This is a genomic window from Streptomyces sp. CG4 (assembly GCF_041080655.1).
Lineage (GTDB): Bacteria > Actinomycetota > Actinomycetes > Streptomycetales > Streptomycetaceae > Streptomyces.
In genome coordinates this window covers 2,406,607-2,464,277 of the sequence record NZ_CP163525.1, presented here as the reverse complement: position 1 = coordinate 2,464,277, position 57,671 = coordinate 2,406,607, and the positions used below count along the sequence as shown (strand labels likewise).

Annotated in this window: 42 protein-coding genes and 1 pseudogene (2 of these 43 only partly in view); 20 read left to right on the top strand and 23 right to left on the bottom strand. The window is 70.9% G+C overall.

What is annotated here, in order from left to right:
- Positions 1 to 1,537 carry the 3' portion of an aconitate hydratase AcnA gene (acnA, locus tag AB5L52_RS11205; RefSeq protein ID WP_351015732.1) on the top strand. 1,181 nt of this gene lie to the left of the window's left edge, so 1,537 of the gene's 2,718 nt are visible here — the last part of the coding sequence; its start codon lies off the left edge, out of view; its stop codon occupies positions 1,535 to 1,537.
- A gap of 125 nt (positions 1,538 to 1,662) precedes the next feature.
- On the opposite strand, the gene AB5L52_RS11200 is transcribed toward acnA, so the two are convergent.
- Positions 1,663 to 4,353: a SpoIIE family protein phosphatase gene (locus AB5L52_RS11200; RefSeq protein WP_369363712.1), complete on the bottom strand. Its 2,691-nt coding sequence runs from the start codon at positions 4,351 to 4,353 to the stop codon at positions 1,663 to 1,665.
- A gap of 541 nt (positions 4,354 to 4,894) precedes the next feature.
- Between AB5L52_RS11200 and AB5L52_RS11195 the strand changes: the two are divergent.
- A pseudogene (locus AB5L52_RS11195) lies at positions 4,895 to 8,160 on the top strand (GH92 family glycosyl hydrolase).
- Between the two features lie 62 nt (positions 8,161 to 8,222).
- On the opposite strand, the gene AB5L52_RS11190 reads toward AB5L52_RS11195, so the two are convergent.
- Complete coding sequence (locus AB5L52_RS11190; protein ID WP_369363710.1) at positions 8,223 to 12,026, bottom strand: GH92 family glycosyl hydrolase; 3,804 nt, start codon at positions 12,024 to 12,026, stop codon at positions 8,223 to 8,225.
- 350 nt (positions 12,027 to 12,376) lie between these two features.
- On the opposite strand from AB5L52_RS11190, the gene ngcE reads away from it, so the two are divergent.
- The 9 genes from ngcE (at position 12,377) to AB5L52_RS11145 (ending at position 24,400) form a co-directional block, all read left to right on the top strand.
- On the top strand, positions 12,377 to 13,822 hold the full coding sequence (gene ngcE, locus AB5L52_RS11185; protein WP_351015720.1) for an N-acetylglucosamine/diacetylchitobiose ABC transporter substrate-binding protein: 1,446 nt from the start codon (positions 12,377 to 12,379) through the stop codon (positions 13,820 to 13,822).
- 29 nt (positions 13,823 to 13,851) lie between these two features.
- A complete protein-coding gene (locus tag AB5L52_RS11180) occupies positions 13,852 to 14,778 on the top strand; it encodes a sugar ABC transporter permease (protein WP_351015717.1) in 927 nt (308 codons plus the stop codon).
- Positions 14,779 to 14,791: 13 nt separating this feature from the next.
- Positions 14,792 to 15,715, top strand: a complete 924-nt coding sequence (locus tag AB5L52_RS11175; protein ID WP_369368851.1) for a carbohydrate ABC transporter permease — start codon at positions 14,792 to 14,794, stop codon at positions 15,713 to 15,715.
- A 205-nt stretch (positions 15,716 to 15,920) separates the two neighbouring features.
- Entirely contained in the window at positions 15,921 to 17,126 is a 1,206-nt protein-coding gene (locus tag AB5L52_RS11170; RefSeq protein WP_369363707.1) for an ROK family protein, read from the top strand.
- Between the two features lie 133 nt (positions 17,127 to 17,259).
- Positions 17,260 to 18,360 carry a substrate-binding domain-containing protein gene (locus AB5L52_RS11165; RefSeq protein ID WP_351016372.1) on the top strand — a complete coding sequence of 367 codons (1,101 nt, stop codon included), beginning with the start codon at positions 17,260 to 17,262 and terminating at the stop codon, positions 18,358 to 18,360.
- Positions 18,361 to 18,550: 190 nt separating this feature from the next.
- On the top strand, positions 18,551 to 19,351 hold the full coding sequence (locus AB5L52_RS11160; protein WP_351563817.1) for an ATP-binding cassette domain-containing protein: 801 nt from the start codon (positions 18,551 to 18,553) through the stop codon (positions 19,349 to 19,351).
- Positions 19,348 to 20,658 carry a sugar ABC transporter permease gene (locus AB5L52_RS11155; RefSeq protein ID WP_351015707.1) on the top strand — a complete coding sequence of 437 codons (1,311 nt, stop codon included), beginning with the start codon at positions 19,348 to 19,350 and terminating at the stop codon, positions 20,656 to 20,658. Before AB5L52_RS11160 ends, AB5L52_RS11155 begins: the two co-directional genes overlap by 4 nt.
- A gap of 160 nt (positions 20,659 to 20,818) precedes the next feature.
- Positions 20,819 to 22,741 carry a 1-deoxy-D-xylulose-5-phosphate synthase gene (gene dxs / locus AB5L52_RS11150; RefSeq protein WP_351563813.1) on the top strand — a complete coding sequence of 641 codons (1,923 nt, stop codon included), beginning with the start codon at positions 20,819 to 20,821 and terminating at the stop codon, positions 22,739 to 22,741.
- Positions 22,742 to 22,891: 150 nt separating this feature from the next.
- Positions 22,892 to 24,400, top strand: coding sequence for an amino acid permease (locus AB5L52_RS11145; RefSeq protein WP_351563811.1), 1,509 nt, complete (start codon positions 22,892 to 22,894; stop codon positions 24,398 to 24,400).
- 28 nt (positions 24,401 to 24,428) lie between these two features.
- Here AB5L52_RS11145 and AB5L52_RS11140 read toward each other — a convergent pair whose 3' ends face one another.
- The 3 genes from AB5L52_RS11140 to AB5L52_RS11130 form a co-directional block, all read right to left on the bottom strand.
- Positions 24,429 to 25,457 carry a hypothetical protein gene (locus AB5L52_RS11140; protein WP_369363704.1) on the bottom strand — a complete coding sequence of 343 codons (1,029 nt, stop codon included), beginning with the start codon at positions 25,455 to 25,457 and terminating at the stop codon, positions 24,429 to 24,431.
- Positions 25,458 to 25,670: 213 nt separating this feature from the next.
- Positions 25,671 to 26,093 (bottom strand): NTP pyrophosphohydrolase, encoded by a 423-nt coding sequence (locus tag AB5L52_RS11135; protein ID WP_369363702.1) that lies wholly within the window; start codon positions 26,091 to 26,093, stop codon positions 25,671 to 25,673.
- Positions 26,094 to 26,132: 39 nt separating this feature from the next.
- Complete coding sequence (locus tag AB5L52_RS11130) at positions 26,133 to 27,107, bottom strand: hypothetical protein (protein ID WP_369363700.1); 975 nt, start codon at positions 27,105 to 27,107, stop codon at positions 26,133 to 26,135.
- A gap of 20 nt (positions 27,108 to 27,127) precedes the next feature.
- Here AB5L52_RS11130 and AB5L52_RS11125 point away from each other — a divergent pair, with 20 nt between their 5' ends.
- From AB5L52_RS11125 to AB5L52_RS11105, 5 genes are all read left to right on the top strand, one after another.
- Positions 27,128 to 28,345, top strand: a complete 1,218-nt coding sequence (locus tag AB5L52_RS11125) for a CapA family protein (RefSeq protein WP_369363698.1) — start codon at positions 27,128 to 27,130, stop codon at positions 28,343 to 28,345.
- Positions 28,346 to 28,569: 224 nt separating this feature from the next.
- Positions 28,570 to 30,843, top strand: coding sequence for a HAMP domain-containing protein (locus tag AB5L52_RS11120; protein ID WP_369363696.1), 2,274 nt, complete (start codon positions 28,570 to 28,572; stop codon positions 30,841 to 30,843).
- Positions 30,844 to 30,849: 6 nt separating this feature from the next.
- A complete protein-coding gene (pgsB, locus tag AB5L52_RS11115; protein ID WP_369363694.1) occupies positions 30,850 to 32,340 on the top strand; it encodes a poly-gamma-glutamate synthase PgsB in 1,491 nt (496 codons plus the stop codon).
- On the top strand, positions 32,337 to 32,819 hold the full coding sequence (locus tag AB5L52_RS11110) for a poly-gamma-glutamate biosynthesis protein PgsC/CapC (RefSeq protein WP_159705981.1): 483 nt from the start codon (positions 32,337 to 32,339) through the stop codon (positions 32,817 to 32,819). Before pgsB ends, AB5L52_RS11110 begins: the two co-directional genes overlap by 4 nt.
- A 37-nt stretch (positions 32,820 to 32,856) precedes the next feature.
- Positions 32,857 to 33,909 (top strand): NlpC/P60 family protein, encoded by a 1,053-nt coding sequence (locus AB5L52_RS11105; RefSeq protein WP_369363692.1) that lies wholly within the window; start codon positions 32,857 to 32,859, stop codon positions 33,907 to 33,909.
- Between the two features lie 341 nt (positions 33,910 to 34,250).
- Here AB5L52_RS11105 and AB5L52_RS11100 read toward each other — a convergent pair whose 3' ends face one another.
- The 5 genes from AB5L52_RS11100 to AB5L52_RS11080 form a co-directional block, all read right to left on the bottom strand.
- Entirely contained in the window at positions 34,251 to 36,377 is a 2,127-nt protein-coding gene (locus AB5L52_RS11100; protein WP_369363690.1) for a 3-hydroxyacyl-CoA dehydrogenase NAD-binding domain-containing protein, read from the bottom strand.
- Positions 36,374 to 37,600, bottom strand: coding sequence for an acetyl-CoA C-acyltransferase (locus tag AB5L52_RS11095; RefSeq protein WP_369363688.1), 1,227 nt, complete (start codon positions 37,598 to 37,600; stop codon positions 36,374 to 36,376). The genes AB5L52_RS11100 and AB5L52_RS11095 overlap by 4 nt, the downstream gene beginning before the upstream one ends.
- Before the next feature lie 171 nt (positions 37,601 to 37,771).
- The gene (locus tag AB5L52_RS11090; RefSeq protein ID WP_369363686.1) at positions 37,772 to 39,064 is read right to left on the bottom strand and encodes a ribonuclease D; all 1,293 of its coding nucleotides are present in this window, start codon (positions 39,062 to 39,064) and stop codon (positions 37,772 to 37,774) included.
- Positions 39,065 to 39,196: 132 nt separating this feature from the next.
- Positions 39,197 to 39,853, bottom strand: a complete 657-nt coding sequence (locus AB5L52_RS11085; RefSeq protein ID WP_351015673.1) for a response regulator transcription factor — start codon at positions 39,851 to 39,853, stop codon at positions 39,197 to 39,199.
- A gap of 282 nt (positions 39,854 to 40,135) precedes the next feature.
- On the bottom strand, positions 40,136 to 40,813 hold the full coding sequence (locus AB5L52_RS11080) for a DUF3000 domain-containing protein (RefSeq protein WP_351569450.1): 678 nt from the start codon (positions 40,811 to 40,813) through the stop codon (positions 40,136 to 40,138).
- 154 nt (positions 40,814 to 40,967) lie between these two features.
- On the opposite strand from AB5L52_RS11080, the gene hemE reads away from it, so the two are divergent.
- Entirely contained in the window at positions 40,968 to 42,035 is a 1,068-nt protein-coding gene (gene hemE, locus AB5L52_RS11075; RefSeq protein WP_369363684.1) for a uroporphyrinogen decarboxylase, read from the top strand.
- 9 nt (positions 42,036 to 42,044) lie between these two features.
- Here the strand turns inward: hemE and AB5L52_RS11070 are convergent, their stop codons facing one another.
- Positions 42,045 to 42,869, bottom strand: coding sequence for a rhomboid family intramembrane serine protease (locus tag AB5L52_RS11070; protein ID WP_369363682.1), 825 nt, complete (start codon positions 42,867 to 42,869; stop codon positions 42,045 to 42,047).
- A 91-nt stretch (positions 42,870 to 42,960) separates the two neighbouring features.
- Between AB5L52_RS11070 and AB5L52_RS11065 the strand changes: the two genes are divergently transcribed.
- Positions 42,961 to 43,224 (top strand): hypothetical protein, encoded by a 264-nt coding sequence (locus tag AB5L52_RS11065; protein WP_351569443.1) that lies wholly within the window; start codon positions 42,961 to 42,963, stop codon positions 43,222 to 43,224.
- A 44-nt stretch (positions 43,225 to 43,268) separates the two neighbouring features.
- Here the strand turns inward: AB5L52_RS11065 and AB5L52_RS11060 are convergent, their stop codons facing one another.
- Positions 43,269 to 44,663: an FAD-dependent oxidoreductase gene (locus AB5L52_RS11060; protein WP_369368850.1), complete on the bottom strand. Its 1,395-nt coding sequence runs from the start codon at positions 44,661 to 44,663 to the stop codon at positions 43,269 to 43,271.
- A 33-nt stretch (positions 44,664 to 44,696) separates the two neighbouring features.
- Positions 44,697 to 45,665: a DUF4349 domain-containing protein gene (locus AB5L52_RS11055; protein WP_369363680.1), complete on the bottom strand. Its 969-nt coding sequence runs from the start codon at positions 45,663 to 45,665 to the stop codon at positions 44,697 to 44,699.
- 157 nt (positions 45,666 to 45,822) lie between these two features.
- Here AB5L52_RS11055 and hemG point away from each other — a divergent pair, with 157 nt between their 5' ends.
- Together hemG and hemQ are read left to right on the top strand one after the other, a co-directional pair.
- Positions 45,823 to 47,277, top strand: coding sequence for a protoporphyrinogen oxidase (gene hemG / locus AB5L52_RS11050; RefSeq protein WP_369363679.1), 1,455 nt, complete (start codon positions 45,823 to 45,825; stop codon positions 47,275 to 47,277).
- 5 nt (positions 47,278 to 47,282) lie between these two features.
- On the top strand, positions 47,283 to 48,014 hold the full coding sequence (hemQ, locus tag AB5L52_RS11045; protein ID WP_351015653.1) for a hydrogen peroxide-dependent heme synthase: 732 nt from the start codon (positions 47,283 to 47,285) through the stop codon (positions 48,012 to 48,014).
- 52 nt (positions 48,015 to 48,066) lie between these two features.
- Here the strand turns inward: hemQ and AB5L52_RS11040 are convergent, their stop codons facing one another.
- The 10 genes from AB5L52_RS11040 to AB5L52_RS10995 all read right to left on the bottom strand — a co-directional run.
- Positions 48,067 to 49,725: an alpha/beta hydrolase gene (locus AB5L52_RS11040; RefSeq protein WP_369363677.1), complete on the bottom strand. Its 1,659-nt coding sequence runs from the start codon at positions 49,723 to 49,725 to the stop codon at positions 48,067 to 48,069.
- Between the two features lie 193 nt (positions 49,726 to 49,918).
- Positions 49,919 to 50,698, bottom strand: coding sequence for a TIGR04222 domain-containing membrane protein (locus AB5L52_RS11035; RefSeq protein ID WP_369363675.1), 780 nt, complete (start codon positions 50,696 to 50,698; stop codon positions 49,919 to 49,921).
- 118 nt (positions 50,699 to 50,816) lie between these two features.
- Entirely contained in the window at positions 50,817 to 51,587 is a 771-nt protein-coding gene (locus AB5L52_RS11030) for a DUF4142 domain-containing protein (RefSeq protein WP_369363673.1), read from the bottom strand.
- A gap of 198 nt (positions 51,588 to 51,785) precedes the next feature.
- Positions 51,786 to 53,132, bottom strand: a complete 1,347-nt coding sequence (locus tag AB5L52_RS11025; RefSeq protein WP_369363672.1) for a DUF692 domain-containing protein — start codon at positions 53,130 to 53,132, stop codon at positions 51,786 to 51,788.
- 108 nt (positions 53,133 to 53,240) lie between these two features.
- Positions 53,241 to 53,846: a TIGR03086 family metal-binding protein gene (locus AB5L52_RS11020; protein ID WP_369363670.1), complete on the bottom strand. Its 606-nt coding sequence runs from the start codon at positions 53,844 to 53,846 to the stop codon at positions 53,241 to 53,243.
- Positions 53,847 to 53,923: 77 nt separating this feature from the next.
- A complete protein-coding gene (locus AB5L52_RS11015) occupies positions 53,924 to 54,562 on the bottom strand; it encodes a TetR/AcrR family transcriptional regulator (RefSeq protein ID WP_369363669.1) in 639 nt (212 codons plus the stop codon).
- Entirely contained in the window at positions 54,559 to 55,296 is a 738-nt protein-coding gene (locus AB5L52_RS11010) for an aminoacyl-tRNA hydrolase (RefSeq protein ID WP_369363667.1), read from the bottom strand. Before AB5L52_RS11010 ends, AB5L52_RS11015 begins: the two co-directional genes overlap by 4 nt.
- 197 nt (positions 55,297 to 55,493) lie before the next feature.
- Positions 55,494 to 56,360, bottom strand: coding sequence for a polysaccharide deacetylase family protein (locus tag AB5L52_RS11005; protein ID WP_369363665.1), 867 nt, complete (start codon positions 56,358 to 56,360; stop codon positions 55,494 to 55,496).
- A gap of 408 nt (positions 56,361 to 56,768) precedes the next feature.
- Positions 56,769 to 57,047, bottom strand: coding sequence for a hypothetical protein (locus AB5L52_RS11000; protein WP_351015627.1), 279 nt, complete (start codon positions 57,045 to 57,047; stop codon positions 56,769 to 56,771).
- 113 nt (positions 57,048 to 57,160) lie between these two features.
- Positions 57,161 to 57,671: the 3' portion of a YbhB/YbcL family Raf kinase inhibitor-like protein gene (locus tag AB5L52_RS10995; RefSeq protein ID WP_369363664.1), read on the bottom strand. It continues 38 nt past the right edge of the window; the window shows 511 of its 549 coding nt (coding positions 39–549); its start codon lies beyond the right edge, outside the window; the stop codon is at positions 57,161 to 57,163.

Genomic DNA, 57,671 nt, shown 5'->3' with positions numbered 1-57,671 from the left:
CGCCGACGAGGCGGGCAAGGAGTCCTTCCCGGCCTCCGACGCCCCGGCCGTCCACCCCAACGGCTTCCCGTCCAACCCGGTCCAGGTCACCGCCCCCGACGGCACGACCTACGAGCTGGACCACGGCGCGGTGACGGTCGCGGCCATCACCTCCTGCACCAACACCTCCAACCCGTACGTCATGATCGGCGCCGCCCTGGTCGCCAAGAAGGCCGTCGAGAAGGGCCTGACCCGCAAGCCGTGGGTCAAGTCCACCCTCGCCCCGGGTTCGAAGGTCGTCACCGACTACTTCGAGAAGTCCGGCCTCACCCCGTACCTGGACAAGCTGGGCTTCAACCTCGTCGGCTACGGCTGCACCACCTGCATCGGCAACTCCGGCCCGCTGCCGGAGGAGGTCTCCAAGGCCGTCAACGACCACGACCTCGCGGTCACCTCGGTCCTGTCCGGCAACCGCAACTTCGAGGGCCGGATCAACCCCGACGTCAAGATGAACTACCTGGCGTCCCCGCCGCTGGTCGTCGCGTACGCCATCGCGGGCTCCATGAAGGTGGACATCACCCGTGACGCCCTGGGCACCGACCAGGACGGCAACCCGGTCTACCTGAAGGACATCTGGCCGACCGAGGCCGAGGTCAACGAGGTCGTCGCCAACGCCATCGGCGAGGACATGTTCGAGAAGTCCTACGCGGACGTCTTCGCCGGCGACGCCCAGTGGCAGTCGCTCCCGGTGCCGACCGGCAACACCTTCGAGTGGGACGCCGAGTCCACCTACGTCCGCAAGCCCCCGTACTTCGAGGGCATGGGCATGGAGCCGGCCCCGGTCACCGACATCGCCGGCGCCCGCGTCCTGGCCAAGCTCGGCGACTCGGTGACGACGGACCACATCTCGCCCGCCGGTGCCATCAAGGCCGACACCCCGGCCGGCAAGTACCTCACCGAGCACGGTGTGGAGCGTCGTGACTTCAACTCCTACGGCTCCCGCCGAGGCAACCACGAGGTCATGATCCGCGGCACGTTCGCCAACATCCGCCTGCGCAACCAGATCGCGCCGGGCACCGAGGGCGGCTACACCCGCGACTTCACGCAGGAGGGCGGCCCGGTCGCCTTCATCTACGACGCCTCGCAGAACTACCAGGCCGCCGGCACCCCGCTGGTCGTCCTGGCCGGCAAGGAGTACGGCTCCGGCTCGTCCCGCGACTGGGCCGCCAAGGGCACCGCGCTCCTCGGCGTCAAGGCCGTCATCGCCGAGTCCTACGAGCGCATCCACCGCTCCAACCTCATCGGCATGGGCGTCCTCCCGCTGCAGTTCCCGGAGGGTGCCTCGGCCGAGTCCCTCGGCCTGACCGGTGAGGAGACCTTCTCCTTCGCCGGCGTGACCGAGCTGAACAACGGCACCACGCCGCGCACGGTCAAGGTCACCACCGACACGGGCGTCGAGTTCGACGCGGTCGTCCGCATCGACACCCCCGGTGAGGCCGACTACTACCGCAACGGCGGCATCATGCAGTACGTGCTGCGCAACCTGATCCGCAAGTGATGCGCCCCTTGGCGTGAGTGCCTCGGGTACTGGCCGTCGCCCCTCACCGGGCGGCGGCCAGTGACGCACGCCCGTGTCGCCCATCCGGCGTGCATGTGTACGGCCGCCCCGGTCGCCCGGCCCCCTCAGTCCGCGAGAGCACCGAGGTCCGGTACCGTCAGCTCCGCCCAGATGACCTTGCCCTGCGGGTTGTACCGGGTGCCCCAGCGTTCGGCCAGCTGGGAGACCAGGAACAGGCCGCGTCCGCCCTCGTCGGTCGTCGCCGCGTACCGCAGATGCGGCGAGGTGCTGCTGCCGTCGGCCACCTCGCAGATCAGCGTGCGGTCATGGATCAGCCGTACACGGATCGGGTCGGAGCCGTAGCGGATGGCGTTGGTGATCAGCTCGCTCAGCACGAGTTCCATGCCGAAGCCCAGCTCGGACAGGCCCCACTCCGCCAGCTTCCCGGACACGGCGGCGCGCATCCCCGACACGGCAGCCGGGTCCTGCGGCACGTCCCAGTCGGCGACCCGGTCGGCCGGCAGCGCCTTGGTGCGCGCGATGAGCAGGGCGACGTCGTCCTTGGGCCGCTCGGGCAGCAGCTCCTCCAGCACCGCCCGGCAGCTCTCCTCCGGCGCCCGGTCGGGGTGCCCCGCCAGCGACCGGCGCAGCAGCTCCATCCCCACGTCCAGGTCGCGCGAGCGGTCCTCGACCAGACCGTCGGTGTACAGGACGAGCTGGCTGCCCTCCGCGAGCTCGAACTCCGCCGTCTGGAACGGCATGCCGCCCAGGCCCAGCGGCGGACCGGCCGGCACATCGGGGAAGGTGGCGCTGCCGTCGGGCGCGACCAGCGCGGGCGCCAGATGCCCGGCCCGCGCCATCACACAGTGCCGCGACACCGGGTCGTAGATCGCGTACACGCAGGTCGCGCCGACGATCTCGCCGGCCGTCTCCGCGCTGCCCTCGTCCTGGTCGATGCGGCCGACCAGGTCGTCCAGGTGGCTGAGCAGCTCGTCGGGCGGCAGGTCGAGCGTGGAGAAGTTGTGCACCGCGGTCCGCAGCCGCCCCATCGTCGCGGCGGCGTGCAGACCGTGCCCGACCACATCGCCGACGGCCAGCGCCACCCGGCTCCCCGGCAGCGGGATCACATCGAACCAGTCGCCGCTCACACCCGACTGGGCGGGAAGGTAGCGGTAGGCCACATCGAGGGCGCTCTGCGCGGGCAGCGCCCGCGGCAGCAGGCTGCGCTGCAGGGTCACGGCCAGGGCGTGCTCACGGGTGTACCGGCGGGCGTTGTCGATGCTGACCGCGGCGCGCGCCACCAGCTCCTCCGCCAGCGACAGCTCCTCCACGTCGAAGGGCTCCCGCTTGGAACGCCAGAAGTTGGCCATGCCCAGCACGCTGCCGCGGGCCTGGATGGGGGCGGCGATGAGCGAGTGGATGCCGTAGTCCAGGATCTGCCGGGCGCGCTGCGGATCCTGCTCGCGCCAGCCGCCGGCGGTCGCCAGATCGGTCACCAGCTCGGTGTGGCCGGCGCTGTAGCCGCGGGCCTGCGGGGTGGAGGGCAGGAAGTCGATCAGCCGGCCCTTCTCGTAGAGCGGGTGATCGTCCCGGATGCCGCTCACCGCCACGCGCCGCATGTCCGTCGCCGTGGGAGCCGGCTCCTCCCCGTGCAGCACGGCATCGGCCAGATCGACGGTGACGAAGTCGGCGAAGCGGGGTACCGCGACCCGTGCCAGTTCGTCGGCCGTCCGCATCACGTCGAGGCTGCTGCCGATGCCGAGGCCCGCGTCGTACAGCAGCTCCAAGCGCTCCCGGGTCACCTCCGCCCGGCCGGTGATGGCCTGCAGCTCTGTGCAGTCCCGGAGTGTCACGACGGTGGCGCAGAGGCCGCCCGTACGGTCCGTGGGCCGCTGGTTGACCGCCAGCAGCCGTCCCCCGGCGAAGTGCACCTCGTCGGAGGCGTCGCGCCCGGAGACGAGCAGCTCCACGGTCGAGGGATCGAGGCCCGGCAGCTCCCGCACGGTGCGCCCCTCGGCGTCGGCGGGCAGCTCCAGCAGCCGTCTGGCCTCGTCGTTCACCAGCAGCAGCCGCCCGTCGTCACCGACGATGAGGACGCCCTCGCGTACCGAGTGCAGCACCGTGTCGTGGTGCTCGTACATACGGGTCATCTCGTCCGGCGCCAGGCTGTGCGTCTGCCGCCGCAGCCGACGGCCCACCAGCGCCGTACCGCCGGTCGACGCCAGCAGCGCGCCGGCCCCGGCGGCCAGGATGATCGGCAGCTGCCGGTTCACCTCGCTGGTCACGTTCTTCACCTTGAGCCCGGCGGAGACGAGAGCCGTGACCTTGCCGTGGGTGTCGTAGATGGGGACGGTCGCCTGCTCCTCGTGGCCGAGCGGGCCGTGGACCGTCTCCGTGTAGACCTTCCCGGCCAGGGACGGCCCGATTTGGCCCACGAACCGGTGGCCGATCTTGCTGGGCAGGGGATGGGTGTAGCGGATGCCCTTGGTGTCCATGACCACGATGAAGTCGACGCCCGCGGACTTGCGTGCCGCCTCGGTGAGGGGCTGGAGGATCTTGGACGGGTCGGGGGCCTGCAGCGCCTGCAGCACGCCGGGGGCGTGCGCGAAGGTCTGGGCGACGGCGATGGACCGGCGCCGGGCCTCGCTGCTGGTGTCATGCGTCGACTGCAGGACGAGAGCGATGACGCCGCAGATCACGAGCAGCACCACAAGGGCCACCTGCAGAAGGAAGACCTGCCCCCAGACGCTGCGCGGGCTCGTACCGGCCTTGAAGCGCCAGAAGCTACGCCTGAATCGGGCGAATGCATCCGACATGCGGCATTTGTAGCACTGGTTGCCCTCGCTGCCTATGGCTGGCCCGGGAAGCGGACGGAATTTCGTCGCCTCGTGTATCACACGAGAAACTCTCGCCCCTCGGGTCACGAGCCCTCGGGAGCCGTCTCCCGGGTCGCTCGGGTCGCTCGGGTTGCTCTGGGCGGACCCGGTGGTCGTGGCACCGGGTCCGCGAGCCGGGCGGGTGAGGGGGGTGGTCGGGCACCCGCCCGGGTGGTGCCGGCTTGTGCGGCAGGTCGGCTGGTCAGGTGGTGTCGGCCCGTTGGGCGACGCCGGCTTGTGACGTCGGCCACATGATGTGTGACAACGGTTGCGACAACGTTGTCTCCTGGTCTGTACATGACTCTACCGCCGCAACCGACAACGATGTCAACCCACTTGGAGTAGTCCGACCGGGTGATCCCGGCCGTGTGGCTGGAGGGGCATACGCGGCCTTCTGTGGTACCGGTGGCGCACGTTACCGTCCCTGCGGCTTGTGCGACCTGTGGTGCGCGACCCGTCCGCCAGGAGGAAGGGCCGCGTCATGCGCTGCAGACCCCTGTCCCTGCTGCTGGCCGCCGCGCTCGCGATCGGAGGCGGCCCCCCGGCCCTCGCGGCGGCCGCCGCACCCCCGGCCTCGTCGAGGACCCCACCCGGTACGTCGATCCGCTGATCGGCACCGGCAACGGCGGCGATGTCTTCCCGGGCGCCGTCGTGCCCTTCGGCATGCTCTCCTGGAGCCCCGAGAACACCCGAGGGGACGCCACGAGGACGGCCGCGCCCGGCGGCTACCAGTACGACGCCACCCGCATCCGGGGCTTCAGCCTCACCCACATGTCCGGCACCGGCTGCGCCGGCGGCAGCGGCGACATCCCCTTCTTCCCGTACGCCGGCGAGGTCACCTCCTCCCCGGCGAGCGACACCACGGACGCCGTATACGCCGCCGGTTTCCGGCACGCCGGCGAGACCGCCGAGCCCGGCCACTACCGGGTGGGCCTCGCCTCCGGGGTCACCGCCGACCTCACCGCCACCGCACGCACCGGCTCGGCCCGCTTCACCTTCCCGGCCGGCAAGCCCGCCTCGCTGCTGGTGCGCACCGCCAACTCCGAGGTGGGCTCGGAGGAGTCGGCCGTCACGATCGACCCGGACACCCGCACCGTCTCCGGCTCGGTCACCTCCGGCGACTTCTGCGGCTACCTCGCCCCCGAAGGCCGGCGCGCCTACTACACCCTGTACTTCACCGCCCGCTTCGACCGTCCCTTCAAGAGCGCCGGCACCTGGCAGGACGACAGGCTCAGCCCCGGCGCCCTGACCGCGTCCGGCGGCACCGGGGGCTTCACGCACGGCGGGCGGCCCGTCGCGGGCAAGGGTGCCGGCGGCTACGTCGAGTTCGCGCCCGGCGCCGGGCCGGTGAACGTCACAGTGGGCATCTCCTACGTCGGCAAGCAGGCCGCCGAGGCCAACCTCGCCGCCGAGAACCCGCCCGGCCGCTCCTTCGAGGCGGTCGCGAGCGCGGCCCGCCGGGCCTGGCGCGAGCGGCTCGGCGCGGTCCGGGTCGGCGGCGGCACGGACGCCGACCGCACCACCTTCTACACCGCGCTGTACCACGCGCTGCTGCACCCGAACGTCATCAGCGACGCCGACGGCGGATACCGGGGTGCCGACGGACGCGTGCATAGGGTCGGCCGTCGGCAGCGGGCCCAGTACGGCACCTTCTCCGGCTGGGACGTCTACCGCGACCAGGTGCAGCTGCTCACCCTGCTCGATCCGCGCACCGGCTCCGACATCGCCCAGTCGCTGTACGAGCTGGCCGAGCAGAACGGCGGGACCTGGGACCGCTGGCTGCACGGCGCGAGCGGCACCCATGTCATGAACGGCGACCCCTCGCCGACCGCGCTGGCCGGCATCCGTGCCTTCGGCGGCACCGGCTTCGATCTGCACGGCGCACTGGACTCGCTGGTCGAGGCGGCGACCGTCCCCACCGAGCAGGACCTCTCCCCGGCGGGCAGGCCGGTGCTCTCCGCCGGCCAGCGGCCCTCGCTCGACAAGTACCTCACGCTGCACTACATGCCGAGCGTCTCCAACGCCTGGGGCGGCGCCGCCGAGACCCTGGAGATGTCCACGGCCGACTTCTCCCTGTCCCAGCTCGCCGCGGCGGCGGGGGAGAAGGACACGGCGGCCGCATTCGCCCGCCGGGCCCAGTGGTGGCAGAACACCTTCGACATCGCGGCCCACCCCGGCGGCGGCTACATCGCCGACCGCAAGGCCGACGGCAGCTGGGTCACCGGCTTCACCCCGGACACCGGCAACGGCTTCGTCGAGGGCACGGCGGCCCAGTACACCTGGATGGTCCCGCACGACCCCGCCGGACTCTTCGCCGCGCTGGGCGGCCGGGAGGCGGCCCTCGCCCGGCTCGACGCCTTCTTCCACACGGCCGACGGCGGCTGGGCCTTCACCGGACAGGGCGGCACCAAGTCCGAGCTGGACAACGAACCGTCGATCAACGTCCCTTACCTGTACGACTACGCGGGCGCCCCGTACAAGACACAGGAAACCGTGCGAGCCGCGATGCGGCGGCTGTGGTCGGCCGCGCCGAGCGGCATCCCGGGCAACGACGACCTCGGCGCGATGTCCTCCTGGTACGTCTTCTCGGCCCTCGGCATGTATCCGCAGGTCCCCTCCCGCGCCGAACTGGTCCTCGCCTCCCCGCTGTTCGAGCGCGTGGAGATCAGCCGTCCGCAGGGCAACGACATCGCCATCCACGCGGCCGGAGCGGCGCCCGACTCCCCGTACATCCAGTCCTTGAGCGTCAACGGCCGTACCAGCGAAAGCCCTTGGCTGCCGGCGTCCTTCGTCCGGGACGGCGGCCGGCTCGACTACACCCTGTCCGCCACCCCGAACCGCGACTGGGGCGCGGCCGGCCCGCCGCCGTCCTTCCGCGAGGGCGAGCAGCCGTACCAGATCGGCGTCGGCCCCACGGCCGCCACGCTCGCACCCGGTGACCGCACCAGGATCGGCATTCGCACGCTGGCCCTGAACGGCGGCACCGGCCCCGGTGTGCGCTTCCGGGTGGACACCCCGCCCGGTGTCACGGCCACGCCCGCCGACGGCACGGTCGGCGGCGGCGCCCAGGAGATCACCCTCACCGCCGCCCGGGACGCCGAGCAGGGCTTCGCCGACGTCAAGGTGTCGGTGACCTCGGGCGACACGTCGTACGAACAGCCGGTCGCGCTCACGCTAGCCGCTCCCGGCACCCTGCTCGCCGCCTACGACACCACCGGTGTCTCCGACGACTCGGGCGGGCACGACGAGGCCGACTACGACGGCGGCGGCTGGAGCTACTCCCGCCAGGCCCTCGCCGCGGCCGGCCTGACCCCGGGGAGCCACTCCACGGCCGACGGCCTCACCTACACCTGGCCCGCCTCGTCCGACGGCCACCCGGACAACGCCTCGGGCGCCGCCCAGACCATCGAACTGCCCATCCCCGCAAGCAAGTTGTCCTTCCTCGGCAGCGCGGTCGACGGCAGCCGGCAGGCCGAGGCGACCGTCACCTACACCGACGGCACGACCGGCACCGCCGACCTCTCCTTCACCGACTGGACCCTCGACGGCGGAGCCGGCACCGTCCAGTACGGCAACGAGGTCGTCGCCAGGACCCCGTACCGCAATGCCGCAGGCGTCGGCCGGGACCCGGTGCCGGCCTACGTCTTCGCCACCAAGCCGTTCACGGCCCCGGCCGGCCGGACCATCGCGAGTGTCAGGCTCCCGGAGAACGGGAACCTGCACGTGTTCACCCTGGCCACGAGCTGAACCACGGCAGGGGACAGCGGCCGCCCCTCGCGCGAGGGACGACCGCTGTCAGGCGATGTCCGTCAGGCCAGCAACTCCACCTCCGCCAGTGTCGCCGTGCCGTCCAGGACCAGCCGGTACTTGGCGTACGTGCCCGGCGTGGCGATGGTGAACGCCCGCGTCTGGTGGTCCCAGGGGAAGGATTCCCCGGAGCGGTGGTCCAGGGTCTGCCAGGTGGTGCCGTCCGCGGAGCCCTGCAGGGTCCAGCCGGTCGGCGCCCTGGTGTGGTCGGCCGACGAGGTCAGCGTGTACTGGACGGGCCGCACGGATCCGTCCACCGGCAGGTCGACCGAGGTGACCGTGGCCTCCGTCGCCGACGTGTTGTCGAACAGCGGCCCGTCGCCCTTGAGGACGTCCGACCGGGGCGCCGGCACCTTGTCGTCCTGGGTGATGGAGGTCGGGGCAGCGTCCTTGCCGGTGCCCCATGCCGACGGCTGGGCGCCCATGGCGAACTCCAGCACCCCGCCCTTGGAGAGTAGCGCGTGGGGGAGCGAAGTGGAGTTCCAGGGGCGGCCGTTGAAGGTCACGCCCTGGATGTAGACGTTCCTCGCGCTGTTCTTCGGCGCCTTGACGACCAGGTCACGGCCGTTCTCCAGGTGCACGGTGACCTGCTTGAAGAGCGGGGAGCCGATGGAGTAGTCGCCGCTGCCCATGACGAGCGGATAGAAGCCGAGCGCGGAGAAGAGGTACCAGCCCGACTGCTCGCCGTTGTCCTCGTCGCCGTGGTAGCCCTGCCCTATCTCGCTGCCGGCATAGAGCCGGGAGAGGATCTCGCGGACCGTCGCCTGTGTCTTCCAGGGCTCACCGGCCGCGTCGTACATGTACGGGATGTGGTGCGCGGGCTGGTTGGACTGGCCGAGCATGCCCATGCGGACGTCGCGCGCCTCGGTCATCTCGTGGATGACACCGCCGTAGGAGCCGACGAACTGCGGGGAGGCCGTCTCCGGGGTGGCGAAGAACGTGTCCAGCTTGTCCGCGAGCCCGTGCCGGCCGCCGTACAGATTCGCCAGACCCCGGCTGTCCTGCGGGACGGTGAAGGCATCGCCCCAGCCGTTGGTCTCCGTGTAGTCGTACCCCCACACGCGCGGGTCGTACTTCGAGGAGTCCAGCCGCCACTTCCCGTTCCCGTCGCGGCCCTGGAAGAAGCCCGCCTTGGAGTCGAACAGGTTCACATAGTCCCGGGCGCGGTTGAGGAAGTACGCGGACTCCTCCTGGTAGTGCTTCTCGCCCGTCTTCTTGTACAGGGCCTCGCCCATCCGCGCGATGCCGTAGTCGTTGACGTAGCCCTCCATCGCCCAGGACAGGCCCTCGGTGGTGGCGGTGCTGGTGTAGCCGAGGAACGGCGAGGTGGTCATGCCCTTGCGGCCCACGCCCGACATCGGCGGGACGACGGTCGCGTTCTTCAGCGCCGCCTGGTACGCCGCCTTCGCGTCGAACGTGACCCCCTTGACGTAGGCGTCGGCGAACGCCACGTCCGAGGAGGTGCCGGTCATCAGGTCGGCGTACCCGGGAGAGGACCAGCGGGAGGTCCAGCCGCCGTCCTTGTACTGCTGCACGAACCCGTCGATCATCTCGCCCGCCTGAGAGGGCGTCAGGAAGGAGTACGCCGGCCACGTGGTCCGGTAGGTGTCCCAGAAGCCGTTGTTGACGTACACCTTGCCGTCGACGATCTTCGCGCCGGTGTGGGTCGGGGTGTCCTGGCTCTGCATCGGGGAGAACGGGGAGGCGTACTGGTAGGTGTCCCCGACCTTCTCGAAGCCGGAGTTCGGGTACAGGTACAGCCGGTACATGCTGGAGTACAGCGTGGTCAGCTGGTCCGGGGTCGCGCCCGCCACCTCGACCTTGCCGAGCAGCTTGTCCCAGCTGCGCTGCGCCTGGGACTTCACGGTGTCGAAGGAGGTGCCGTCCGGGATCTCCTGGCGCAGGTTGTCCTTCGCCTGGTCGACGCTGATCAGCGAGGTGGCCAGGCGCAGCGTGACGGTGTGGTCCGCGCCCGCGTCGAACCGCAGATAGCCCTTGACCTCGCTCGTCCCGCCGTCGGTCACCGGCTTGTCGAACTCGCCGTACACGAACAGCCGGGTCGCACCGGCCGACAGGCCCGACTTCACGTCCGAGAAGCCGGTGACGGTCCCGTTCTCCTGGTCCAGGGTCAGCCCCGCCTGCTCGGTGATGTTGTCGAAGAGCACGCTCGCGTCGTCGCCGGGGTAGGTGAAGCGCAGCATGGCCGCGTGGTCGGTCGGGGTCATCTCGGCCTTGAGGCCGTTCTCGAACCGGACCCCGTAGTAGTACGGCCGCGCGGTCTCGTTCTCGTGCCGGAACGGCAGCTGCCGTGCCTCGGGACCGGTGTCCGGGGTGCCGGACGCGGCCGACGGCATCACCTGGAAGGTCTGCCGGTCACCCATCCACGGGCTCGGCTCATGGCTCGCGCTGAACGCCTGGATCGTGGGCAGGTTGTCGTCGTTGTTCGCGCGCGCGTACTCGTACAGCCAGCTCAGCGAGGACGCGTTGGTCACCGGCGTCCAGAAGTTGAAGCCGTGTGGCAGGGCCGTCGCCGGGAAGTTGTTGCCGCGCGAGAAGCTGCCGCTGGAGTTGGTGCCGCGCGTGGTCAGCACGTAGTCCGACAGATGCGCCTGCGGCTTCTCGGGCGGTACGGGCCTCAGCGCCACGTCGTCGATCCAGCCCCGGAACTTCGCCGGCCCGTCGGGGGAGTCGTACGCCACCAGGATCCGGGCGACGGTCTTGCCGGCCGCCACCGAGCCGATCCGCGCGGCCACGTTGTTCCACTGGTTGACGTACAGCGCCTTCGAGGCGCCCTGGCCGCGCGGCGACAGCGGGAATCCGTGCTGGTCCAGCGCGCCGAGGTCGCTCAGATAGGTGCCGTCGGTGAAGGCCAGGTCGAGGGAGACGTTCGTGGCGTCGTAGTCCCGGTCGCCGTCCGCCATCGACGGGAAGATCCGGTACGACAGCCGGGTGTCGGCGCCGACCTTCACGTTCACGTCGAAGACCTTGTTGTACGAGTACGCCCGGCCGCCCGCCGTGTGCCGTCCGGCGTAGCGCAGTGCCCTCCTTCCGGTGAACCCGGCCCGTGCCTTGGCCGTCGGCGAGGCGGCCGGGCCCTGGTCGACCAGCGTCAGCATGTCCTGCGGCACCGGGCCGCCCCCGCCGCCGGTGGAGAACTGCACATCGGCGAGCTGCAGTATGCCGTCGGCGCCGTTGTTCTTGGTGATCTCCAGCCGGAAGTGCTGGTACTCGGCCGGCTCGGCCAGGTCGTAGGACTTGGTCTGGAAGCGCTCGGAGAAGCTCTCGTCCGAGCGGCTGTCGACCGTCTTCCAGTCCTTGCCGTCGGTGGAGCCGAGCAGCGTCCAGGCCCTCGGGTCGCGCTCGGCGTAGTCGTTGGCCGAGGTGAGCGCGTACGTCTGCAGCTTGATGGGCTGGTCGAGGTCGAACTCCACCCAGCCGGTCGGCGCGAAGGTCAGCCACTTGGTGCCCGGCTCGCCGTCGACCAGGTTCTCCTTCACCTCGCCGGCGCCCGTGTTCTCGCCGCTCGCCCGGACATCGGTGACATGGTCGGTCGCATTGCCCGGAATGCCGGTGGTGTAGCCGCCGTCGACCCCCGAGGCGCGCTTCTTGCCGTCCGGCCCGGTGTCGACGGTGTTCAGCCAGTCGGGTGCCGGATCGCCCGTCTCGAACGAGGATGCGAACTCCTGGCCGGCGGCCGGAGCCCTGGCGGGCAGAGCGACCGCCGCGCCCTGTGCGCCGACGGCCATGACAAAGGCGGCCGTGAGGACGGCCGCCGGACCCCATCTGTGCCGAGCTCTCCGCTGCATCTACGGATTCCCCTCCTGCGCCTCTCTCGACAACGTTGTCAGCCACGAGGTGCAGGAACCAGTAGGTCGTCAAGTGGCCCGTGATGTCAAGGGTGTTGGGTGTGGCATTCAGGGACTTATGTCGCGAATATTTGTGCCAGGCGGCCCGCAGGGTGCTCACATTTCGTCGAGGTCTCAACTCGGAAAAGACCCATGGCCAACCCTGCATTCGATCTTGCTCAGGCGACCGAAAGTGGACTATACCTGTCGGCACTTCCAGCACGACCCTGCACGACCCAGCGCTACCCGACAGCGGTGCCGGGGAGGATCCGGTTCACCGCCTGAGTCCTGGAGAAGGCGAGGACTTGAGCATGGGATCCACCTCGAACCACGGTGCCGAAGGTGTCGGCCGTCGTGATCTGATCAAGCGGTCCGCCGCACTGGGCCTGGTCGCGGCCCCGGGCATGAGCCTGCTGTCCGCCTGCGCGAGCAGCGGCGGGGGCGGCCAGACCAAGGACAAGGCGGGGAAGAAGACCGCCAAGAACCCGCTCGGTGTCAACGACACCGCCCAGATGGAATTCGTCCTCTTCGACGGCGGCTTCGGCCAGGAGTACGCCCAGGACGCGGTGAAGATCTACGAGAAGGACTTCCCCAAGGTCCATGTGAAGTTCTCCGCCACCCAGAAGATCCAGTCCACCCTCCAGCCCCGCTTCAACCAGGGCAACCCGCCGGACCTCATCGACAACTCCGGCGCCGAGCAGATGGACATGGGCGTCCTGGTCGGCAAGAACCAGCTGTCCGACCTGACCCCGCTGCTGGACGCGCCGTCGTACGACGACCCGAACAAGAAGGTCCGCGACACGCTGCGCCCCGGCATCGTGGAGATGGGCCAGTTCGACGGCAAACCGGTCTGGATCCTCTACTACGCCTACACGGTGTACGGCGTCTGGTACTCGCAGAAGGCCCTGGACTCGCTCGGCGCGGAGTACCCGAAGACCTGGGACGAGATGCTCCAGGTCTGCGAGAAGGCCAAGAAGAAGGGCATGGCAGGCTGGACATATGCGGGCAAATACCCGTACTACCTCCCCTTCTCGCTGTACCCGATGATCGGGAAGGTCGGCGGGCGCGAGGTGCTCGACGCCATCGACAACCTGGAGCCGAACGCCTGGCAGCACCCGGCCGTCAAGGCCTGCTTCGAGGCGTACTACGAGCTGTACAAGAAGGGCTACGTCCTCAAGGGCACCCCGGGCCTCGACCACATCCAGTCCCAGACCGCCTGGGCCAAGGGTGAGGCGCTGTTCATCCCGAACGGCTCCTGGGTGGAGAACGAGTCGGCCAACGTGATCCCGAAGGACTTCGACCTGGCCGTGTCGGCGCCGTCCGGCATCGACAGCAGCGACAAACTGCCCTTCGGCACCATCTGGGCCTCCGGCGGCGAGCCCTTCATCGTGCCCGCCCATGCCGCGAACGCCGAGGGCGGCATGGAGCAGCTGCGCATCATGCTCTCCGAGGCGTCCTCGAAGAACTTCACCGCCAAGGTGAAGTCGCTGACCGCCTACAACGGCGGCACCACCGGCGTCACCCTCACCCCGGGTCTGAAGTCCGGTGTCGCGGCGCTGAAACTGGCCGGATCCAACGTGGTGAATCCGCGACTGCAGGACTGGTACGTCCAGCTGCAGAAGGAGAAGATCGGTGTGGCCGGTCTCGGCGAGATGATGGCCGGCCGGCTCACCCCCGCCGAGGCCATCAAGAAGATCCAGGGATTCGCCGACGAGGCGGCCAAGGACTCCTCGATCAAGCACTACAAGCACCAGTAGCCGGCACCCTTTCAAGCTCCGGAGTGGCGATGCAGCACGGCAAGTACCGGTTCATCGTGGGGTTTCTGGTTCTGCCCCTGGGACTGTACGCGCTCTTCGTGGTGTGGCCGTTCATCCAGTCCATCTATTACTCGTTCACGGACTGGACCGGCCTGAGCCCCGAATTCAAGATGGTCGGCTTCGACAACTACACGAGGATGCTCCACGACGACATCTTCTGGAAGTCGTTGCAGCACAGTCTGCTGTTCGCCCTGGTGCTCCCGCTGGTGACGATCAGTCTGGCGCTGTTCTTCGCCTTCATGATCAATGTGGGCGGACGCCGGAGGAAGGGCGGCCCCGTGATCTCCGGGGTCCGGGGCTCGTCCTTCTACAAGATCGTGTACTTCTTCCCGCAGGTGCTGTCGATCGCCATCGTCGCGCTGCTGTTCCAGTTCGCGTACAACCCGGACAGTGGCGCGGTCAACTCCCTGCTGCGCGGCATCGGCCTCGATCATGTCCAGCCGCTGTGGCTGGGCGACCCGAGCCTCGCGCTGTGGTGTGTGATGGCGGTGCTGGTGTGGTCCACGACCGGCTTCTTCGTGGTCCTGTTCTCGGCGGGCATGGCCTCCATCCCGACGGAGCTCTACGAGTCGGCGCTGCTCGACGGCGCGGGCCGGGCCACCACCTTCTTCCGCATCACCCTGCCGCTGCTGTGGGACACCGTGCAGTCCGGCTGGGTCTACATGGGCATTCTCGCGCTCGGCGCCGAGTCGTTCGCGGTCGTACAGATCATGACGACCGGGCCGGGCGGGCCCGACTACTCGACCACGGTGATGGTCCTGTACGTGTACCAGAAGGCGTTCCGGGACGGTCAGGCCGCCTACGCCACCACCATCGGCGTCGCCCTGCTGATCGTCACCCTCGCCTTCGCGGCGATCGTGATGCGGCTGGGCCGTCGCGAGCGGCTGGAGTTCTGAACCGATGGAACCGATGAAGACGACCGAGACCCCCGCACCGCGGCCGGCCGAGTCCGGTGCCGGCGTCTCCAAGGCCGACGCACCCGCCCCGAAGCCCGACCGGCGGAACAAGGAGGGCGGTGTCCTCAACGTCTTCTCGCACGGCGTGCTGATCATCTGGGCGATCATGGTGGTCACGCCGCTGCTGTGGGCGGTGATGACGTCCTTCAAGTCGGACAGCTCGATCTTCGGCTCGCCCTGGTCGCTGCCGGACAAGCTGCACTTCGACAACTGGTCGCGGGCCTGGACCCAGGCCAACATGAGCGACTACTTCCTGAACACCGTCCTGGTGGTCGGCGGCTCGCTCATCGGCACCCTCGTGCTCGGCTCCATGGCGGCCTACGTCCTCGCCCGCTTCGACTTCCCCGGCAACCGCTTCATCTACTACCTGTTCGTCGGCGGCATGAGCTTCCCGATCATGCTCGCGCTGGTCCCGCTGTTCTATGTCGTGAACAACATGGGCATGCTGAACACGATCCACGGCCTGATCCTGGTCTACATCGCGTACTCGCTGCCGTTCACGGTCTTCTTCCTCACGGCCTTCTTCCGCACCCTGCCCACCTCGGTGGCGGAGGCGGCGTTCGTGGACGGCGCTTCGCACACGCGTACGTTCTTCCAGATCATGCTGCCGATGGCCAAACCGGGCCTGATCAGCGTGGGCATCTTCAACTTCCTGGGCCAGTGGAACCAGTACATGCTGCCCACGGTCCTCAACACCGACCCCGACAAGAAGGTGCTCACGCAGGGCCTGGTCCAGCTCGCGGTCAGCCAGGGCTACAAGGGCGACTGGTCGGGCCTCTTCGCGGGCCTGGTGATGGCCATGCTGCCGGTGCTCGGGGCGTACATCGTCTTCCAGCGCCAGGTGGTCCAGGGCCTGACCGCGGGGGCGCTGAAGTAGGCCCCTGAACTCGGCGGGGTGACGCCCCGCGCTCCTCCGTGCGCACGCCGTTCCCCTTGCCGGGGGCGGCGTGCGCGCGTGTGTCCCGGGACCCGGAAACGGTTCAACCTCTTGACGTAAGCAGCCCCGAACGGCTCAGCTTAGAGTTCACTAGTTGGACATACGCGGGGCCTCGCCGAAGCGGCCTCGCGCTCAGGAGGTCGTCGTGGAGACTCCAGGGTCGCAGTCGTCGCTGCACCGAGCCAACCTGGAGCGGGTCGTACGGGCCGTACGCCTGGCCGGATCCCTCACCCAGGCGGAGATCGCGCGGACGACCGGTCTGTCCGCCGCGACCGTCTCCAACATCGTGCGGGAGCTGAAGGACGGCGGAACCGTCGAGGTCACGCCCACGTCGGCGGGCGGGCGGCGGGCCCGCAGCGTCAGCCTGAGCGGCGACGCCGGCATTGTGATCGGCGTCGACTTCGGGCACACCCACATGCGTGTCGCGATCGGCAACCTCGCCCATCAGGTGCTGGCCGAGGAGTCCGAGCCGCTGGACGTCGACGCGTCCGCCGCGCAGGGCTTCGACCGGGCGGAACAGCTGGTCAGCCGCCTGATCGCGGCCACGGGAGTGAACCCGTCCAAGGTGGCAGGGGTGGGCCTCGGCGTGCCCGGTCCGATCGACGTGGAGTCGGGGACGCTGGGGTCCACCGCGATCCTGCCCGGCTGGACCGGCACCAAGCCCGCCGAGGAGCTGCGCGAGCGGCTCGGCGTGCCCGTGCCCGTGCACGTGGACAACGACGCCAACCTCGGCGCCCTCGGCGAGCTGGTGTGGGGCAGCGGGAAGGGCGTGCGGGACCTCGCGTACATCAAGGTCGCGAGCGGTGTCGGCGCCGGTCTGGTGATCGACGGGAAGATCTACCGCGGCCCGGGCGGCACGGCCGGGGAAATCGGGCATATTACACTCGACGAGTCCGGCCCGGTCTGCCGTTGCGGGAACCGCGGCTGTCTGGAGACGTTCGCGGCCGCACGCTATGTGCTCCCGCTGCTCCAGCCCAGCCACGGCCCCGACCTCACCATGGAGGGCGTCGTACGGCTGGCCAGGGACGGTGACCCGGGCTGCCGTCGGGTGATCGCCGACGTCGGCCGCCACATCGGCAGTGGGGTGGCCAACCTGTGCAATCTGCTGAACCCGAGCCGGGTGGTCCTCGGCGGTGATCTCGCCGAGGCCGGTGAGCTGGTGCTCGGGCCGATCAGGGAGTCCGTCGGCCGCTACGCCATCCCCAGTGCGGCGCGCCAACTGTCCGTTCTCCCGGGGGCACTTGGGGGCCGTGCGGAGGTGCTCGGGGCGCTCGCCCTGGCCCTCAGTGAGATGGGTGATTCGACTCTTTTGGACGGATCGCTGCCTGTCGCGGCCCCTGCCTTCACTTAGAGAACGGATGGCACCGTTGCCATCTCGTTAAGGATTTACTTCTTGACGTCGCACGTGTGGCCGAGTTGACTTCCAGCCACCTCGGCCGCAACGACGCGGCCTCGTCAGGGAGGTTTCTGAAGTGAACGCACGTATGCGTCGTGCCGCCGTAGCCGTTGCCGCCGGTGCGATGGCGGTCTCGCTGGCCGCCTGTGGCAGTGCCAAGGAGTCGAAGGGCGGCAGCTCTTCCTCGTCCTCCGCCAAGAAGGGCGACAACATCAAGGTCGGCCTTCTCCTTCCGGAGAACAAGACCGCGCGTTACGAGAAGTTCGACCGGCCGCTGATCGAGAAGAAGATCAAGGAGCTGACGAACAGCAAGGCGACCATCCAGTACAACAACGCCCACCAGGACGCGAACCTGCAGGCCCAGCAGGTCGACACCATGATCACCAACAAGGTGGACGTCCTGATCGTGGACGCGGTGGACGCCAAGGCCATCCAGAACTCCGTGCAGAAGGCCGTGGACGCCGGCATCAAGGTCGTCGCCTACGACCGCCTGGCCGAGGGCCCGATCAGCGCCTACACCTCCTTCGACAACGAGAAGGTCGGCGAGACCCAGGGCCAGGCCCTGCTGACGGCGCTGGGCAGCAAGGCCACCAAGTCCTCCAAGATCGTCATGGTCAACGGCTCGGTCACCGACCCGAACGCCGCCCAGTTCAAGGCCGGCGCCCACAAGGTCCTCAACGGCAAGGTCACGATCGCCCAGGAGTACGACACCAAGGAGTGGTCGCCGGACAACGCCAACTCCGAGATGGAGACGGCGATCTCCGCGGTCGGCAAGAACAACATCGCGGGTGTCTACTCCGCCAACGACGGCATGGCCGGCGGTATCATCACCGCCCTCAACGCCGCGGGCATCAAGGTCCCGGTCACCGGCCAGGACGCCGAGCTGGCCGGCGTGCAGCGCATCGTCGCCGGTACGCAGTACATGAGCGTCTACAAGCCGTACGCCCCCGAGGCCGACGCCGCCGCCGAGATGGCCGTCGCGCTCGCCCAGGGCAAGTCGCTGGACTCCGTCGCCAAGGACAAGGTCTCCAGCAGCTCCCAGAAGGACGTCCCCTCGGTCCTCGTCCCGGTCACCGCGCTGACCAAGGACAACATCAAGGACACCGTCATCAAGGACGGCATCTACACCGTCGCCGACATCTGCACCGCCGACTACAAGGCGGCCTGCGACAAGCTCGGCCTCAAGTAAGCGGCGTCAAGTCCCTTCCCGTACACGGGCGTTCGTCCTTGAATGCCCGTAGGGAAGCCGACTGACCGCACCCCAGGCTTCCTCCGGCGTCCCGCGACACATACAGCCCCGCAAGCTCGGCGCGGGGCGCCGGACGGAACTCCCCCCAGTCTCTCTGCACAACCTCCCGCCGGGTCAGGCGGCCAAGGAGATGGTTCACGTGTCCGCTACGCCCGTGCTGGCGTTGCGCGGGGTCTCCAAGCGGTTCGGTGCCGTTCAGGCGCTCACCGACGTAGAGCTTGAGGTCCACGCCGGTGAGGTGGTCGCCCTGGTGGGCGACAACGGCGCCGGAAAGTCCACGCTGGTCAAGACGATCGCCGGCGTGCACCCGATCGACGAGGGTGTCATCGAGTGGGACGGCAACCCCGTCTCCATCAGCCGTCCGCACGACGCCCAGGCGCTGGGCATCGCGACGGTGTACCAGGATCTCGCGCTGTGCGACAACATCGACGTCGTCGGCAACCTGTTCCTCGGCCGTGAGCTGAGGAAGTGGGGCGTCCTGGACGAGGTCGAGATGGAGCGCCGCTCCCGCGAGCTGCTCACCACCCTGTCGATCCGCATCCCGAGCGTCCGGATCCCGATCGCCTCGCTCTCCGGCGGTCAGCGCCAGACCGTGGCCATCGCCCGCTCCATGCTCGGCGAGCCCAAGCTGGTGATCCTCGACGAGCCCACCGCCGCCCTCGGCGTCGAGCAGACCGCCCAGGTGCTCGACCTGGTGGAGCGGCTGCGCGAGCGCGGCCACGCCGTCATCCTGATCAGCCACAACATGGCCGATGTGAAGGCGGTGGCCGACAAGGTCGCCGTCCTGCGCCTCGGCCGCAACAACGGCGTCTTCGAGGTCAAGACGACCTCGCAGGAGGAGATCATCTCCGCCATCACCGGCGCCACCGAAAACGCCGTGACCCGCCGTGCCGCGCGCACGTCCAGCGCGAACGGGGAGGCTTCCCAGTGAGCATCGACAAGACCTCCGCGAACCTCGACGAGACGCCGTCGCAGGACGAACCCGTCGTCGAGAACCCCGAGGCCGCGGCCGCCGCGGTCACCGCGGTCGACCCGCGCCTGCTGGTCCAGCAAGAGGGCCTCCTCGGCTACTGGCACGAGTTCAAGCGCAAGATGAAGGCCGGTGAGCTGGGCTCCCTCCCGGTCGTCCTGGGCCTCGCGATCATCTGCGTCATCTTCCAGGTGCTCAACTCGCAGTTCCTGTCCGCGCAGAACATCAACGACATCACGATCACGATGGTCGGCACGGGCATGATCTCGGTCGGCATCGTGTTCGTACTGCTGCTCGGCGAGATCGATCTGTCGGTCGGCTCGGTCAGCGGCGCGGCCAGTGCCCTCGCCGGTGTCCTCGCGGTCAACCAGGGCTGGCCCGAGTGGATGGCTGTGCTCGTCGCCATCGCCGCCGGCATCGCCATCGGCGCGCTGCACGGCTTCTTCTTCGCGGTGCTCGGCGCCCCCGCCTTCGCCGTGACGCTGGCCGGTCTGCTGTTCTGGCTGGGCTTCATGCTGAAGGTGCTGGGCGCGGACGGCACGATCAACCTCAACTCGAACGGTCTGATCAGCAGGCTGACCACGTACTACTTCTCGGACGTGGCCGCCGCCTACGGGCTCGCCGTCGCCGTGGTCGCCGTGTTCTTCCTCACCTCCTTCCTGAGCAACCGGCGCCGGCAGGCCGCGGGCGTCCCCGCCCGGCCGCTCAGCGACACGATTCTGCGGACCGTGCTGCTGGCCGTGGTCTCCTTCGCCGCGGCCTACATGTACAACCAGTACAAGGGCCTGCCGCTGGCCACGGTGATCTTCCTCGCGTTCCTGATCGGCACGGACTTCGTGCTGCGCCGTACCTCCTACGGCCGCAAGATCTTCGCGCTCGGTGGCAGCGTGGAGGCGTCCCGCCGTGCGGGTATCAACGTCACCGCGGTACGGATCTCCGTGTTCGCCATCTCGGGTGGTTTCGCGGCGATCGGCGGTCTGTTCCTGGCGTCGAAGATCGCTTCGGCCAACCAGAGCGCCGGCACGGGTGACCTGCTGATGAACGCGATCGCCGCCGCGGTCATCGGCGGTACGTCGCTGTTCGGCGGGCGGGGTCGTACGTGGAACGCGCTGCTCGGTGTGCTGGTGATCGTCTCGATCCAGTACGGGCTGCAGCTGGAGTCCATTGCCGAGCCGGTCAAGTACATGATCACTGCGGCTGTGCTGTTGACCACGGTGGTGATCGACTCCATCACCCGTAAGACGCAGAAGACGGCCGGTCGCGCATAACGCGGTCTCGCCGTAGGGGCGCGGGTTGTCCTGCGCGTGCCGGTCCGTTGTGGCCGGTCGCGCAGTTCCCCGCGCCCCTTCGCACGTCGCCCGGCGCCTGAACATTAGACTCGGGCGAGCCCGGCGAAAGCTCGATCAGCTCTACTGCAAGGAGGCACGGGTGCCGCTGCTGACCCGCATCACGGGACCGCGCGATCTGGACCGGCTCAGCCAGGAGGAGCTGAACCAGCTGGCGGGGGAGATCCGTACCTTCCTCGTCGAGGCCGTCTCCAAGACCGGCGGCCACCTCGGCCCCAACCTCGGTGTGGTGGAGCTGACCATCGCCCTGCACCGGGTCTTCGACTCGCCGAAGGACAAGGTGCTGTGGGACACCGGGCACCAGTCCTATGTGCACAAGCTGCTCACCGGCCGGCAGGACTTCTCCAGGCTGAAGAAGAAGGGCGGCCTGTCGGGCTACCCCTCGCAGGCCGAGTCCGAGCACGACGTCATCGAGAACAGCCACGCCTCCACGGTCCTCGGGTGGGCCGACGGCATCGCCAAGGCCAACCAGCTGAAGAAGCGGGACAGCCATGTCGTCGCCGTCATCGGTGACGGGGCGCTGACCGGTGGCATGGCCTGGGAGGCGCTGAACAACATCGCCGACGCCAAGGACCGCCCGCTGGTCATCGTCGTCAACGACAACGAGCGGTCGTACTCCCCGACCATCGGCGGCCTCGCCAACCACCTGGCCACGCTCCGCACGACCGACGGCTACGAGCGGTTCCTCGCCCGTGGGAAGGACCTGCTGGAGCGCACGCCCGTCGTCGGCAGGCCGCTCTACGACACCCTGCACGGCGCCAAGAAGGGCCTGAAGGACTTCATCGCCCCACAGGGCATGTTCGAGGACCTGGGCCTGAAGTACGTCGGGCCCATCGACGGGCATGACATCGAGGCGCTGGAGTCCGCCCTGGCCCGGGCCAAGCGGTTCGGCGGGCCGGTCATCGTGCACTGCCTCACCGAGAAGGGCCGCGGCTACCAGCCCGCGCTGCAGGACGAGGCCGACCGGTTCCACGGCATCGGGCCCATCCACCCCGACACCGGCCTGCCGGTCAAGGCCTCGGGCGCCGACTGGACCTCCGTCTTCGGCGACGAGATGGTCGAGCTCGGCAGGGAGCGCGACGACATCGTGGCGATCACGGCGGCCATGCTGCAGCCGGTCGGCCTGAAGAAGTTCGCCGACACCTTCCCGGACCGGATCTACGACGTCGGCATCGCCGAGCAGCACGGCGCCGTCTCCGCGGCCGGCCTCGCGCACGGCGGGCTGCACCCCGTCTTCGCCGTGTACGCCACCTTCCTCAACCGCGCCTTCGACCAGGTCCTCATGGACGTGGCCCTGCACAAGTGCGGGGTCACCTTCGTGCTCGACCGGGCCGGTGTCACCGGCACGGACGGCGCCTCGCACAACGGCATGTGGGACATGTCGATCCTGCAGGTCGTGCCGGGCCTCAGGCTGGCCGCCCCGCGCGACGCCGAGCAGGTGCGCCGGCAGCTGCGGGAGGCCGTCGCCGTCGACGACGCGCCGACCGTGGTGCGCTTCTCCAAGGGGGCCGTCGGCCCCGCCGTACCCGCCGTGGGCCGTATCGGCGGCATGGACGTGCTGCGCGAGCCCGGCACCGACCGGCCGGACGTGCTGCTGGTCTCGGTCGGCGCCCTCGCCCCGATGTGCCTGGAGATCGCCGACCTGCTCGACAAGCAGGGCATCTCCACCACCGTCGTCGACCCGCGCTGGGTCAAGCCCGTCGACGAGGCCATGGCTCCGCTGGCCGAGCGGCACCGGGTCGTCGTCACCGTCGAGGACAACAGCCGCGTCGGCGGTGTCGGCGCCGCGATCGCCCAGGCCCTGCGCGACGCGGGCGTGGACGTGCCGCTGCGCGACTTCGGCATCCCGCCGCGCTTCCTCGACCACGCCGCCCGCGGCGAGGTCCTCGCCGAGATCGGCCTGACCGCGCCCGACATCGCCCGCCAGGTCACCGGGCTGGTGTCCAGGCTGGACGGCGACCGCACGGCGGACGCGGTGGACTCCGTGGAACCCGCGCGCGACTAGGACAAGCGCTTCTGCGGGCCGGTTCCGCCACTCCTCCCGGTGGCGGAACCGGCCCGCTTGCGTGAACCTGCCAGTGCCGGGGCATACGCTTCCCGACCCTCTCGATCACGTCGAGCCATGTCGAGGACGACAAGCGTGGGAGGTAGGCACGTGAGCAGCGCGCTGTTCAGGACGAAGAACGTCGAGCAGTCCATCCAGGACACCGAGGAACCCGAGCATTCGCTCAAGAAGTCCCTCTCCGCCCTCGACCTGACCGTCTTCGGCGTCGGCGTGATCATCGGCACCGGCATCTTCGTCCTCACCGGACAGGTCGCCAAGAACAACGCCGGTCCGGCGGTGTCCCTGGCCTTCGTGGCGGCCGGTGTGGTCTGCGGGCTCGCCGCCCTCTGCTACGCCGAGTTCGCGTCCACGGTCCCCGTGGCGGGCTCGGCGTACACGTTCAGCTACGCCTCCCTGGGTGAGCTGCCCGCCTGGATCATCGGCTGGGACCTGGTCCTGGAGTTCGCGCTCGGTACGGCGGTGGTGGCGGTCGGCTGGTCCGGCTACATCCGCTCGCTGCTGGACAACGCCGGCTGGCATCTGCCGGACTATCTGGCCGGCCGGGACAACGCCACCGGCTTCGGCTTCGACATCCTCGCCGCCGCCCTGGTGCTGGTGCTCACCGGCATCCTCGTGCTCGGCATGAAGCTGTCGGCCCGGATCACCTCGCTCGTCGTCGCGATCAAGGTGGCCGTGGTCCTCATCGTGATCGTCGCCGGTGCCTTCTTCATCAAGGGCGCCAACTACAAGCCGTTCATCCCGCCGTCCCAGCCGGTGCCGGCCGGCGGCAATCTCAAGGCCCCGCTGATCCAGTTGATGTTCGGCTGGGCACCGGCCAACTTCGGCGTCATGGGCATCTTCACAGCGGCCTCGGTGGTGTTCTTCGCCTTCATCGGCTTCGACATCGTGGCCACGGCCGCCGAGGAGACCCGCAACCCGCAGCGGGACATGCCGCGCGGCATCCTCGGCTCCCTCTTCATCTGCACGGTGCTGTACGTGGCCGTCTCCATCGTCGTCACGGGCATGGAGAAGTACGCGAAACTGTCGGTGGAGGCCCCGCTCGCCGACGCCTTCAAGGCCATCGGGCACCCCTGGTACGCGGGCGTGATCAGCTTCGGTGCGGCGGTCGGCCTGACGACGGTGTGCATGATCCTTCTCCTGGGACAGACCCGGGTCTTCTTCGCGATGAGCCGCGACGGCCTTCTGCCGCGCTTCTTCTCCCGGGTCCACCCGCGCTTCAGGACCCCGCATCGGCCGACCGTCCTGCTCGGCGTGATCATCGCGATCGTCGCCGGCTTCACCAGCCTGAGCGAACTGGCCGAGCTGGTGAACATCGGCACGCTCTTCGCGTTCGTCGTGGTCGCGATCAGCGTGATCATCCTGCGCCGCACCCGCCCGGACCTGCCGCGTGCCTTCCGCACCCCGTGGGTCCCGGTCATCCCGGTCCTGTCGGTGTGCGCCTCGCTGTGGCTGATGCTCAACCTGCCCGCCGAGACCTGGCTGCGATTCGCCATCTGGATGGTGGTCGGCTTCTTCGTCTACTTCCTCTACGGCCGCACACACAGCCGCCTGGCCCTGCGCGAGCAGGCCGCGCGGCAGCCCGCGGACGGCACTCCGTGACCCGGACGGCGTACCGGACACGACCGCGTCAGATGTCGATCGGGGTCAGCCCGGGGTAGATGTCCTGCCAGCGGTAGCGACGGCAGTGGAAGTGCCAGTGCGCGAAGCCTGTCATGTAGCGGTCGAGGTGCGGGCGCTGCTCGTCGGTGGCGAGGTCCAGGATGCGGTGGTAGGCGGCCAGGCCGCTGTCGAGGCTGCGGCGGTAGGCGGCGAGGTAGGGGATGTTCTCGCTCACCGAGCGGCGGTAGATCAGGCCGGCGACGAAGTCCTCGCCGTCCACCGCCTCCTTGTAGAAGGACAGGACGTCGTTGATGCCGTTGAGGAACGCGACGCACGAGCTCAGCGCCGCCGCCCAGAAGGCCCGACGGCGGTGGGCGCTCAGGCAGGGGTCGGTGAACTGCAGCGACACGAACCAGAACTGGGAGAAGCCGTTGAAGACGCGGACGAAGTCGGTGTCGATCTCGTCCGAGGTCTCCGGGGTGAACTCCGCCTCCATGACGACGCCGGTGATCCCGTTGTAGAAGAAGGTCTTGAAGACGGCGAGGAACGCCGGATCGCAGAACCGCGCGATCTCGTTGAACATGTGCCGGATGTACCGGGCGTTCGGCGATGCCGCGGGCACCTCGGGCAGCATGCCGGCCCGCAGGACGGCTTCGGCCTCCGCGAGGTCGTGGCAGCACAGGTCGTCCAGGTAGGTGGTGAACACCCAGATGCGATCGACGGCGAGGGCGAGCGCGGCGTCGGCGATGGGCACCATGAGGGCGCGCATCAGCGTCACGTTGGCGGTGGTGGCGGTGGGGACGGTGACGCCGAACGCCGCGAACTCGGTGCCGAGCACGTCGGCGTCGGCACGGGCCTGGGCGAGGTCGACGGGCGGATCGAAGGCTTCGCTGAGGGCGATCATCCTGTCGACGAGACCGGAGGACAGGACGCTCGCGACCATCGCGCGGTGACGGGGGTCGGGGACGGCATCGAGGCCGCGCCGCCCGGTGTAGTGGAGGGTGTCGATGCCGGGCGGTCGTTGGTGCCTGAGCGTGAGGGGGCCTGTCGAGTGCACACCGTGTCCTTCCGCGCGCCGCTTCCGGTCGGAGGCATGGCCCCCTGTGGCTCCTTCGGATCCTCACACGGTCGAGCCTTCGTCGGCGGTGTATGAGGCGTCACCGACTCGACCGGGCGTACGCCTCGCCGGCGGATTGACGGAGCGGGACCGACCACCGACGCCCATGGGGCGACGCCCCTGGACGGGGACGGCCGACGGTGCCTTCGGCTCTCAGTCCCGGACCGCGCGCGGGCCGGTGACCTCCGCGCCGTGTTCCTGGACCCGGCGGCGTAGCTCGCGGTCGGCCGTGACGACCAGGCACGGGCGGTCGCCGGCCGCCGCCGCGAGGGCCACGATGTGGTCGTCGCCGCTGCCGCGCGCCTCCTCGACGCGTACCCCGGGCACCGAGGCCACGCCCCGGGCCGCGCCCTCCACCACCAGGACCAGCTCCAGCGGACCGGGCAGGCCGGCCACACCGGACCGGGCGAAGGGCACCAGCCGGTCCCGCAGGCGCTCGGCGGCACCGCGGCGGTCGCGCCACCAGCCGTCGGGCACCGACCCGACGACGTTCGCGCCGTCGACGATGAGCAGGGGGAGGGGCGGGGTGTCCGCCGCACCGCCCGTAGTGTCCGTTATCTTCGGTGTGTTCGGCATGTTCGGCAAATCACCTGATTCGTGGTGTTCGCGGTGGGATCAGTCTGTCGCGGGTGGCGCCGCCCATCGGCGGGTGATCTCGGCGATCGCGTCGGCCGCGCGGTCGGCGGGCGGGCCGCCGGAGCGCACCGTGGGGGAGAACTCGACGTGCAGGAACGGCACATGGTCGGCGTCGGCCGTCCGGCCCTGCATGTTCGTCCTGCCCTCCAGGGGGCAGGACCGCACCCAGGCCTGGCACACCCGGAAGCCGTGGCCGCGCAGGGCGTCGGCCAGCTCGCGGCCCTCCGGCCGGGCCGCCGTGCCGGCGCCGGTGGAGGCGATCACGTCGTAGTCGGGCGCGGCGGAGGCGGCGAAGCCGTGCAACTGGATCCCGGGCATCCTGCGGCGGGCCAGCTCGGCGCAGATGGCGTGGAAGACGGTGTCCGTGCGGTGCGCCACATCCGCCGAATTCCCGACCCCGGCTTTGCGATGTGCGCCTGCGATGACCATGACGCCGCCCGGGGAGCCGCGCAGCACGCGCACGCCCAGCTGCTCGGTACCCAGGTCGAAGCCGGGATGCGGAACCTGGACCGACCAGCGCGGGCGGTGGTCCAGATCGATGTAGACCCGGCCCCAGCCGCGCGGTGCCGCGGCCGTGTCGGTGCGGTCGGCCACCTCGGCGTAGCGGTGACCGGAGGGCCGGTCGACGACCGTGCGCACGGTGAAGTCCCGTTGCGAAAGCCGCTTTTCCGCTTGTTCGCGTCGGCCGTCGAGCAGCAGGCCGACGGCCGAGGCGATGTCCTCCCGGTCCGCCTGGCCGGGCCGGAGATAGCCCCGGCCGGGGGCGAACCGGCTCGTGTAGCCGGCCACCTCACGCGCCAGGTCGATCTGCGCGGGCCCCTTCGGGGCGGGCCGGCCGGTGTCGTGCGTGCCACCGCCCGTGCCGCGGAGCAGGAGGGTCAGACCTGCGGCGATACCGGCGGTAATCAGCAGAATTGTTGCGATCGTTATGACGCGTGAGCGATGGGCTCTCATGGTTGTATCAAGATATCTTGGTGAACAAATGCCGTAGCCGGACCCTGCCGACCCTACTGACCCCGCTCTCCCTGCTCGCCGTCGTATCCGGCTGCGGTCTCCTCTCGGACGACGCCGGAGCCCAGGGCGACGGGCGCTCCTTCACCGTCGCGGCCGCCGGGGACATCCTGATGCATCCCGAACTGGTCGACCAGGCGCGCAAGGACGCGGGGCGCACCGGCAAGGGCGTGAACGGGCTGGACTTCGGGCCGATGATGGCCGGTATCAAGCCGGTGATCAGCAAGGCGGACCTGGCGATCTGCCACTTCGAGCCGGTGATGGGCCCGGCGAACGGTCCGTTCGAGGGCTTCCCGGACTTCCAGGTGCCGCCGCAGCAGGCGAAGACGATCAAGGACCTCGGCTACGACACCTGCTCCACCGCCTCCAACCACACGCTCGACCACGGCTACGGCGGCGTGAAGCGCACCCTGGACGCGCTGGACGCCGCCGGTCTGAAGCACACCGGCTCCGCCCGGACCCAGAAGGAGGCGCAGACCCCTCTGGTCATGGACGTCAAGGGCGTCAAGGTCGCGCAGCTCTCCTTCGCCTACGGCTTCAACGAGCCGCACAAGCTGCCGAAGGACAAGCCATGGCTCGCCAACCAGCAGGACCTGGGCCGGATCAAGGCCGCCGAGCGGCGGGCCCGCAAGGCCGGTGCCGAGGTGGTGATCCTCTCCCTGCACTGGGGCCGTGAGCACCATCCGGAGCCGTCCGCCGGGCAGCTCTCCTTCGCTCGGCAGATCGCCCGGCACACCGGCATCAACCTGGTCATCGGCCATCACGCGCATGTCGTGGAGCCGATGGAGAAGGTCGACGGGACCTGGATCAGCTACGGGCTCGGCAATCAGATCGCCCGGCACCGGAAGCCGACGGGGCTGACCGAGGAGGGTGCCATCGCCTGGTTCACGTTCACCCAGCGCGGCAAGGGGCGGTGGGACGTCCGGCCGCGCTTCGAGCCGACGCTGCTGACGATCCCGCCGGACGCCGAGAACGTCCGGGACGGCGGCACCGCCACCTACTCCGACGACGACGTCCGGGACTACCGCCTGCTGGACGTACCGGCCGCGCTGCGCGACGGTCACGGCCGCACGGACACCCAGAAGGCCCGGCTGCGGCTGGCGTTCGAGCGGACCGAGGGCACGCTGCTGAACCGGGGCGCGGGCGCGGACGGACTGAAGCCCTTGACTCCGCTGCCCTAGCAGGAACGAGTCACGTGAGAGGCGTATTTGTCCTCTCTTGCTCAACAGTTGAGCGGTGTTGCCTAGATCACGTAGAACTTACGACAACTTAACCGGTCTCTTATCTGTCTCAGGTTTCCGGGTGCGCTCTTACCTTCGGCGCGCCCGCACCGGATTCAGGAGAGGACCCTTTCGTGGCGTCACCGCCCCCGGCGCGGCAGCACCGAGCCCGCCGCCGAGCCGACATGTCACTGATCGGAGGCATACGCCCGCCGATCGCGGTCCTCTCGGCGCTGTTGCTGACGCTCGCCGGCATCACGGCACTCGTGCTGGGCCGGGTCGAGGACGGCGGCGTGCCGAAGGCGGTGCTGACGTCCCAGCAGCACTTCGCCGAGGACGGCGCCGTCGCACTGCGCGCCTCCATCGACGAGTCCGTCACCGATGTCACCCGCTCCGCCGCGCTGTTCAGCGCCGGGCAGCCGGTCTCCGGTGACGCGGTCCTCGACAAGCTCGGCAGCACCTACCAGAAGTGGATGGGTACCACCGTCGTCGACATCCGCTCCGGCAAGCTGGTCGCGGCGCGCGGTGAGACGGTGCCGCTGACCTCCGGGGACCTCTCCTCGCTCAAGGGCGAGGACGGGCCGACCCCGCGCATGGTGCGGCTGAGGAACGGCGAGGTGCGGCTGCTGTCCTTCGGGTTGCTGACCTGGCCGGGCAAACCGCAGCTGCTGCTGGTCGCCTCCCGGAACCTGAAGTTCCCCGGCATCAGCCTCGGCCAGTTCCGCTCCATCGCCGTCGTCGACTCGGAGGGTGCGATCCTCAGCAGCGACGGCACCGCCGAACCGGAGTCGGCGCGGGGCAGCACCGACCGCAAGGACATCAAGGCCTCCACCAAGGAGCTGACGGACTTCGCCCAGCGAGCCGCCCGCAAGGCGCAGCAGGACCCGCGCGGCAGCAAGGAGCCCGGCAGCGGCGGCTACCCGGGCGTCAGCGGCAGCCTGCTCGGCGGGAAGCTGCTCGGCGACCGGTCCGTCGCCGGATACGCCACCCTCGCCGCGGCCGATCCCGGCGACACCACCACCGCCGGCGGGCTCGGGCTGTCCGTGGTCGCCATGGTCAAGGTGACCGAGCGGTCCGGCGGTACCCAGTCCCCGGTGTTCGGACTGGCGGCGGGCGGCGCGCTGCTCCTCGTCGGCGCCCTGGCCGTGGCGGTGCTGCTGGGCACCGTGCAGCGCCCGCTCATCCGGCTGTTCCTGGAGTCCCGCCGGCTCACCCGCGGTGATCTGACCCGGCCCGTCACCGTCCCCGGCTACGGCGAGGCGCACCGCATCGGCGGCGCCCTGGAACGGCTGCGCCGACAGCTGCTCGGCGAGAGTGCCGAGGCCACCGGCCCGGCCGAGCGTCCGAGCGGGCTGCGCCGGGTGGGCACCCCGGCCCTCCTCGCGGTCTGCGCGGTCCTGCTGCTGGCCTGGTCCGCACCGCTGATGCTGCTGTTCAACCGCGCCGACAACACGGCCGACGTACCCCGGCAGCTCGTCAACGACCAGCGCGAACGCACCGACACGCTCAGCGACCGGGTGCGCCGCGCGCTCAACGAGGGCGACGCCGACCTGCAGTCGGTCGCCTCCCTGATCGGCGACAAGACCTCGCCCGAGGCCATGGCGGAGGTGCTGGCGCACACCTACAACGAGAACAGGCGCTACCGCTCCCTCTACGTCGTCGACCCCCACGGCGAGATCCAGGCCCGCGAGGGCAAGGAACCGAAGGTGATCAAGTCCGACCGTGTCTCCGGCAGGCCCCTGCGGCTGCTGGGCCGCGGCGGCAAGGAGCCCGTGGTCGTCGCCGCCGCCGAGATCCCCGGCCGGAACGGGGCCCAGCTGGTCGGCGAGTTCCGCGTCGAGTTCTTCAACGCCCTGGTGACCCGGCCGGGCCTCGGCGTGGTCCGGATCGTGGACGACCGGCACCGGATCATCGCCGGCAACACCGGCTTCCTCGCCTTCCAGTCGCTGCCCGACCAGCACCTGAAGGACCTCGTTGCGGCCGGCGCCCAGCGGCTCGGCAAGAAGCCTCGCCCGAGCGGCGTGCTGTACCGCGACAACGGCGTGCGGATCGCCGCCGCCGCGCCGTTCTCCGGCAGCGGCACGGCCGAGTCGCTGCACTGGAGCGTGGTCAGCTGGCAGCCCACGGGCCGGCTCGCCATCCCGGAGTACGACGCCCAGAACCGCACCGTCCTCGCCGGTCTGCTCGGCGCCGCCGCGGCCGTCGCCTGCCTGGGCTGGCTGCACATCGTGGTGGCCCGCCCGCTGAGCACCCTGGCCGACCGGGCCGAGGCGCTGGCCGCGGGCGACCGCAAGCCGGTGCTCTTCCCGCAGCACCACGACGAGGTCGGCGCCGTCACCCGCTCCCTGGAACTCATCCGGCAGCAACTGCAGGACCAGAACCGCCGGCAGCCCCGCCGCACCCCGTCCCCGCAGCCCACGGCCCAGCCGTCCCCGCCCGAGCAGTACACAAGGAACTGATCACCCGTGCTCTTCCTCTACGCCGTGCTGCTGATCTGCTGCGCGATTCTCCTCATAGCGGGCATCGTGGAACAGCGGCGGCACTTCACCAGCCTGGACCACATACCCACCCGGGTCCTGGTCAACGGCATCCGCGGCAAGTCCTCCATCACCCGGCTGTGCGCCGGTGCCCTGCGCGGCGGCGACCTGGTCACCGTCGCCAAGACCACCGGCACCGCGGCCCGTTTCATCCACCCGGACGCCACCGAGGAACCGGTCTACCGCAAGTTCGGCATCGCCAACGTGGTCGAGCAGATCGGCATCGTGCGGCGCGCCGCCGCGTACAAGCCGGACGCGCTGGTCATCGAGTGCATGGCCGTCATGCCGGCCCTGCAGGAGATCAACCAGTCCAAGCTGATCCGCTCCACCATCGGCGTGCTGTGCAACGTCCGCGAGGACCACCTCGCCGAGATGGGCCCCACCCTGGACGACGTGGCGCGCTCGCTGTGCCGCTCGATGCCCGAGGACGGCATCTGCGTCACCGCCGAGAAGGACCGCTTCCCCATCCTCCAGGAGGAGGCGGACGCCCGGAACTGCAAGCTGATCTACGCCGACCCCGAGACGGTGAGCGACGCGGAGCTGCGCGGCTTCAGCTGGTTCACCTTCAAGGAGAACGTGGCCATCGCCCTCGCCGTCGCCGAGCTCCTCGGCGTCGACCGGGAGACGGCCCTGCGGGGCATGTACGACGCCCCGCCGGACCCCGGTGTCCTCTCCGTCGAGCGCTATCTGACGCCCGAGGGCAAGAAGCTGCGGTTCGCCAACGTCTTCGCGGCCAACGACCCCGAGTCGACGCTGATGAACATCAACCAGCTGCTCGACCTCGGCGCCATCCACCGCCCGCTCAACGTGGTCATCAACTGCCGCCCCGACCGCGTCGAACGCAACGGGCAGATGGGCGAGATCATCCCCGGCCTCGACCCCGAGCGCGTCTTCGTCATCGGCCACCCGGCCAAGTCCGCCATCGACGCCATCCCCGCCGAGTTCCGCTCCCGCGCCGTCGACCTCGGCGGCGACAAGCGCGACCCCGAGGAGTTCATGGCCAAGCTGCTGGACCAGCTCGGCCCGGACTCCTCACTGGTCGCGATCGGCAACATCCACGGCCAGGGCGAGATCCTGCTGGAGCACCTCGCCGAACTGCCGGCGGACCAGAGCGCCGACGAGCCCGCCGCCACGGCCCCGGCCGGCCGCACCGCCGAAGCGGCACCCGCCGTGGTCGAGCACGCCGAGACCATGCGGCTGTACGTACCCCGCATCGACCCCTACCAGCGCTATCCGGAGGCGTACGAGGCGCGGTACACGCAGCCGTACACCACCCAACTCCCCGCGCAGACCTCGTACGAGACGTCGTACGGCACCTGGACCGAACAGGCCCCCTCCCGCGACCTGTTCGAACCCCGCCGCCCGCCCCAGCCTTCCGACGACAGCCAGCAGTGGCACAGCCCAGGAGAACCGCGTTGATCCCCTCCGTCCTCACCCCCGAGATCGCCGCGATCGGTATCGGCCTGGGCCTGATGTTCTCGCTCATGTGCTACCTGACGACCAACCTGTCGCCGGGCGGCATGATCACCCCGGGCTGGCTCGCCCTCACGCTCATCGAGGACCTGCAGCGCGCCGCGCTCGTAGTCGGCGTGACCGTCCTGACGTACCTCGCCACGCTGCTCATGCAGAAGTTCGTGATCCTGTACGGCAAGCGGCTCTTCGCGGCCGTCGTGCTCAGCGGCGTGCTCATCCAGGCCACCGTGATCATCGTGCTGCAGACGGAGTTCCCGCTGCTGTACGCGAACCAGACGCTCGGGTTCATCGTCCCCGGCCTGATCGGCTACCAGCTGGTCCGCCAGCCCAAGGGCGCGACCCTGCTGTCCGTCGGCTCGGTCACCCTCGCCACCTACGTGGTGCTGACCGCCGGCATCCTCCTGGGCGCCATGCCGTCCGCCTGAACCGCCCCCATCCGACGCATTCCTGGAGCACCCCACCATGCCGAAGCGCAAAGGCCGCCCCGCCGTCCACACGGTGACGGTCCTGGCCCTGCTCGCGGGCAGCGCCTACTTCACCTACGAGCTGGGCAAGGACGAGAAGGCGAAGCTCCCGGCCACCCAGACGATCACCGAGAACCTGAACGGCTCGGGCGGGGCGAGTGGCAAGCAGACCTGGGAACGGCTGAACAGCCCGGCGCGCTCGGTGCTGCGCGACGGCAAGGGCGCGGTCATCGCCACCTTCACGGACGGCGCCCGTACGGCCACCCTCAAGGGCCCGACGCGGACCTTCGGCGAACCCGCCAACACCACCACCAAGGTGGTCACCGACGACTGGGTCCGCCTCATGCCGGAGACCTGGACCAAGGGGGCCGAGAGGCAGCAGTGGTTCAAGGACTGGTTCAAGCAGTACTACGGCAGCGAGGAGGACGACGTCTTCGCGTTCGCCTTCCAGTACATCCAGGGCGCCCCGGTCAAGAAGGACGACCAGGGCATCCAGTACGCCGGCCACGCGAACTACGGCCCCCTCAAGGCCGACGGCGTGGACCGCTACGAACAGACCGACTTCTACGACTACCTGGGCATCCCGTACACCTTCCGGGACGGCGTCACGGTGCACCCGCAGAAGGACCGGCTGCGCTCCGTGGACTGCTCCGGCTATCTGCGCCTGGTCTACGGCTACCGGGCCCGCTTCCCGCTGATGTCCGACAACACCCACGGCGACGGACTGCCGCGCACCGCCGACGGCATGGCCCGCGGCAAGGAGGGCGTGGACATCATCAAGCTCCAGGGCCCGAGCCCCTGGTACGTGCGGCCGAAGAACATCGACGTCCTGCAGCCCGGCGACCTGCTGTTCTTCAAGATGGACCACCGCACCGCCGACCACATGGACCACTCCGCGATCTACCTCGGCCCGGACACCGAGGGCCACAAGGTCTTCATCTCCAGCCGCAAGGAGCAGAACGGTCCCACCATCGGCGACCAGGGCGGTGTCTCCCGCCTCGACGGCAACGGCTTCTACGCCGGGCTGTTCCGCAGCGCGAAGCGGCTGTGAGCAGGCGGGCGCGGGCCGCCGTACCGGCGCCGCACAGGGTGAACCGGTGAACGGCGACTGGCTCCTGCGCGGCCGCGACGGCGCCCACTTCCGTCCGCGCCTCGCCGCCTTGGACGGCTCCCCGGTCGGCAACCCGCTGAAGCAGAGCGACCGCACGAGCACGCCCGCGGTCGCCGTCGACGCACAGGGCCGCGCCGGTGGACCGAGTCGGGCCCCCAACGTCCGGTGGAAGCAAGGGTGTTGCTCACAAGGGACGCGGAAGGCCGGATCGCGGCGGCGAGCGGTCTGAGCATGCGAAAGGGCCCCCGCCGCCGCGGGGGCCCTTCATGCCGTCACCGGTGTTACGCCGGAATCGACGCCACGCCCGGGGTCAGGAACTTCTTGCCGTTCACGCGCTCCGAGACGCCCTCGCGGTCCAGGTACGGCGTGATGCCGCCCAGGTGGAAGGGCCAGCCGGCGCCCGTGATCAGGCACAGGTCGATGTCCTGGGCCTCGGCGACGACGCCCTCCTCGAGCATGAGCCCGATCTCCTGCGCCACCGCGTTCAGCACGCGCTCGCGGACCTGCTCCTCGGTGAGGACGGAGTCGCCCTGCTGGAGCAGCGCGGCGACCTCCGGGTCCAGCTCCGGCTTGCCGCTGTCGTAGACGTAGAAGCCGCGCTTGCCCGCCTTGACGACGGCCGCGAGGTTCGGGGAGACCGTGAAGCGGTCCGGGAAGGCCCGGTTGAGGGTCTCCGAGACGTGCAGACCGATCGCCGGGCCGACCAGCTCCAGGAGCACCAGCGGGGACATCGGCAGACCGAGCGGCTCCACGGCCTTCTCGGCGACCTCGACCGGGGTGCCCTCGTCGATGACGTTCTGGATCTCGCCCATGAAGCGGGTCAGGATGCGGTTCACGACGAACGCCGGAGCGTCCTTCACCAGCACCGCGGTCTTCTTCAGCTTCTTGGCGACGGCGAACGCCGTGGCCAGGGAGGCGTCGTCGGTCTTCTCACCGCGGACGATCTCCAGCAGCGGGAGGACCGCGACCGGGTTGAAGAAGTGGAAGCCCACGACCCGCTCGGGGTGCTGGAGCTTCGACGCCATCTCCGACACCGACAGCGAGGAGGTGTTGGTCGCGAGGATCGCGTGCGCCGGGGCGACCGCCTCGACCTCGGCGAACACCTGCTGCTTGACTCCGATCTCCTCGAAGACGGCTTCAATGATGAAGTCCGCGTCGGAGAAGCCCTCGGCCTTGTCCAGGACACCGGTGACCAGCGCCTTGAGGCGGTTGGCCTTGTCCTGGTTGATCCGGCCCTTGCCGAGCAGCTTGTCGATCTCGGCGTGGACGTAGCCCACACCCTTGTCGACGCGCTCCTGGTCGATGTCGGTCAGCACGACCGGCACCTCCAGGCGGCGCAGGAAGAGCAGGGCGAGCTGCGAGGCCATCAGGCCCGCGCCCACGACGCCCACCTTGGTCACGGAACGCGCCAGGTTCTTGTCGGGCGCACCGGCCGGGCGCTTGCCGCGCTTCTGCACCAGGTTGAACGCGTAGATGCCGGCGCGCAGTTCGCCGCCCATGATCAGGTCGGCGAGCGCCTGGTCCTCGGCGTCGTACCCCTGCTGCAGGTCGCCGTTCTTGGCGGCCGCGATGATGTCCAGGGCGCGGTAGGCGGCCGGGGCCGCGCCGTGCACCTTGGAGTCCGCGATGAAACGGCCCTTGGCGACGGCCTGGTCCCAGGCCTCACCGCGGTCGATCACCGGGCGCTCGACCTCGATGTCGCCCTTCAGTACCTGGGCGGTCCAGAGCAGCGACTGCTCCAGGAAGTCGGCGCCCTCGAAGAGGGCGTCGGCGATACCCAGGTCGAAGACCTGCTGGCCCTTGAGCTGCTTGTTCTGGTTGAGGCTGTTCTCGATGATCACCGAGACGGCCTTGTCGGCGCCGATCAGGTTCGGCAGCAGCGTGCAGCCGCCCCAGCCCGGGACGAGGCCCAGGAACACCTCGGGGAGGGAGAACGCCGGGATGGCCTTCGAGACGGTGCGGTACGTGCAGTGCAGACCGACCTCGACGCCACCGCCCATCGCGGCGCCGTTGTAGTACGCGAAGGTCGGCACGGCGAGGCCGGCGAGGCGCTTGAAGACCTCGTGGCCGCCCTTGCCGATGGCGAGCGCGTGCTCGTGCTCCTTGAGCAGCTCGACGCCCTTGAGGTCGGCGCCGACCGCGAAGATGAACGGCTTGCCGGTGACACCGGCACCGACGATCGTGCCCTCGGCCGCCTCCTTCTCGACCTGGTCGATAGCGGTGTTGAGGTTCGCCAGCGAGGCCGGTCCGAAGGTGGTCGGCTTGGTGTGGTCCAGGCCGTTGTCCAGCGTGATCAGCGCGAAGCGGCCCGCGCCGAACGGCAGCTCGAAGTGGCGTACGTGCGCGGACGTCACGACCTCGTCGGGGAACAGCTCGGCCGCGCCCTTCAGGAGTTCGGTGGTGCTCACTTGTTGCCTCCGGCGTCCTTGTGGTTCGGGTTCTCCCAGATCACCGTGGCGCCCATGCCGAAGCCGACACACATGGTGGTGAGGCCGTAACGGACCTCCGGCTGCTCCTCGAACTGGCGGGCCAGCTGCGTCATCAGACGGACACCGGAGGAGGCCAGCGGGTGGCCGTACGCGATGGCGCCGCCGTACTGGTTGACGCGCGCGTCGTCGTCGGCGATGCCGTAGTGCTCCAGGAAGGCGAGCACCTGGACGGCGAAGGCCTCGTTGATCTCGAAGAGGTTGATGTCCTCGATCGACAGACCGGCCTTGGCGAGGGCCTTCTCGGTGGCCGGGATCGGGCCGTAGCCCATGACCTCGGGCTCGACACCCGCGAAGGCGTACGAGACGAGGCGCATCTTCACCGGCAGGTCGTTCTCGCGGGCGAAGTCCTCGGAGGTGATGATCGAGGCGGTCGCACCGTCGTTGAGACCGGCGGCGTTACCGGCGGTGACGCGGCCGTGCACACGGAACGGCGTCTTCAGACCCGACAGGTTCTCCAGGGTGGTCCCCGGACGCATCGGCTCGTCGGCGGTGACCAGACCCCAGCCGGTCTCGCCGGCCTCCGGGCTGGTGCGGCGCACCGAGATCGGCACCAGGTCCTGCTGGATCTTGCCGTTGGCGTACGCCTTGGCGGCCTTCTCCTGCGAGCGCACCGCGTACTCGTCGGCGCGCAGCTTGGTGATCTGCGGGTAGCGGTCGTGCAGGTTCTCCGCGGTCATGCCCATGAACAGGGCGGACTCGTCGACCAGCTTCTCGCTCACGAACCGCGGGTTCGGGTCCACGCCCTCGCCCATCGGGTGACGGCCCATGTGCTCGACGCCACCGGCGATGACGGCGTCGTAGGCACCGAAGGCGATCGAACCGGCGGTGGTCGTCACGGCGGTCAGCGCGCCGGCGCACATGCGGTCGATGGAGTAGCCGGGCACGGACTGCGGCAGACCGGCGAGGATGCCGGCCGTACGGCCGAGGGTCAGGCCCTGGTCGCCGATCTGCGTGGTCGCGGCGATGGCGACCTCGTCGATCTTCTTCGGGTCCAGACCGGGGTTGCGGCGCAGCAGCTCCCGGATCGCCTTCACGACAAGGTCGTCGGCGCGGGTCTCGTGGTAGATGCCCTTCGGGCCCGCCTTGCCGAACGGGGTGCGGACGCCGTCGACGAAGACGACGTCCCTGACGGTACGAGGCACGATGGCTCTCCTCCAGATGCGGGATGGCACTGCTGCGCAACGCTGCACTGAGCGCGCGCTCAGGCCCCATGCTACTTATGAGTAACGTAGCTGCACAGCCCTGCGAGCTGGAGCGGCGAAGGTCACACCGGTGGTCCCGCGCTGGAGAGCGGTATGGCTTGATCTCGTCGTCTAGACACCCTGGCCGTTGGCCAGCGCCGCGAGCAGAACGGGCGTCACCTGTTCCACCTGCCACGGGCGCGCGCCGTAGCCCGCCAGCGTGGCTCCGACGGACTCGGTGTCGACCGCCTTCGGCGGCTCCCAGCAGATGCGCCGGACCGTGTCCGGGGACACCAGGTTCTCCTGGGGCATGCCGAGCTGCTCGGCAAGGGTCGTCACCCCCGCCCGGGCCGCGGACAGCCGCGCCGCGGCGACGGGATCCTTGTCGGCCCACGCCCGTGGCGGCGGCGGCCCGGTGACCGGCTGTCCCGGCTGCGGCAGCTGCGACTCGGTCAGGGCCTTCGCACGGTCCACCGCCGCCTGCCACTGCTCCAGCTGCCGCCGCCCCATCCGGTGCCCGAACCCGTTCAGCGCCGCGAGCGCGTGGACGTTGGCCGGAAGGGCGAGCGCCGCCTCCACGATGGCGGCGTCGCTGAGCACCTTGCCCGGCGACACGTCCCGCCGCTGCGCGATCCGGTCCCGCGTCTCCCACAGCTCCCGTACGACACCGAGCTGCCGGCGCCTGCGCACCTTGTGCATGCCCGACGTACGCCGCCAGGGATCCTTCCTCGGCTCGGCGGGCGGCGCCGTCGCGATCGCGTCGAACTCCTGCAGGGCCCACTCCAGCTTGCCCTGCCGGTCCAGCTCCTTCTCCAGGGCGTCGCGCAGGTCGACGAGGAGTTCCACGTCGAGCGCGGCATAGCGCAGCCACGGCTCGGGCAGCGGCCGGGTCGACCAGTCGACGGCGGAGTGGCCCTTCTCCAGGACGAAACCGAGAACGTTCTCGACCATGGCGCCGAGGCCCACCCGAGGGAACCCGGCGAGCCGGCCGGCCAGCTCGGTGTCGAAGAGCCGGCTCGGGATCATGCCTATTTCCCGCAGGCAGGGCAGGTCCTGGGTGGCGGCGTGCAGCACCCACTCGACATCGGACAGGGCCTCGCCGAGCGCGGACAGGTCCGGGCAGGCCACGGGGTCGACCAGCGCGGACCCGGCGCCCTGGCGGCGCAGCTGCACCAGGTAGGCGCGCTGGCCGTAGCGGTAGCCGGAGGCGCGCTCGGCGTCGACGGCGACCGGGCCGGAGCCCGCGGCGAAGGCGGCGATGACCGCGGCGAGGGCGGCCTCGTCGGCGATCACGGGCGGAATGCCCTCACGGGGTTCGAGCAGCGGAGTCGGCGCCCCCGTCACAGAAGATCCGGCGTCGTCCGGAGGAGTGCCTCCGGTGGTGCGCAGGGAGCCGTCTGCTGCGGTGTCTTGGGCGTCGGTCACCTGTCAAGGGTATCCGTGTGTGGACGGCGCCCGTCGACGGAACGTTCCGTCGACGGGCGCGGGAGGGTCGTAAACCAGTCAGGCCGGTGAAAGCTGCGGTTCACGCGGGAGCCGGCCGCTGCGCCGAACGGCTCAGTGGATGATTCCGGTGCGCAGGGCCACGGCCACCATGCCCGCCCGGTCGCCGGTGCCCAGCTTGCGGGCGATGCGGGCGAGATGGCTCTTGACGGTCAGGGCGGACAGGCCCATCGAGACGCCGATCGCCTTGTTCGACTGGCCCTCCGCGACCAGCCGGAGCACCTCGACCTCGCGTCCGGACAGCTCGCGGTAGCCGCCCGGGTGGCTCGGGGCACCCGGGGGGCGGCGGTGCATGCGGGCGGCGCCGAGGGGGGCGGTGCCGGGCCGGGCGGGCAGGCCGATGTTGGTACGGGTGCCGGTGACGACGTAGCCCTTGACCCCGCCCGCCAGCGCGTTGCGCACCGCGCCGATGTCGTCGGCGGCGGACAGCGCCAGCCCGTTGGGCCAGCCCGCGGCGCGGGTCTCGGACAGCAGGGTCAGGCCGGAGCCGTCGGGCAGGTGGACGTCGGCGACACAGATGTCGCGCGGGTTGCCGATGCGGGGACGAGCCTCCGCGATGGACGAGGCCTCGATGACATCGCGCACGCCGAGCGCCCACAGGTGGCGGGTGACGGTGGAGCGGACACGCGGGTCGGCCACGACCACCATGGCGGTCGGCTTGTTCGGGCGGTAGGCGACCAGGCTTGCGGGCTGCTCGAGGAGAACGGACACCAGGCCTCCTGGGTGGGGGGACGGGGCCGGCTTGTGGGGAGGAAGCCGGGACGAACCGTGCTTTCAAGGTCACAGTCGTCTTCGGCAGCAAACTCGTCCGCCTTTAGAGAATGATCACGATCTAGTGAGTAACAATCTGCGCAATTCGGACACGCGATCGATCATCCGAAGATCGAGTCGCTTCGAGCGGATGCGATTCGGGTGCGGAAAGTGGCCGTATCGACAAAGGGATGGTCAATAAGGCGCCCATGCGGATGACACCGCCCGGGCCCGGCGGTCGGCTCACCGCGACTGCGGGCCCCTGCGCTGCGGCAACGTCACCACCGAGGCGTCTCCCGGACCGGCCGGCGGCAGCCCCGCGACCTGGGCCAGCAGATCGCACCAGGAGGCCAGATGGGACGCCGTGTCGGGCACCCCGCCCAGGCCCTCGCGGGGCGTCCAGGACGCCCGGATCTCGATCTGCGAGGCCGCCGGCCGCTCGGACAGCCCGCCGAAGTAGTGCGAACTCGCGCGCGTGATGGTGCCGCTCGGCTCGCCATAGCCCAGCGCGCGCGCCTGCAGCGCCCCGGTCAGCCAGGACCAGCACACCTCGGGCAGCAGCGGATCGGCCGCCATCTCCGCCTCCAGCTCCGCGCGCACCAGCGTCACCAGCCGGAACGTTCCGCGCCAGGCGTCGTGGCCCGCCGGGTCGTGCAGCAGCACCAGCCGGCCGTCGGCCAGCTCCTGATCGCCGTCGACCACGACGGCCTCCAGCGCGTAAGCGTGCGGGGCGAGCCGCTGCGGGGCGGGCGTGGGCTCCACCTCGACCTGCGGCCGCAGCCGGCAGTTGCGCAGGGCGTCGACCGCGGCCCGGAAAGCCGGCGGCCCCTCAGCACCGGCGCGCCGGTCCGCCTCCTCCGTGTCCTTCACGTCGTCCAATCCGTCAGCGCTGTCCGACATTCGTCCGTGAGCCGCAGCCATGCGGGGAAGAGTAAGGGGAACCGCGGCTTCGCGCAGGGCAAGACACCCTTGCGACACTCGCGGCCGCGGGCGGCCGTGCCGCCGCCCGGCGCCCACCCGGCAGCAACCGGCACACCGGGTAAGTGTGCATCCCACGGCATGCGAAACTTGCCCCGTGACCGCCAACGACAGCCCCACGGGCACGCAGCCGCCAGCGACGTACGACAGCGCCTTCCTCAAAGCGTGCAGGCGCGAACCCGTGCCGCACACCCCCGTGTGGTTCATGCGTCAGGCCGGCCGCTCCCTGCCCGAGTACCGCAAGGTCCGCGAGGGCGTTCCGATGCTCGAATCCTGCACGCGGCCCGAGCTGGCCACCGAGATCACGCTCCAGCCGGTACGGCGCCTCGGCGTGGACGCGGCGGTCTACTACAGCGACATCGTCGTCCCGCTCAAGGCCATCGGCATCGACCTCGACATCAAGCCCGGCGTCGGCCCGGTCGTCGAGGAGCCGATCCGCACCCGCGCCGACCTCGCCCGGCTGCGCGACCTCACCCCCGAGGACGTCCCCTACGTCACCGAGACGATCGGCCTGCTCACCCGCGAGCTGGGCGCGACCCCGCTGATCGGTTTCGCGGGCGCGCCTTTCACCCTCGCGAGCTACCTGGTCGAGGGCGGTCCCTCTCGCACGTACGAGAACGCCAAGGCGATGATGTACGGCGACCCCCAGCTGTGGGCCGACCTGCTCGACCGGCTCGCCGACATCACGACCGCGTTCCTGAAGGTGCAGCTCGACGCCGGCGTGAGCGCGGTCCAGCTCTTCGACTCCTGGGCCGGCGCCCTCGCCCCCGCCGACTACCGGCACTCGGCCATGCCCGCCTCGGCGAAGGTCCTCGACGCCGTCGCCGGGTACGGCGTCCCGCGCATCCACTTCGGTGTCGGCACCGGTGAGCTGCTGAAGCTCATGGGCGAGGCCGGCGCGGACGTCGTCGGCGTCGACTGGCGCGTCCCGCTGGACGAGGCCGCCCGCCGCGTCGGCCCCGGCAAGGCGCTCCAGGGCAACCTCGACCCGACGGTCTTGTTCACCGACAAGAACACCGTCGAGGCCAAGGCCCAGGAGGTGCTGGACGCGGCCGCCGGCCTGGAGGGCCACGTCTTCAACCTCGGCCACGGCGTCATGCCGAACACCGACCCGGACGCGCTGACCCGGCTCGTGGACTACGTCCACACCGCGACCGCCCGCTGACGCACCGGCTCACCAGGTGTAACGGGGCCGCGCCCGCCTGCCGAACAGCAGGCCGGGCGGCTCCGGCGGGGGCGGGGTGCCGGGCTTGAGCGGCCAGGCGAGCAGCATGCCCGCCACGAATCCGACGACGTGGGCCGCGTACGCGACCGTGCCGGCGTCGGAGACTCCGTGCCCGGACGAGTACACCGCCTGCAGCACGAACCAGAAGCCCAGCACCAGCCAGGCGGGCAGCCTGAGCGGCAGGAAGACCAGGAACGGCACGAGGACCCAGACCCGCGCCCCGGGCCACAGCACGATGTAGGCGCCGAGGACCCCGGCGATCGCGCCCGACGCGCCGATCAGCGGGTCGCCCGAGGCGGCGTTGAGCAGGGCGAAGCCGTAACCGGCCGCGTAACCGCAGACGACGTAGAAGAGGAAGTAGCGGATGTGGCCCATCCGGTCCTCGACGTTGTTGCCGAAGATCAGCAGGAACAGCATGTTGCCCAGCAGATGCAGCCAGCTGCCGTGCAGGAACATCGCCGTGAAGACCGACAGCGGCGGCGACTTGTCGTAGGACGGCGGGGCCACGACGCAGCCCGGACCCTGCGGACCCACGCCGGTGTCTCCCGTCGGCACCACCGGGGGCATCTGATGGTGGATCAGCTCTCTGGGGACCGCCGCGTAGTGATCCATGAAGGCCTGCAGATGGCACAGCTGCGCCAGATCGCTGCCACCGGCCACGGAGCCCGCTATCCCGGGCGTGCTGAGGAACACGAGCACATTGGCGGCGATCAGCGCGTACGTCACCCAGGGGGTGCGGCGCACCGGGTTCACGTCATGGACGGGGATGACCACACAGAAGTACTGCCCGCGATGGTGCGGGCGAACCGGTGAACGCGGCGGCGTGGGTGCGCGTATGTGTGGGCAACCGACGTGAGGACAGGCGATGAGCGAACGAATCACTCCGATGCATGCTCTGCCCGACGGCGAGGCGGAGATCTCGCTGGTCGTGCGGCTCCCCTGGGAGGATGTCGCGCGGCTCGGCCAGGAGGCCGGGCGGCTCGCCGCGCAGACGCAGCGGCCCGTGACCCTGGACGAGGCGGTGAGCTACCGGCTGAGGTCCACGCGGCCGTCCGCCACCCATGCCAAGCCCGCGGGCGAGCAGCCGGCCGCCGTCTCCGCCCTGCCGCGCATCAGCGGCACGGCCTAGGCGGCGCGTGGCTTCAGGGCATAGGAGGCGCGTGGCTGCACGGCCTAGAAGGCGCGTAGCTTCGCCGTCGCCTTTCTCGCCGCCACCAGCACCGGGTCCCACACCGGTGAGAACGGTGGGGCGTAGCCCAGGTCCAGGGCTGTCATCTGCTCCACCGTCATCCGCGCGGTCAGCGCCACCGCGGCGATGTCGACCCGTTTCGCCGCGCCCTCCCTGCCGACGATCTGGACGCCGAGCAGGCGGCCGGTGCGGCGTTCGGCGAGCATCTTGACCGTCATCGGGGAGGCACCGGGGTAGTAGCCGGCGCGGCTGGTGGACTCGATGGTGACGGTCTCGTACCGCAGGCCCACCCGGTCGGCGTCCTTCTCGCGCAGGCCGGTGCGGGCGATCTCCAGGTCGCAGACCTTGCTGACCGCCGTGCCGACCACGCCGGGGAAGACGGCGTACCCACCGCCGACGTTGCTGCCGATGACCTGGCCGTGCTTGTTGGCATGGGTGCCGAGGGGGACGTACTGCTCCTGGCCGGAGACCAGGTTCAGCACCTCCACGCAGTCGCCGCCCGCCCAGATGTTCTCGTGGCCGCGCACCCGCATCGCCAGGTCGGTGAGCAGTCCGCCGTGGCCGCCGAGGGGCAGGCCCGCGGCCCGGGCGAGCGCGGTCTCCGGGCGGACGCCGATGCCGAGGACCACGATGTCCGCGGGGTACTCGGCGTCCTCCGTGACGACCGCGCGGGCCCGGCCGTCCTGACCGGTGAGGATCTTGGTGACCTCGGCGTCGTTCACCATCGTGATGCCGAGGCCCTCCATGGCCCGGTGCACCAGGCGGCCCATGTCCGCGTCGAGCGTCGACATGGGCTCCCTGCCGCGGTTGACGACCGTCACCTCGAAACCGCGGTTGATCAGCGCCTCCGCCATCTCCACGCCGATGTAGCCGGCGCCCACGACCACCGCTCTGCGACCACGCGTGCGTGCCAGCGTCTCCAGCAGGGCCTGGCCGTCGTCCAGCGTCTGTACGCCGTGCACGCCGGGGGCGTCCGCGCCCGGCAGGTCGGGACGGACCGGGCGAGCCCCGGTCGCGATCACGAGTTTGTCGTACGACGTCCAGGACTCGGCGCCGGAATCGACGTCACGCGCGCGTACCCGCTGTCCGCGCACGTCGATCTCCGTGACCTCGGTGCGCAGCCGCAGATCGATGCCACGCGCGCGGTGCTCTTCGGGGGTGCGGGCGATCAGGTCGTCCCGTTCGGGGACGTCGCCGCCCACCCAGTAGGGGATGCCGCAGGCCGAGAAGGAGGTGAAGTGGCCGCGTTCGAAGGCCACGATCTCCAGTTCGCCGGGCCCCTTCAGCCGGCGCGCCTGCGACGCCGCGGACATGCCCGCGGCGTCGCCGCCGATCACGACCAGCCGTTCCGTCCCGCCCCGCCCACCGCTCATGGTCATGGTCATGGGAACACGCTACGGGGCCACGGCATTTCAGTCCCGGCCGGTCCCGGGCGCGTCCGGGTCCCGTACCGGGCGCGCGGACGGCAGCGGACCCAGCGCGGTCATCGCCGGCGCGGGCTCCCGGCGCTGCGGCAGCCGGGGCCGTACGACCCGCAGCCACAGGAGTGTCAGCAGAGCCGCGAACGCCACGAACGGCAGGGCGGCGCCCAGCGCGAGGACGCACCAGCGCAGCACGGTGACGAACACGTGCCAGCCGCCCGCCAGCGCGTCCCCGATGCCGGGGGAGTCGTCACGGGCCGCCTTCCGCACCGGCGTCTCGGACAGCGACAGCGTGATCGTGGCGAGGCTGGTGCGGTCCTTCAGGGCGGCCTGCTGCGCCAGCAGCGACTCCAGGTCGGCCTGGCGGCTGCTCAACTCGCCCTCCAGCGAGACGACATCGCTCAGCCGGGTCGCCCGGTCCATCAGCGCGCGGATCCGGTCGACGCTCGCCCGCTGCGACTTGACGCGGCTGTCCACGTCCACGACCTGGTCGGTGACGTCCTCGGCCTTGGCCGTGCGGTCGATCAGCCTGCCAGTTCCCTGGAGGCCGGCGAGGACCGGGTCGTACTGCGCGCCGGGCACCCGCAGGACGACGCGGGTGCGCTGGTGGCCGTCGGCGTCCCGGCTCGTGTCCTCGTTGCCGACGTATCCGCCCGCCCTCTCGGTGGCGGCGCGAGCCTGGTCCAGCGCTTTGGTGACGTCCTTGACCTCGATGGTCAGGGACGCGGTGCGGATGATCGTGCCCGCGGAGAGCCGGGGTGACCGACGGGGGGACGTGGCGGCGTCCGGGCTGCCGCCGCCCGCGCCCCGCTGCCGTGCCGCGGAGTCCGCGGCGGACTTCGGCGAGGCGCCGCCCGAGCCGTCCGCGCCACTGCATCCGGCGAGGGCGAGGGAGGCGGCGAGCAGGAGACCGGCCAGCGGCCGAAACGGGTGTCGTCGCAGGGAACGTGGTGTGCGCATGGGCGGTACCCCCGGGGACGGTGATCTGTGACGGTCCTACGACGCCGGGGCGAGCGGGGACGTTTGGCGTCAACGGTCCCGAAGCGGTCACGGTCCGGACTCGTTGCGATCACCGGGCCGCGGCGGGACTGTCAGTGGGGTCTGAGAGAGTGGGGGCATGAGCGCAACGGGTACCCGTACCGGGCATGTCGTCGTCATCGGAGCCGGTGTCGCCGGGTTGGCCGCCGCCCACCGGCTGCTCGGGCGCGGCGCGCGGGTGACCGTGCTGGAGGCCGCCGGGCGGGTCGGCGGCAAGCTGCTGCCCGGTGAGATCGCGGGCGTCCGGGTCGACCTGGGCGCCGAGTCGATGCTCGCCCGCCGCCCCGAGGCCGTGGCCCTCGCCCGCGAGGTGGGGCTCGCCGAGCGGCTGCAGCCGCCGGCCACCGCGTCGGCCTCGATCTGGACCCGCGGCGCCCTGCGCCCCATGCCCAAGGGGCATGTGATGGGCGTGCCCGGCACCGCCGCCGCGCTCTCCGGCGTGCTGTCCGAGGAGGGCCTCGCCCGCATCGAGCGCGACGCCGGCCTGCCCCGCACGGAGGTCGGCGACGACGTGGCCGTGGGGGAGTTCGTGGCCGCCCGGCTCGGCCGCGAGGTCGTCGACCGCCTGGTCGAGCCCCTGCTCGGCGGGGTGTACGCGGGCGACGCGTACCGCATCTCGATGCGCTCGGCCGTCCCGCAGCTCTTCCAGGCCGCCCGCACGCACGCGTCCCTCACCGAGGGAGTCCGCGAGATCCAGGCCAGGGCCGCGGCGCAGCAGCAGACCGGCCCGGTCTTCATGGGCATCGAGGGCGGCGTGGGCACCCTGCCGCTCGCGGTCGCCGATGCCGTCCGGGCGCGCGGCGGCGAGATCCGCACCGGCACCCCGGTCACCGACCTGCGCACCGAGGCCTCCGGCGGCTGGCGGATCACCGCCGGGGAGCGTGTGCTGCACGCGGACGCCGTGATCGTCGCCGTACCCGCCCCGGCCGCCGCGCGGCTGCTGCGCGCCGAGTCCCCGGAGGCCGCCGCCGAGCTGGCCGCCGTCGAGTACGCGTCGATGGCGCTGGTCACCCTCGCCTACCGCCGCTCCGGTCTGCACCTCCCCGAAGGCAGCGGCTTCCTGGTGCCGCCGGTCGACGGCCGCACCATCAAGGCGTCCACGTTCGCCTCCCACAAGTGGGGCTGGATCGCCGACGAGGACCCGGACGTGGTCGTGCTGCGCACCTCCGTGGGCCGGCACGGCGAGACGGAGATCCTCCAGCGGGACGACGCCGCCCTGGTCGAGGTCTCCCGGCACGATCTGCGCGAGGCCACCGGCCTGGACGCCGCCCCCCTTGAGACCCGGGTCACCCGCTGGACCGACGGCCTGCCCCAGTACCCGGTCGGGCACCACGCGCGCGTGGCCCGCATCCGCGAGCAGGTCGCCAAGCTGCCGGGGCTCGCGGTGTGCGGCGCGCAGTACGACGGCGTCGGCATCCCGGCGTGCATCGCGAGCGCGTACGCGGCGGTGGACCAGCTGGCCGGCGATCTCAGCGCAATCCGGGAGCCGGCGGCCAACCCGGTGCAGAGCCTCCACGGCGGAGCAGGAGAATAGGGACCATGAGCGACGACGCCCCCATCACCCAGTCCGGCAAGATCCCGAACAAGGGCAAGCTGGCCAAGGACCTCAACGAGGTCATCCGCTACACCCTGTGGTCGGTCTTCAAGCTGAAGGACGTGCTGCCGGAGGACCGTGCCGGTTACGCCGACGAGGTCCAGGAGCTGTTCGACCAGCTCGCCGCCAAGGACGTGACGATTCGCGGCACTTACGACGTCTCCGGCCTGCGCGCCGACGCCGACCTCATGATCTGGTGGCACGCCGAGACCAGCGACCAGCTCCAGGAGGCGTACAACCTCTTCCGGCGCACGAAGCTGGGCCGCGCCCTCGAGCCGGTCTGGTCCAACATGGCGCTGCACCGCCCGGCCGAGTTCAACCGCTCGCACATCCCGGCGTTCCTCGCCGACGAGACGCCCCGCAACTACGTGAGCGTCTACCCCTTCGTGCGCTCCTACGACTGGTACCTGCTGCCCGACGAGGACCGCCGCCGCATGCTCGCCGACCACGGCAAGATGGCCCGCGGCTACCCGGACGTGCGCGCCAACACGGTCGCCTCGTTCTCCCTCGGCGACTACGAGTGGATCCTGGCCTTCGAGGCCGACGAGCTGTACCGCATCGTCGACCTCATGCGCCACCTCCGCGCCTCCGAGGCCCGCAGGCACGTCCGCGAGGAGATCCCGTTCTACACGGGCCGCCGCAAGAACATCACGGAGCTGGTGGCGGGCCTGGCCTGACAGCGCCCTGCCGGCGCCCTGAGGGGCGGCGCCGGCAGGGCGAGCAGTGCGCCTAGCGCCGGCCGGTCCTGCCTCGTCGGGAGTCGCCCTGAGGCTTCTTCCCGGCAGGACCGCCGGAGGCAGCCGGTTCCTCGTGCGGCGCACACGACGCGCTCCGCACGGGGACACTGCCCTCCAGCAGGTAGCTGTCGAGATAGCCGTTGACGCACTTGTTGGGACCGGCCCCGATGCCGTGCGTACCCGCGTCCCGCTCGGTCACCAGCACCGAACCGGCCAGCCGCCGGTTCATCTCCAGCGACCCCGCGTACGGCGCCGCCGCGTCCCGCTCGGCCGCCAGGATCAGCACCGGCGGCAGCTCACCCGGCCCGGTCCGCACGTCCAGCGGCTGCTGGCGGGGCGCCGGCCAGTAGGCGCACGGCAGGTTCATCCACGCGTTGTCCCAGGTCTCGAACGGCGCCACCCGGGCGAGCCGGGTGTTGTCCCGGTCCCACGTCCGCCAGTCCGTCGGCCAGGGCGCGTCGTTGCACTCCACGGCCGTGTAGACCGCGTTGGTGTTCTCCGCGTCCGCGGCCTCCTTCGGGCTCGGCGCGGCCATGCGCACCAGCGGCTTCGGGTCGCCGTGCAGATACGCCGAGAGGGCCTGGGCCCGGCTCGGCCAGTAGGTGTCGGTGTACCCGGCCTTCAGCAGCGCGTTCTGCAGCTGGCCGGGGCCGACCTTCCCGCCGGCCGCCCTGGCGGCCAGCCGCTCGCGCGCGGTGTCGTAGCTGCGCTGCACCTTCGCGGCCGTGTTGCCGAGCCGGTAGACGTCGTCGTGCCGGGCGATCCAGTCCCGGAAGTCCGCCCAGCGCTCCTCGAACGCGGCCGACTGGTCGAGATTGTTGCGGTACCAGACCTTCTGCGGGTCCGGGTTCACCGCCGAGTCCAGCACCATGCGCCGTACGTGCGTGGGGAACATCGTCGCGTACAGCGCGCCGAAGTAGGTGCCGTACGACGCCCCGAAGAACGTCAGCCGGTCCTCGCCCAGTGCGGCCCGCAGGACGTCCAGGTCCCGGGCGTTGTTCAGGGAGTTGTAGAAGCGCAGGCTGTCCCCGGCGTGCCGGGCGCAGCCGCGCGCGTACGCCTTGGCCTGCGCGATGCGCTGCCGCTTGAACGACTCCGAGGGGCGGCTCGGCGACGCGGTGGGCGCCGTGGCGAAGCGCTTCGGGGCCTCGCAGGACAGCGGCGCCGAACGGCCCACGCCGCGCGGGGAGTAGCCGATCAGGTCGTACGCGGCAGCCATCCGCTGCCACTCCGGGATCGCGCCGACCAGCGGGAACAGCATGCTCGACGCACCGGGGCCGCCCGGGTTGTAGACGAGGGCGCCCTGCCGGGGGACCTTCCGCTTGCTGTTGCGCGGGTCCTTCTGGGTCGCCGGGGTCCGGCTGACGGTCAGCCTGATCTGCCGGCCGTCCGGGTGGGCGTAGTCGAGCGGGACGGACACCGTGCCGCACCGTACGCCGCGCGCCGCCTTCGGTACGTCGGCGGGGTCACACGCGCCGAAGTCGATGCCGGTCGCCAGGGCGCGGGCCGCGGCTACCTCGGTGCCGCGCAGCTCGGCCACTCCGGGGCCACCGGGCGCGGCTGCGGCGGCGGGCGCGCCGCCCGCCGGGGCCGCGGCCAGGGTGGTCAGGAGCAGGGTCCCGGCGGCCGAGTACAGGGCGGCAGCTCTCATCGCGTGTCCCTTCGGTGCGGCGGCCATGGCACGGCTGCCACGCCCGACGATCAACAAAAGGGATATTTCGTTCGCCCGTCGGTGAAGGCAAGCACCGCCCGGCCGGTGTCGGCGTCAATGCCCCCTATGCGCCCCCGAAGCCGCCCCGCACTCCCGCCGGGGCCGGTCGTGTCACTCCCGCCGGGGCGTCGTGTCACTCCCGCCAGGGCTGGTCGCGGTGGGTGAAGGCGGCGCGCAGTCGCGGCTCGCCGATCGCCCGGATCCCGCGGACGGCGACCGAGGTGAGGAACGACCGCTCGTCGCCGGCCGGCCTGCGCACGAGCGCGCCCAGCAGCCGCTGCCCGGCGGGGGAGGCCCAGCGCGAGTACGGGTGCACCTCGAACCGGGCGATGGCCAGACAGCTCAGGGAAAGTGTGAGGGGCAGGGCGAACCACAGGGCGACCAGCAGCCGCGGCGTGCCGGTCTGGATGGGCAGCAGCAGCGCGGTCACGCCGAGCACCGCCACGGCCAGTGCGGCGGCGCGCACGTGGCGGACGGCGGCCCCCACGGTCGTGCCGGCGTCTTCGGAGACGGCGAGACCGGCGTCCACCAGCCCGTCGGCGAGCCGCCGCACCGGCTCGGCGCCGGCCGCCCGCGCCCGTACCGGCGCGATCCGCGACTGGCCTTCCGGGCCTATGGCCCCGATGACGGACTGCTCGATCTCGTCGTGCCCCCGCGGGTCCACCACCGTGGCCCAGCCGGTGTGCGCGAGCAGCAGGCGTCGCTGGCGGGCCATGGAGACAAGGGTCACATCGGCGACCCTGGAGGGTCCGCCGGAGAGGAACGCCGCCTCGTACAGCGTCAGGTCGTGGTCCCGATCCGTCGTCGCGGCGGTCGTGTCCAAGGCGGCCGCGCGGACGGCCGTCAGGCAGAGCCGGGTGCACGCCGTACCGGCGAAAGCCCAGGCCAGGAGCAGCAGGAGGACCCAGAACATGACAATTTTCTATGCCAGAGGCCTGGGTGAACGCCATGCCCTGTTCACCATCCGGACACAGTGTTAGCGGTCTGTGACGTTCCGTTTCCCGTCCAGGTCAGGTCCGGGGCAGGGGGCGTCAGGGGCTGCTCGTCCCCGGCGGCGGGCTGGTGGTGGCGGGCGGCATGGAGGACGACTCGCCCGGCGCCGGCGTGACGGGCACGGCGGCGCTCGGGTCGACGGCCGGCGGGGTCGGTACCGGGGTCGGAGAGGCGGCCAGGTCCTTGGCGAGCGCGGCGAAGTCGACGTAGCCCGTCGCCTCCACGGCCTTGATGTGGTCCAGGGCGGTGGCGTTGGCGGCGTCGGTGAGATCGCGGACCAGGGAGTTCTGGGTACCGGCCCGGACCTGTGCGGCCAGCGTGTACACCCGGCCGTGCGCGAGCCGCAGAATGCCGGCGAACCGGCGGTCGAATTCCTCGCCCTGCGCCGCGCCCAGGGCGTCGAGCCACTGGTTCTGCTGTGCGTTCGGCTCGTTCGGCAGCGGGACCCCGAGCTGGGTGGCGACGGTGCGGACATGGTCGTCCAGCGAGGTGCACCCGTAGACCAGGTGCTGGCCCGCCGCCCGTACGGCCGCCGTGGTTCCCTTCCGCTCCGCCAGCTCGCCGGCCGGCAGCTCCCAGAGATCCGCCAGTCGCATCGCGGTGATGAGGTCCCGGTCCTGCCCGGACAGGGGCCCGTACGGAGTCGTCACGGTCGGTGAGCTCAGCACGGCAGCGCTGGATGTCGGCTGCCGGCCGGCGTAGGACCAGAGCGGATAGAGCAGCGCCGCCGCGGTCGCCGCGAGGGCCGCGATGACGAGGCCGGTGCCGCTGAATATGCCTCGGCCCTTGATCGGGGGTCGGGGTCGCATGGCGCCTCCTGTAGCGCACCGCACGCGAGTGTGCCTGGGGGTGTGGTGCGGGCGGCATATTACCGAGGGTTCCCTGCGGGGCTTCGGTCGGTGACGCTGGGACGCCGTTCGGATACGGTGCGTTGGCGCCTGCGGCTAGGTTGTGGCTGGTCGCGCCCACGCGGCGGTAGCCGCATGTCGGATACGGCCCCGCGCCCCTCAGGGTGCTGCGGTGCGGCTTCCTCGTGCCAGTACCCTCCGTGCTGCCCGGGTCACTCGTCCGCCGTGCTGCCTCGGGGTCGGGCCCGCGCGGTCCAGCCACCACTCGCGCAGGTCGTGCCGGGCGCCCGCGTCCTCCGGGCGGTCGGCCCGTAGCAGGTGTCCGGCGAAGTCCAGGGCGTCCCGGCGGTAGCCGCCGCTCATCGGCCGCTCCCGTGCGTACGCCAGGAACGCCGCCCGGTACCCCGTGCCGAGGATCACCGGCAGCTCCGGTGCCACCTTCGCCACCACGTCCGCCCGCTTCGCCGCGAGCGCCCGCGCCTGCACCCCCATCCGCACCCGGTCGAACCCCTCCGGCACCGGCGTCCCGGCCACCAGCGCGGACAGCACCGCGGCCTGGGCGACCCCGACCCGCTCCCGCGCGCCGACCGCCGCCCGCGTGAGTACGGCGACCCCCCCGCCCGCCGGCCCGGCGCCACCACCGGTCCCGGTGCCGGCCCGCGTCCCCCCGTCGGCACGCTCGCGACCGGCCCGTACCGCCTCTCGGATCATCGTCAACTCCCGTTCCAGCTCGGCCGGTTCGGGGAAGTTCTCGTCCCGTTCCAGCAGGACGCCGGGCGGTGCGGTGCGCGAGGCGAGGTCGGTCAGGATGTCGAGCACCGGGCGCGGCACGGGGTGGGCGTGGCTGTCGTGCCAGACGCCGTCACGCTCGAAGCCGCCCGCGACATGGACGTAGGCGATCGCCTCCACGGGCAGCTCGGTCAGCGCCCCCGCCGGGTCCTCGCCGCGGTTGACGTGGTTGGTGTGCAGGTTGGCCACGTCGATCAGCAGCCGTACGCCGGTGCGCTCGACCAGCTCGGACAGGAACTGCCCCTCGGTCAGCTCCTCACCCGGCCAGGAGAACAGCGCGGCGATGTTCTCCAGGGCCAGCGGCACCGGAAGGGCGTCCTGTGCGATGCGTACGTTCTCGCACAGCACGTCCAGGGCATCCCGGGTGCGCGGCACCGGCAGCAGATGCCCGGCCTCCAGCTGCGGGGAGGCGGTGAGCGGGCCGCCGGCGCGAACGAACGCGATGTGCTCGGTGACCAGGGGAGCGCCGAGGGCCTCCGCGCGCTCCGCGAGCGCCGTCAGGCGGCCCGCATCGGGGCGGTCGGCGCCGCCCAGGCCGAGGGAGACGCCGTGCGGGATCACGGTCACCCCGCGCTCGCGCAGCCGTAGCAGCGACTCCGGAAGGTGGCCGGGGCACACGTTCTCCGCCACGACCTCCACCCAGTCGATCCCCGGCATGCCCTCCACGGCGTCCGCGATCTCCGGCCGCCAGCCGATCCCCGTGCCCAGTCGCCGCATGGCTCCCCCTCCTTCGAACGACGAGTCCCTCCCGCGAATGACGGGGGTATGGCCCCGGCGGGCGGCCGCGAATCACCTCCGTGGCGTGTTCAGAGCAACATTTGAGCTTCAGCCCCGCGCCGGCCACCGCTCGGGACTGCGGCCCAGCAGACGCAGCGCCTCCGCCAGCGGGCCGGAACCCTCGGGCACCTCCAGCGCCGGGGCGAAGGAGAAGCCCGGGCCGCGCCGGCCGGGATCGGCCGGCACCGCACGGGCCACGTCGAGCGCGGCGCCGAGGACGTGCTCGGGGAACTCCACCGTCGTACCGAGGGCGGCGGCGACGTCCCAGGCGTGCACCACATAGTCGACGAAGTGGAAGCCGACCGCACGGCCGCCCGGCACATCGCCCAGGTTCGGCAGCGTGAACTCCTGTTCCCTCACGCCCGGTTCGGCGAAGGCCGTCAGGGCGGTGGCGGCGGCCGACCGATGTGCCTCGGCGGGCTCCCGCAGGTCCTCGCTCTCCCGCCAGTGCTCCGGATCCCGCCCCGCTCCCCGCGCCGCCGCGGCGAACCCCATGTGCTGCGCGGTCATGTGCGCGACGAGCCGGCGCAGGGTCCAGCCCGCGCAGGGCGTCTCCCGCGCCCAGTCCGCCGCCGTGACGAGGTCCACCACGCGCACGGCCTCCTGTACGGCGATCCGATCGAGTTCCACGAAGTCCGCTCCGGTCACAGTCATGGCCCGAGCGTAAAACAAAGCGAACGATCGTGCTCATTTTTTCGGAAGGCTGACGTCGACCCCAAGAGGGAGCCAGATCAAGGGACTTGGGGGAGTGCGGCTCCGGCCGCGGCCGCCGCGCGCAGGCGCCCCGCGATGCCCACCCTGGCCCTGCGGTACGCGCTCTCCTCGTCGTGCAGGACCGACAGGGCGTTCGCCGTCTCCAGCAACGCCACCAGCTCGAAGGCGAGCTGCGGGACATCCGTGTCGGCGCGCAGCTCACCCGCCGTACGCGCCTCGTCGAGCGTGCGCTCGACATGGGCCGACCAGTCGCGCTGCGCGCGGACCGCCGCGTCGTGCAGCGGCCCGGTCCGGGCGTCGTACTCGGCCATGACGCCGTAGAAGAAGCAGCCGCCCGGGAAGACCCGGCCGCGGGAGTACTCCAGCCACAGTTCGCACAGCCGCCACACCCGGCCGATGCCGGCCGGGGTCTCGGCGGCGGGCCGGAGCACCCGCTCGGTGAAGATCCGCGCCGCCTCCCGCACGGTGGCCAGCTGCAGTTCCTGCTTGGAGCCGAAGAGCGCGAACACCCCGCTCTTGCTCAGCTCCAGCTCGGCGGCGAGCCGGCCGACGGTGAGCGCCTCCAGGCCCTCGACCGAGGCGATCTCCACCGTGCGGCGCAGCACCAGCTGCCGGGTGCGATTGCCCCGTTCGACCCGCCCGTCGACCCGTGTCATCGGTCTCTCCCCGGGTCCTGGCGCAGCGCGGGGTGGTCGGCGACGACCGTGCAGGAGCCCGGCGCGATCTCCGTGAACCCGGCATCCCGGACGACCGGCAGCCCACTGCCGGTCAACCGGTCCCAGTCGGCGGGGTCGGCCGCGCGGACGGCCAGCGCGAAACCCGCGTCCCGCCAGGCGGCGCGCTCCGCATCGGACAGCGCCCACCAGGCCAGCTGGGCGCCGTGCCCGGCCTGGGCCATCGCCTTCCCGGCCGACATCTCCAGCTCAGGATTCAGCCACAGCGTGGGCTGCACCGGGTCGGCGGCGACGGGCGGCTCGGGGTCGTCCAGCTCGGTGCCGGACACCTGGAGCTTCGCCAGATCCTTGGGCCAGCCGTCGAGCGGAATCGGCGGGAAGACCCGCACCTGCGCGGACTTCCCGGTCACCGTGATCCCGGGCAGCGCCTCGGCCCGCCGCCACTCGGCGCCCCGGGCCCGCCGGACGACCTTGCGGATCCGCGCGTCCTCCCAGTTCCGCATGGCCTCGGCCCACTCGCCGTCCCCGTGCGCCCGTTCGTCCCCGAGCAGCACGAGCACCGCCCGGGCGGCCGTCTCCAGTGCATCGGTACGCGCGGGCGGCGCATCCCGCTCGATCCGCACGACCAGGGGCAACACGAACTGGGGCGCTTCGTCGCGAGGGTTGCGGTCAGAGCTGAAGGGACTGTGGCTGGGGGACGCTGGAACATGACTCACACCGGCCAACCTTAAGGTGCGCGGGGCTGTGCCCGTCCTGCGGCTGCGCGGCGCGGGCGGACGACTCCGGGTACTCCGTCGGCTCCCGGGACAGCACGCTCCCGTCGCTCATACGCCCGGCGACAGCCGCCACACGCGCCCGGCGACGGCCGCCACACGCGCGCGGCGACGGCCGCCCTACGGCCAGCGACAGCCGCTCAGCGGTGTCCGCCGCTCTCGCCGATCAGCTCGGAGACCTTCAGGAACCGGTAGCCGCGCTTGCGCAGTTCCGGGACGACCGCGCGGACGACCTGCTCGGTGGTCGGGGCGGCGCTGCGGGTGCAGTGCATGACGACGACCGAGCCGGGTTTCACCTCGTCCAGCACCTGCCGGGTGACAGCGCCGGCGTCCGTGGCGAACGCGTCGCCGCTCACCACGTCCCACTGCACCGCGGTCACCCCGAGCCCGCTCAGCGCGCGCAGTGCCCGCCGGTCGTAACAGCCGCCGGGGAAGCGGAAGTAGGGCAGCGCGTGCGGCACGCCCGCCTGGTGCAGGGAGGCGTACGCCCGCTCCACGTCCGCCCGCATCCTGTCGGCGCCGACGGTCGGCAGGCCGTAGCAGTCGTCGGTGAACGCGTAATGGCTGTACGAGTGGTTGGCGACCTCGAACTGCGGGTCGTGGCCGAGGCTGCGGGCCTCGGTCGGGTACTCGTCGGCCCAGCGGCCGGTCATGAAGATCGTCGCCGGCACCTTCAGAGCCCGCAGGGTGCCGATGAGGTCGGGGTTGTCGAAGTGCTCGCCGGCGGCCGCACGGGCGCCCTCGTCGGCGGTCATGTCGGCGTCGAAGGTCAGCGCGACGGTCTTGCCCAGGGTGCGCGGGCCGTGCTCGAAGACCGGGGTCAGTCCGCCGGGGCCCGGGGCCAGCACGGGCGGACGCGAGGCGGACGGGGAGGCGGACGGGGAAGCGGACACGGGGGAGTTGACCGCGGCCGGGCGGGCACCGCCCGCGGGGTCCGCGGTACCGCAGGCGGCGAGAGCCGCGCCCAGGGCACAGACGGCGGTGATACGGCGTACTCGTGGGATCACCGTATGAAAGTAGGACTGCATGACCGCCTGTGTGTCGATGTGTCCAGCGGCGCGACGTCACGTCACCCGCACGGCGGCGCCCGCACAGACACCGCTCTGCCGGCGGCGCGTTCGCTGATCCCGTGATTCCGCCGCACCGGCGGCGCCTTCGCGGATCCCGCTGTCCCAGCGGCTCGGCGCCCGCCGGTGCTCACGCGGGAACGGAAGCGGCAGCGGAGCGCGTATCGCGACTCCGCTGCCGTCGACGGCGTGGCGACCTCACGCGCACTTGCGGATCTGCTCACGGACTCGTCCGCGCGCGGGTGAGGTCGCCACGCATTCCCCTGCCGGCGGTGCGGAGGTCGCCCGGCCCACCGGATGCCGGGCCGACCAGCGTCTTCCGCCGTCAAGGGCTTCTCAACGGGCCGCTCAGTGGCCCGCGCTGTTGTTGCAGCCCATGGTCGAGCCGATGTGTGTGTCCTGTGCGCCGGGGTCGCCCTCGCCGTTGAGCGCGTTGCCCAGCAGGCCGTTGAGGATGCCGACCTCGCCGAGGACGTCGAGGTTCAGGTCGTGGTCCTTGCAGTTGGAACTCTGCATGACGCCCTCCTCTTTCCCGTGCTCGCCGCCGGCGTAGGCGGTGCCTGCGGTTGCGAGCCCGACGGTGCTGAGCGCGGCGACTAGAACGGCAGCCTTGCGAAGCCTGTGCATGTCATCTCCATGGTGTGAGAGTGGAAGCGATCTGCAACGGATCGACCTCTTACAGTCACGGAGATTAGTATTAAAATCGACCAAAAAGGACAGCGACGCGCCGTATTTCGGTACTATTTGCGGCTGTATCGGCCCATCAGTGTGCCCACGGCGAGGGTGTGGCCGGACAGCGCTCGCAGCAGGTCGGCCGGAGCGGCCCCCGGGGCGAGCGACAGGCGGCGGTCGCCGGCGTAGACCGTGAGGACGTAGTGGTGCGGGCGGTCTCCGCGCGGTGGGCAGGGGCCGCCGTAGCCGGGCCGCTTGAAGTCGTTGCGGCCCTCGGTCGCCCCCTGCGGCCGCTCTCCGGCGGCCAGTTGCCGGGTGTGCGGGTCGATGTCCGACACCAGCCAGTGCGTGAACGTGCCGTGCGGGGCGTCGGGATCCCGCAGCAGCAGGGCCAGCGAGGCCGTCCGCGCGGGTACGCCGGCGAGGGCCAGCGGAGGCGACACGTCCGCGCCGTCGCAGGTGTGGCGCCGCGGGATGGTGCCGCCGTCGCCGTACGCGGTACTGGTGACGGTCAGGTGGGCGGTGCCGGGAGAGGGTGCCGCGGCCGGACCGCCGTCGTCCCCGCAGCCCGCTACGACG

What these genes read in the sequence shown, in the direction of transcription:
- AB5L52_RS11200 (WP_369363712.1), bottom strand. Translation starts at nt 4,353, where the DNA reads ATGTCGGATGCATTCGCCCGATTCAGGCGTAGCTTCTGGCGCTTCAAG.
- AB5L52_RS11190 (WP_369363710.1), bottom strand. Translation starts at nt 12,026, where the DNA reads ATGCAGCGGAGAGCTCGGCACAGATGGGGTCCGGCGGCCGTCCTCACG.
- ngcE (WP_351015720.1), top strand. Translation starts at nt 12,377, where the DNA reads ATGGGATCCACCTCGAACCACGGTGCCGAAGGTGTCGGCCGTCGTGAT.
- AB5L52_RS11180 (WP_351015717.1), top strand. Translation starts at nt 13,852, where the DNA reads ATGCAGCACGGCAAGTACCGGTTCATCGTGGGGTTTCTGGTTCTGCCC.
- AB5L52_RS11175 (WP_369368851.1), top strand. Translation starts at nt 14,792, where the DNA reads ATGAAGACGACCGAGACCCCCGCACCGCGGCCGGCCGAGTCCGGTGCC.
- AB5L52_RS11165 (WP_351016372.1), top strand. Translation starts at nt 17,260, where the DNA reads ATGCGTCGTGCCGCCGTAGCCGTTGCCGCCGGTGCGATGGCGGTCTCG.
- AB5L52_RS11160 (WP_351563817.1), top strand. Translation starts at nt 18,551, where the DNA reads ATGGTTCACGTGTCCGCTACGCCCGTGCTGGCGTTGCGCGGGGTCTCC.
- AB5L52_RS11135 (WP_369363702.1), bottom strand. Translation starts at nt 26,093, where the DNA reads ATGCCGAACACACCGAAGATAACGGACACTACGGGCGGTGCGGCGGAC.
- AB5L52_RS11130 (WP_369363700.1), bottom strand. Translation starts at nt 27,107, where the DNA reads ATGAGAGCCCATCGCTCACGCGTCATAACGATCGCAACAATTCTGCTG.
- AB5L52_RS11120 (WP_369363696.1), top strand. Translation starts at nt 28,570, where the DNA reads ATGTCACTGATCGGAGGCATACGCCCGCCGATCGCGGTCCTCTCGGCG.
- AB5L52_RS11105 (WP_369363692.1), top strand. Translation starts at nt 32,857, where the DNA reads ATGCCGAAGCGCAAAGGCCGCCCCGCCGTCCACACGGTGACGGTCCTG.
- AB5L52_RS11080 (WP_351569450.1), bottom strand. Translation starts at nt 40,813, where the DNA reads ATGGCTGCGGCTCACGGACGAATGTCGGACAGCGCTGACGGATTGGAC.
- AB5L52_RS11065 (WP_351569443.1), top strand. Translation starts at nt 42,961, where the DNA reads ATGAGCGAACGAATCACTCCGATGCATGCTCTGCCCGACGGCGAGGCG.
- AB5L52_RS11060 (WP_369368850.1), bottom strand. Translation starts at nt 44,663, where the DNA reads ATGACCATGAGCGGTGGGCGGGGCGGGACGGAACGGCTGGTCGTGATC.
- AB5L52_RS11055 (WP_369363680.1), bottom strand. Translation starts at nt 45,665, where the DNA reads ATGCGCACACCACGTTCCCTGCGACGACACCCGTTTCGGCCGCTGGCC.
- hemG (WP_369363679.1), top strand. Translation starts at nt 45,823, where the DNA reads ATGAGCGCAACGGGTACCCGTACCGGGCATGTCGTCGTCATCGGAGCC.
- hemQ (WP_351015653.1), top strand. Translation starts at nt 47,283, where the DNA reads ATGAGCGACGACGCCCCCATCACCCAGTCCGGCAAGATCCCGAACAAG.
- AB5L52_RS11040 (WP_369363677.1), bottom strand. Translation starts at nt 49,725, where the DNA reads ATGAGAGCTGCCGCCCTGTACTCGGCCGCCGGGACCCTGCTCCTGACC.
- AB5L52_RS11035 (WP_369363675.1), bottom strand. Translation starts at nt 50,698, where the DNA reads ATGTTCTGGGTCCTCCTGCTGCTCCTGGCCTGGGCTTTCGCCGGTACG.
- AB5L52_RS11030 (WP_369363673.1), bottom strand. Translation starts at nt 51,587, where the DNA reads ATGCGACCCCGACCCCCGATCAAGGGCCGAGGCATATTCAGCGGCACC.
- AB5L52_RS11025 (WP_369363672.1), bottom strand. Translation starts at nt 53,132, where the DNA reads ATGCGGCGACTGGGCACGGGGATCGGCTGGCGGCCGGAGATCGCGGAC.
- AB5L52_RS11020 (WP_369363670.1), bottom strand. Translation starts at nt 53,846, where the DNA reads ATGACTGTGACCGGAGCGGACTTCGTGGAACTCGATCGGATCGCCGTA.
- AB5L52_RS11015 (WP_369363669.1), bottom strand. Translation starts at nt 54,562, where the DNA reads ATGACACGGGTCGACGGGCGGGTCGAACGGGGCAATCGCACCCGGCAG.
- AB5L52_RS11000 (WP_351015627.1), bottom strand. Translation starts at nt 57,047, where the DNA reads ATGCACAGGCTTCGCAAGGCTGCCGTTCTAGTCGCCGCGCTCAGCACC.